The organism is Mesorhizobium sp. WSM2561 (assembly GCF_000513915.1).
Classification (GTDB): Bacteria; Pseudomonadota; Alphaproteobacteria; order Rhizobiales; family Rhizobiaceae; genus Mesorhizobium; species Mesorhizobium muleiense.
The window spans coordinates 1-56783 of the sequence record NZ_AZUX01000006.1; the positions used below are offsets into that span (position 1 = coordinate 1).

At 63.1% G+C, this 56783-nt stretch carries 51 protein-coding genes and 3 pseudogenes (1 of these 54 running past the window's edge); 33 read left to right on the forward strand and 21 right to left on the reverse strand.

The genetic code is table 11. The features are described 5' to 3' along the window. The first annotated feature begins 2 nt into the window (after window positions 1-2). From M727_RS0109095 to M727_RS0109105, 3 genes are all read left to right on the forward strand, one after another. On the forward strand, window positions 3-1103 hold the full coding sequence (locus M727_RS0109095) for an ATP phosphoribosyltransferase regulatory subunit (protein WP_027152423.1): 1101 nt from the start codon (window positions 3-5) through the stop codon (window positions 1101-1103). Continuing rightward, window positions 1100-1801, forward strand: coding sequence for an ATP phosphoribosyltransferase (gene hisG, locus M727_RS0109100; protein WP_027152424.1), 702 nt, complete (start codon window positions 1100-1102; stop codon window positions 1799-1801). Before M727_RS0109095 ends, hisG begins: the two co-directional genes overlap by 4 nt. Before the next feature lie 198 nt (window positions 1802-1999). Continuing rightward, window positions 2000-3772, forward strand: coding sequence for an AMP-binding protein (locus M727_RS0109105; RefSeq protein ID WP_027152425.1), 1773 nt, complete (start codon window positions 2000-2002; stop codon window positions 3770-3772). A gap of 61 nt (window positions 3773-3833) precedes the next feature. Here the strand turns inward: M727_RS0109105 and M727_RS0109110 are convergent, their stop codons facing one another. From M727_RS0109110 to M727_RS0109135, 5 genes are all read right to left on the reverse strand, one after another. After that, window positions 3834-4358, reverse strand: coding sequence for a hypothetical protein (locus M727_RS0109110; protein WP_027152426.1), 525 nt, complete (start codon window positions 4356-4358; stop codon window positions 3834-3836). Window positions 4359-4749: 391 nt separating this feature from the next. After that, the gene (locus M727_RS0109120) at window positions 4750-6171 is read right to left on the reverse strand and encodes a TRAP transporter large permease subunit (protein ID WP_027152427.1); all 1422 of its coding nucleotides are present in this window, start codon (window positions 6169-6171) and stop codon (window positions 4750-4752) included. Further along, entirely contained in the window at window positions 6168-6815 is a 648-nt protein-coding gene (locus tag M727_RS0109125; protein ID WP_027152428.1) for a TRAP transporter small permease subunit, read from the reverse strand. The genes M727_RS0109120 and M727_RS0109125 overlap by 4 nt, the downstream gene beginning before the upstream one ends. A gap of 70 nt (window positions 6816-6885) precedes the next feature. Then, complete coding sequence (locus tag M727_RS0109130; RefSeq protein ID WP_027152429.1) at window positions 6886-8016, reverse strand: TRAP transporter substrate-binding protein; 1131 nt, start codon at window positions 8014-8016, stop codon at window positions 6886-6888. A 243-nt stretch (window positions 8017-8259) separates the two neighbouring features. Further along, a complete protein-coding gene (locus M727_RS0109135; protein WP_027152430.1) occupies window positions 8260-9168 on the reverse strand; it encodes a hydrogen peroxide-inducible genes activator in 909 nt (302 codons plus the stop codon). Window positions 9169-9327: 159 nt separating this feature from the next. On the opposite strand from M727_RS0109135, the gene katG reads away from it, so the two are divergent. Continuing rightward, entirely contained in the window at window positions 9328-11529 is a 2202-nt protein-coding gene (katG, locus tag M727_RS0109140; protein ID WP_027152431.1) for a catalase/peroxidase HPI, read from the forward strand. Between the two features lie 72 nt (window positions 11530-11601). Here the strand turns inward: katG and M727_RS0109145 are convergent, their stop codons facing one another. Next, window positions 11602-12279: an aquaporin gene (locus tag M727_RS0109145; RefSeq protein WP_027152432.1), complete on the reverse strand. Its 678-nt coding sequence runs from the start codon at window positions 12277-12279 to the stop codon at window positions 11602-11604. 288 nt (window positions 12280-12567) lie between these two features. Between M727_RS0109145 and M727_RS0109150 the strand changes: the two genes are divergently transcribed. From M727_RS0109150 to guaA, 4 genes are all read left to right on the forward strand, one after another. Continuing rightward, entirely contained in the window at window positions 12568-13857 is a 1290-nt protein-coding gene (locus M727_RS0109150; protein ID WP_027152433.1) for an RsmB/NOP family class I SAM-dependent RNA methyltransferase, read from the forward strand. Between the two features lie 96 nt (window positions 13858-13953). Continuing rightward, window positions 13954-14412 (forward strand): PaaI family thioesterase, encoded by a 459-nt coding sequence (locus M727_RS0109155; protein ID WP_027152434.1) that lies wholly within the window; start codon window positions 13954-13956, stop codon window positions 14410-14412. Between the two features lie 4 nt (window positions 14413-14416). Next, window positions 14417-15079: a 5'-methylthioadenosine/S-adenosylhomocysteine nucleosidase gene (locus M727_RS0109160; RefSeq protein WP_027152435.1), complete on the forward strand. Its 663-nt coding sequence runs from the start codon at window positions 14417-14419 to the stop codon at window positions 15077-15079. Between the two features lie 56 nt (window positions 15080-15135). Then, window positions 15136-16713, forward strand: a complete 1578-nt coding sequence (guaA, locus tag M727_RS0109165; RefSeq protein ID WP_027152436.1) for a glutamine-hydrolyzing GMP synthase — start codon at window positions 15136-15138, stop codon at window positions 16711-16713. Window positions 16714-17151: 438 nt separating this feature from the next. Here the strand turns inward: guaA and M727_RS0109170 are convergent, their stop codons facing one another. Then, window positions 17152-18045, reverse strand: a complete 894-nt coding sequence (locus M727_RS0109170) for a LysR family transcriptional regulator (RefSeq protein ID WP_027152437.1) — start codon at window positions 18043-18045, stop codon at window positions 17152-17154. A gap of 228 nt (window positions 18046-18273) precedes the next feature. Between M727_RS0109170 and M727_RS0109175 the strand changes: the two genes are divergently transcribed. The 3 genes and pseudogenes from M727_RS0109175 (at window position 18274) to M727_RS36110 (ending at window position 20177) form a co-directional block, all read left to right on the forward strand. Next, window positions 18274-19008, forward strand: coding sequence for an SDR family oxidoreductase (locus M727_RS0109175; protein ID WP_027152438.1), 735 nt, complete (start codon window positions 18274-18276; stop codon window positions 19006-19008). Between the two features lie 72 nt (window positions 19009-19080). Continuing rightward, window positions 19081-19680 (forward strand): NADPH-dependent F420 reductase, encoded by a 600-nt coding sequence (locus M727_RS0109180; protein ID WP_027152439.1) that lies wholly within the window; start codon window positions 19081-19083, stop codon window positions 19678-19680. An 84-nt stretch (window positions 19681-19764) separates the two neighbouring features. Then, a pseudogene (locus M727_RS36110) lies at window positions 19765-20177 on the forward strand (nuclear transport factor 2 family protein). 135 nt (window positions 20178-20312) lie between these two features. On the opposite strand, the gene M727_RS0109190 reads toward M727_RS36110, so the two are convergent. Beyond that, on the reverse strand, window positions 20313-20891 hold the full coding sequence (locus M727_RS0109190) for a TetR/AcrR family transcriptional regulator (protein WP_027152440.1): 579 nt from the start codon (window positions 20889-20891) through the stop codon (window positions 20313-20315). A gap of 134 nt (window positions 20892-21025) precedes the next feature. On the opposite strand from M727_RS0109190, the gene M727_RS36115 reads away from it, so the two are divergent. The 4 genes from M727_RS36115 (at window position 21026) to M727_RS0109210 (ending at window position 24725) form a co-directional block, all read left to right on the forward strand. Then, on the forward strand, window positions 21026-21562 hold the full coding sequence (locus M727_RS36115) for an NAD(P)-binding domain-containing protein (RefSeq protein ID WP_280944147.1): 537 nt from the start codon (window positions 21026-21028) through the stop codon (window positions 21560-21562). Window positions 21563-21711: 149 nt separating this feature from the next. Further along, the gene (locus tag M727_RS0109200; RefSeq protein ID WP_027152441.1) at window positions 21712-22665 is read left to right on the forward strand and encodes an SDR family oxidoreductase; all 954 of its coding nucleotides are present in this window, start codon (window positions 21712-21714) and stop codon (window positions 22663-22665) included. Window positions 22666-22738: 73 nt separating this feature from the next. Then, complete coding sequence (locus tag M727_RS0109205; protein ID WP_027152442.1) at window positions 22739-23359, forward strand: NAD(P)-binding domain-containing protein; 621 nt, start codon at window positions 22739-22741, stop codon at window positions 23357-23359. Window positions 23360-23615: 256 nt separating this feature from the next. Beyond that, complete coding sequence (locus M727_RS0109210; protein ID WP_084646681.1) at window positions 23616-24725, forward strand: epoxide hydrolase family protein; 1110 nt, start codon at window positions 23616-23618, stop codon at window positions 24723-24725. An 80-nt stretch (window positions 24726-24805) separates the two neighbouring features. On the opposite strand, the gene M727_RS0109215 is transcribed toward M727_RS0109210, so the two are convergent. Further along, entirely contained in the window at window positions 24806-25177 is a 372-nt protein-coding gene (locus M727_RS0109215) for an AlpA family phage regulatory protein (RefSeq protein ID WP_084646682.1), read from the reverse strand. 1062 nt (window positions 25178-26239) lie between these two features. Between M727_RS0109215 and M727_RS0109225 the strand changes: the two genes are divergently transcribed. The 15 genes from M727_RS0109225 (at window position 26240) to nuoG (ending at window position 41370) form a co-directional block, all read left to right on the forward strand. Next, window positions 26240-26671, forward strand: coding sequence for a CBS domain-containing protein (locus M727_RS0109225; RefSeq protein WP_027152445.1), 432 nt, complete (start codon window positions 26240-26242; stop codon window positions 26669-26671). A gap of 277 nt (window positions 26672-26948) precedes the next feature. Then, window positions 26949-27449 (forward strand): NADH-quinone oxidoreductase subunit J, encoded by a 501-nt coding sequence (locus M727_RS0109230; RefSeq protein ID WP_023800377.1) that lies wholly within the window; start codon window positions 26949-26951, stop codon window positions 27447-27449. Further along, complete coding sequence (nuoK, locus tag M727_RS0109235; RefSeq protein WP_023800378.1) at window positions 27449-27751, forward strand: NADH-quinone oxidoreductase subunit NuoK; 303 nt, start codon at window positions 27449-27451, stop codon at window positions 27749-27751. The genes M727_RS0109230 and nuoK overlap by 1 nt, the downstream gene beginning before the upstream one ends. Window positions 27752-27755: 4 nt before the next feature. After that, window positions 27756-29219 (forward strand): monovalent cation/H+ antiporter subunit D family protein, encoded by a 1464-nt coding sequence (locus M727_RS0109240; protein ID WP_027152446.1) that lies wholly within the window; start codon window positions 27756-27758, stop codon window positions 29217-29219. After that, window positions 29216-29470, forward strand: coding sequence for a hypothetical protein (locus M727_RS0109245; protein WP_023800380.1), 255 nt, complete (start codon window positions 29216-29218; stop codon window positions 29468-29470). The genes M727_RS0109240 and M727_RS0109245 overlap by 4 nt, the downstream gene beginning before the upstream one ends. After that, window positions 29463-31223 (forward strand): Na(+)/H(+) antiporter subunit D, encoded by a 1761-nt coding sequence (locus M727_RS0109250; RefSeq protein ID WP_023800381.1) that lies wholly within the window; start codon window positions 29463-29465, stop codon window positions 31221-31223. Before M727_RS0109245 ends, M727_RS0109250 begins: the two co-directional genes overlap by 8 nt. Before the next feature lie 7 nt (window positions 31224-31230). Continuing rightward, window positions 31231-32706: an NADH-quinone oxidoreductase subunit M gene (locus tag M727_RS0109255; protein ID WP_027152447.1), complete on the forward strand. Its 1476-nt coding sequence runs from the start codon at window positions 31231-31233 to the stop codon at window positions 32704-32706. Then, on the forward strand, window positions 32703-34142 hold the full coding sequence (locus M727_RS0109260) for an NADH-quinone oxidoreductase subunit N (protein ID WP_023800383.1): 1440 nt from the start codon (window positions 32703-32705) through the stop codon (window positions 34140-34142). The genes M727_RS0109255 and M727_RS0109260 overlap by 4 nt, the downstream gene beginning before the upstream one ends. A 153-nt stretch (window positions 34143-34295) precedes the next feature. After that, window positions 34296-34661, forward strand: a complete 366-nt coding sequence (locus tag M727_RS0109265; RefSeq protein WP_023800384.1) for an NADH-quinone oxidoreductase subunit A — start codon at window positions 34296-34298, stop codon at window positions 34659-34661. Beyond that, complete coding sequence (locus tag M727_RS0109270) at window positions 34649-35152, forward strand: NADH-quinone oxidoreductase subunit B (protein WP_027152448.1); 504 nt, start codon at window positions 34649-34651, stop codon at window positions 35150-35152. The genes M727_RS0109265 and M727_RS0109270 overlap by 13 nt, the downstream gene beginning before the upstream one ends. After that, complete coding sequence (locus M727_RS0109275; RefSeq protein WP_027152449.1) at window positions 35149-35685, forward strand: NADH-quinone oxidoreductase subunit C; 537 nt, start codon at window positions 35149-35151, stop codon at window positions 35683-35685. Before M727_RS0109270 ends, M727_RS0109275 begins: the two co-directional genes overlap by 4 nt. A 28-nt stretch (window positions 35686-35713) precedes the next feature. Next, window positions 35714-36928: an NADH dehydrogenase (quinone) subunit D gene (gene nuoD, locus M727_RS0109280; RefSeq protein WP_027152450.1), complete on the forward strand. Its 1215-nt coding sequence runs from the start codon at window positions 35714-35716 to the stop codon at window positions 36926-36928. Between the two features lie 16 nt (window positions 36929-36944). Then, a complete protein-coding gene (nuoE, locus tag M727_RS0109285; protein WP_027152451.1) occupies window positions 36945-37457 on the forward strand; it encodes an NADH-quinone oxidoreductase subunit NuoE in 513 nt (170 codons plus the stop codon). Between the two features lie 5 nt (window positions 37458-37462). After that, on the forward strand, window positions 37463-38728 hold the full coding sequence (gene nuoF / locus M727_RS0109290; RefSeq protein WP_027152452.1) for an NADH-quinone oxidoreductase subunit NuoF: 1266 nt from the start codon (window positions 37463-37465) through the stop codon (window positions 38726-38728). Between the two features lie 32 nt (window positions 38729-38760). Then, on the forward strand, window positions 38761-41370 hold the full coding sequence (gene nuoG / locus M727_RS0109295; RefSeq protein ID WP_027152453.1) for an NADH-quinone oxidoreductase subunit NuoG: 2610 nt from the start codon (window positions 38761-38763) through the stop codon (window positions 41368-41370). A gap of 23 nt (window positions 41371-41393) precedes the next feature. Here nuoG and M727_RS0109300 read toward each other — a convergent pair whose 3' ends face one another. The 4 genes from M727_RS0109300 to M727_RS0109315 form a co-directional block, all read right to left on the reverse strand. Further along, complete coding sequence (locus M727_RS0109300; protein ID WP_023800391.1) at window positions 41394-41834, reverse strand: CBS domain-containing protein; 441 nt, start codon at window positions 41832-41834, stop codon at window positions 41394-41396. Window positions 41835-41873: 39 nt separating this feature from the next. Beyond that, window positions 41874-42440, reverse strand: a complete 567-nt coding sequence (locus tag M727_RS0109305; protein ID WP_023800392.1) for an NADH-quinone oxidoreductase subunit I — start codon at window positions 42438-42440, stop codon at window positions 41874-41876. Window positions 42441-42463: 23 nt separating this feature from the next. Further along, entirely contained in the window at window positions 42464-43450 is a 987-nt protein-coding gene (nuoH, locus tag M727_RS0109310; protein ID WP_023800393.1) for an NADH-quinone oxidoreductase subunit NuoH, read from the reverse strand. A gap of 846 nt (window positions 43451-44296) precedes the next feature. After that, window positions 44297-45172 (reverse strand): LysR family transcriptional regulator, encoded by an 876-nt coding sequence (locus tag M727_RS0109315; RefSeq protein ID WP_027152454.1) that lies wholly within the window; start codon window positions 45170-45172, stop codon window positions 44297-44299. A gap of 97 nt (window positions 45173-45269) precedes the next feature. On the opposite strand from M727_RS0109315, the pseudogene M727_RS36120 reads away from it, so the two are divergent. After that, window positions 45270-46349, forward strand: a pseudogene (locus M727_RS36120) (alkene reductase). 12 nt (window positions 46350-46361) lie between these two features. Continuing rightward, the gene (locus M727_RS0109325) at window positions 46362-47330 is read left to right on the forward strand and encodes an SDR family oxidoreductase (RefSeq protein WP_027152455.1); all 969 of its coding nucleotides are present in this window, start codon (window positions 46362-46364) and stop codon (window positions 47328-47330) included. A gap of 159 nt (window positions 47331-47489) precedes the next feature. Here M727_RS0109325 and M727_RS36125 read toward each other — a convergent pair whose 3' ends face one another. Continuing rightward, window positions 47490-48014 (reverse strand): DUF2867 domain-containing protein, encoded by a 525-nt coding sequence (locus tag M727_RS36125; RefSeq protein ID WP_245268514.1) that lies wholly within the window; start codon window positions 48012-48014, stop codon window positions 47490-47492. Then, window positions 48011-48409 (reverse strand): hypothetical protein, encoded by a 399-nt coding sequence (locus M727_RS0109335; protein WP_027152456.1) that lies wholly within the window; start codon window positions 48407-48409, stop codon window positions 48011-48013. Before M727_RS0109335 ends, M727_RS36125 begins: the two co-directional genes overlap by 4 nt. Window positions 48410-48737: 328 nt before the next feature. On the opposite strand from M727_RS0109335, the gene M727_RS0109340 reads away from it, so the two are divergent. Continuing rightward, window positions 48738-49340 carry a TetR/AcrR family transcriptional regulator gene (locus M727_RS0109340; RefSeq protein WP_027152457.1) on the forward strand — a complete coding sequence of 201 codons (603 nt, stop codon included), beginning with the start codon at window positions 48738-48740 and terminating at the stop codon, window positions 49338-49340. Window positions 49341-49564: 224 nt separating this feature from the next. Here the strand turns inward: M727_RS0109340 and M727_RS0109345 are convergent, their stop codons facing one another. The 6 genes and pseudogenes from M727_RS0109345 to M727_RS0109365 form a co-directional block, all read right to left on the reverse strand. Then, complete coding sequence (locus M727_RS0109345) at window positions 49565-49807, reverse strand: type II toxin-antitoxin system prevent-host-death family antitoxin (RefSeq protein WP_027152458.1); 243 nt, start codon at window positions 49805-49807, stop codon at window positions 49565-49567. Window positions 49808-49980: 173 nt separating this feature from the next. Then, window positions 49981-51282, reverse strand: coding sequence for a TIGR02679 family protein (locus M727_RS0109350; protein ID WP_027152459.1), 1302 nt, complete (start codon window positions 51280-51282; stop codon window positions 49981-49983). Then, window positions 51279-55457 carry a TIGR02680 family protein gene (locus tag M727_RS0109355; RefSeq protein WP_036261944.1) on the reverse strand — a complete coding sequence of 1393 codons (4179 nt, stop codon included), beginning with the start codon at window positions 55455-55457 and terminating at the stop codon, window positions 51279-51281. The genes M727_RS0109350 and M727_RS0109355 overlap by 4 nt, the downstream gene beginning before the upstream one ends. Then, window positions 55454-56440, reverse strand: a complete 987-nt coding sequence (locus M727_RS36130) for a TIGR02678 family protein (RefSeq protein ID WP_245268515.1) — start codon at window positions 56438-56440, stop codon at window positions 55454-55456. The genes M727_RS0109355 and M727_RS36130 overlap by 4 nt, the downstream gene beginning before the upstream one ends. Beyond that, a pseudogene (locus tag M727_RS42985) lies at window positions 56395-56742 on the reverse strand (DUF2398 family protein); the annotation flags it as partial. The pseudogene M727_RS42985 and the gene M727_RS36130, both read right to left, overlap by 46 nt. Beyond that, window positions 56739-56783: the final stretch of a TIGR02677 family protein gene (locus tag M727_RS0109365; protein WP_245268516.1), read on the reverse strand. Its footprint extends 1476 nt past the window's final position; 45 of the gene's 1521 nt are visible here — the last part of the coding sequence; its start codon lies beyond the right edge, outside the window — the gene reads right to left on this strand; its stop codon occupies window positions 56739-56741. The pseudogene M727_RS42985 and the gene M727_RS0109365, both read right to left, overlap by 4 nt.

Sequence of the window (56783 nt, forward strand, 5' to 3'; positions counted from 1 at the left end):
CCATCGCATCAGACATCACAAAGCTCTTCGCCGCGCGAAACACGCATGCGGTCGAGGTGGCGGTGCTGCAGCCGGCCGACCCGTTCCTCGATATGGCCGGCGAGGATTTGCGCCGGCGTATTTTCCTCACCGAAAGCGAGACCGGACAGACGCTTTGCCTGCGGCCGGAGTTCACCATCCCGGTCTGCCTCGACCACATTGCCAGCCAAGCCGGCACGCCGCGCCGCTATTCCTATCTCGGCGAGGTGTTTCGCCAGCGCCGCGAGGGCGGAAACGAGTTTTTCCAGGCCGGCATCGAGGATCTCGGCGACGGCGACATCGCACAGGCCGATGCCCGATCGCTGGCCGATGCGCATGCGCTGCTTTCGCTGGTGCTGCCGGGCCAGGAACTAACGATCACGCTCGGCGACCAGACTGTTTTCGAGGCGGTGCTCGCCGCACTCGGCCTGCCGCGCGGCTGGCGCATGCGGCTGGCCCGCGCCTTCGGTTCGGCGGCGATGCTGGAGGCAGCGCTGGCCGACCTCGCCAATCCGCCGCGCAACGGCCAGCTTGCCGGCGCGGTCGCAGCCCTTGTCCTCGACGGCAATCTGGAAGCGCTTTCCTCGCACATCGCCGGCGGCATGGAACAGGCGGGTCTGTCGGCGTCGGCCGGACGGTCGCCGACCGAGATTGCGCGGCGCTTGATCGAAAAGGCCGAGCTGCGCAGCGTCAGGCTGTCGAACGAGGCATTTTCGGCGCTTAAGGATTTTCTGGCAGTCGATGTGGCGCTCGACGGCGCGGCAAAAGCGCTCGAAACCTTTGCGACCGGCGCCGGCCTTTCGCTGGGCGCGGCGCTGGACAATTTCTCCGTGCGTGCCAGGGCGATCGAAGCGCTTGGCCTGCCCTCGGCAAAAATCCGCTACGACGCCGCCTTTGGCCGTCCGCTCGATTACTACACCGGCCTGGTCTTCGAGATCGCGGCGGAAAACGGTGACCGGCCGCTGGCCGGCGGCGGCCGCTATGACCGGCTGCTGACGTTGCTCGGTGCGAAAACGCCGATCCCCGGCGTCGGCTTTTCCGTCTGGCTCGACCGCATCGAAGCGTTGCGGGAGAAGGCGCAATGATCACCCTGGCGATTCCATCGAAGGGCCGGCTCAAGCAGCAGGCGCTGGAGGTGCTGGCCAAGGCCGGGCTTGCCGTCCGCCTGCCCGGCGACGAGCGCAAATACCGCGCCCGCATCGAAGGCGTGGAAGCGGTCGAGGTGGCGTTCCTGTCGGCGTCAGAAATCGCAGGCGAAATCGGCCAGGGCTCGGTCGACCTCGGCATCACCGGCGAGGATCTGTTGCGCGAAAGCCTCGCCGACTGGGAGGCGCGCGCGGAGATCGTCGCCCGCCTCGGTTTCGGCAATGCCGATGTCGTGGTGGCGGTGCCCGAGATCTGGCTCGACGTCGATACGATGGCCGACCTCGACGATGTCGCCGCCGATTTCCGCCAACGCCACGGCCGGCGGCTCAGGATCGCCACAAAATATTGGCGGCTGACGCAGCAGTTCTTTTCGCAAAAGCACGGCATTCAAGTCTATCGCATCGTCGAGAGCCTCGGCGCCACCGAAGGCGCGCCAGCGGCGGGATTGGCCGATGTTGTCGTCGACATCACCACGTCAGGCTCGACGCTGCGCGCCAATCACCTGAAGGTTTTGGCGGACGGCGTCATCCTGCGCTCGCAGGCCTGCCTGGTTGCATCGCGGAAGCCGCGCGCGACGGCCGACGAGGTTGTTCTGCGCGACATCGCGGCGAAGATGGGTGCCTTCCCTCCCCCTTGAGGGGAGGGTGGACAGCCGCCGAAGGCGGATGGACGGGTGGGGTCGTTGCGGCAGTGCTCGACGCGAGACGACCCCACCCGCCTCGCTTCGCGAGGCACCCTGCCTCAAGGGGGAGGGGATTGCGCTCCAAAACCATCAACGGGATTTCCACCACCCCGGCAGGCTGATAGACTCGGGTCGCCTGCGGAGGAGACGGCGATGCCGATCAATCTCGACGAGTTGAAGAATGCCACCAACCTGCGCGGCCGCCGCCCGAGCAACGGGGCCACGTTTGTCGCGCCGGTCGACGGCAGGGCGCATGTGTCGGGCGAGCGCACCGTGCCGCTGCTGCAGCAAACGATCCCGGCGCTGCTTTCGGACACCGTCGGCAAATACGGCACGCTCGATGCCGCCGTCTTCGTCGACCAGGACAAGCGCTTCACCTGGAGCGAACTTTCAGACACGGTGGACGCGCTGGCCGCAGGCTTCCTGGCTCTCGGCCTGGCAAAAGGCGACCGCGTCGGCATCTGGTCGCCGAACCGCTGGGAGTGGCTGGTGACGCAATTCGCCACCGCCCGCATCGGCCTGATCCTGGTCAACATCAACCCGGCTTATCGGCAGGCCGAACTCGACTATGCGCTGAACAAGGTCGCTTGCCGAGCGCTGGTCACGGCCGTCAAATTCAAGAGCTCCGACTATCTCGGCATGATCGAGACGCTGGCGCCGGAGATCGCGACGGCGACACCGGGCGAGCTCGATGCGAAAAAATTGCCGGCGCTAAAAATCGTCATCCGCATGGGCGAGGAGCATTCGCCCGGCATGCTCAATTTCACCGACGTGCTGGCGATGGGCGGGCGCGACGAGCATGATAGCCTCGACCGGATCTCCGAGGGGCTGAAGCCCGGCGATGCCATCAACATCCAGTTCACCTCAGGCACGACAGGCGCGCCCAAGGGCGCGACGCTGACCCACAACAACATCGTCAACAACGGCAATTTCGTCACCTCGGCGATCAGGCTCACCTTCGACGACCGGCTGTGCATCCCGGTGCCGCTCTATCACTGCTTCGGCATGTCGATGGGCACGATCGGCTGCGTCACCAAGGGCGCGACGATGGTTTTCCCGGGCGAGGGGTTTGATGCCGGCGCCACGCTGAGAGCGGTGGCGGGCGAGCGCTGCACCGGCCTCTATGGCGTGCCGACCATGTTCGTCAGCCTGCTCGACCATCCGGATTTCGACACCTTCGATCTCACCAGCCTGCGCACCGGCATCATGGCCGGCTCGCCGTGCCCGATCGAGGTGATGAAGAAGGTGGTGTCGCTGATGCACATGGCGGAGGTGACAATCGCCTATGGCATGACCGAGACCAGCCCGGTGTCGTTCCAGAGCAGCGTCGACGACCCGCTGGAAAAGCGCGTCTCGACCGTCGGCCGCGTCCACCCGCATGTCGAGGTCAAGGCGATCGATGCCGATGGCGCCACCGTTGCGGTCGGCGCGCCGGGCGAACTCTGCACGCGCGGCTATTCGGTGATGAAGGGCTATTGGGACGACGAGGAAAAAACCCGCGAGGCGATCGATCCCGACGGCTGGATGCACACCGGCGACCTCGCCACCATCGACGCCGAGGGTTATTGCAACATCGTCGGCCGGGTCAAGGATATGGTCATCCGCGGCGGCGAGAACGTCTATCCGCGCGAGGTCGAGGAATTTCTCTACCGCCACCCCAAGGTCAGGGAAGTGCAGGTGTTCGGCATCCCCGACCCGAAATTTGGCGAGGAGCTTTGTGCCTGGATCGTGCTCAAGCCGGGCCAGACCGCCACCGAGCAGGAGATCAAGGCCTTCTGCGCCGGCCAGATCGCCCATTACAAGATCCCGCGCCACATCCGCTTCCGCACCGAATTGCCGATGACGGTGACCGGCAAGCCGCAGAAGTTTATCATGCGCGAGGCGATGGTTGACGAACTCGGCCTAGTGACGCCGAAGACGGCTTGAAGCGGGGTGTGAGCACTCTTTCCGCTTCAATCCGACTGTGCCAGGTCGGTGCTGGCAAAGGCTAAACCGCCGGTCCTTCGAGCCCGCTTCTCTCATGCGACTTCCACAGGTACCAGCCGAGGACGGTACCGAAGAAGAATGTGTGGGCAATGAACTGCACGACCGGGCTTGCTTGCAGGAACCAGGGGAATGCGATCGGCGCGATCACATAGAAATTGACGAGCCACAAGGCGAGGCCAAAGATGCTGCCGAGACCGATGAAGGCTGCTCGCCCTCGCAGCATTGCGGCAATCTCCCCGAACACGATCCCATAGGCGATGGCCAGGATCAAATGTACGACCACGCCGGCGATGCTGGCCGTCAAGAGCGGGTAGCCGGGATCGAGGGCTTCCGGTCCAAGCGCGATGGCGCCGATCATGCGCAGGGGCATGAAGAACGCTTCCGCCCCCATCATGAACGCACTTGCCGCCATTTCGAACGCCGCAAAGACGATGCCTGCGACAATGCCCGCGACGGCCCCCTGTTGGAGTCCCCATCGGATGTCGCGTGGCGTCACCGGCGTATGGATATAATCACGGTAAGCCATAACACTGCTCCCTGTTCTGGACGCAGATTCCTCCGCAAAATCAATGCCGGGAACGCGTCTGCGGTTCCGGGCGTCCGGTACACTTCACGAGGATTTGATTGAATTGATGTTTCTCAGGCCGAGCGGACGGTTCGGCTCATTGCCCGCATCGACGCTGCAGCCTTGCAGCTTTCCCGCGACCGCCCAAAGCCCGGCTGTTACCTCGCGCGAGACCTCAACTGGCTCCATAAATCGTAGCCCGCAAGGAGGACGCCGATGCCGACCGCAACGCCTAGATCGGGATGCGGGACGAACCGGATTACGACGCCGAAAAACGCCAGAAAGACTACAAACGCCAAGACGGCCAGGAAGCGGCTCAAATTCATCTGTTGTCCTCCACTCGCCCCGTCTCTCAGCCCCCGTAGATCAGGTTGGGCAGCCCGTACACGATCTGCGGGAAGATGTAGATGATGACCATGCACAGGATGACGATAAGCAAATAGGGCATCATTCCGCGGAAAATATCCGAAAGCTGAACATGCGGCGGCGATATGCCCTTGAGGTAGTAGGCCGACATCGCCATGGGCGGCGACAGAAAGGCGGTCTGGAGGTTGACCGCGACGAGCACGCCGAAAAACAGCGGATCGATCTCGAAATGCGCCAACAGCGGCAGGAAGATCGGAACGAAGATCACGATAATCTCCGTCCATTCCAGCGGCCATCCCAGGATGAAGATGATGATCTGGGCGACGATCAGAAACATCAGCGGCGACATGTCGAGGCCGGTGACGAAATCGCTGATCAGTTGCTGGCCTCCCAGATAGGCAAAGACCGAGGCGAAGGTCGCGGAGCCGACAAACAGCCAGCACACCATCGCGGTCGTGCGCGCCGTCAAATAGACGGACTCCTTCAGGCGTTGCCACGTCAGCGCCCGGTAGGCGGCGGCAAGCACGACGCCGCCGAGCGCGCCGATGGCGGCAGCCTCCGAGGGCGTGGCAAGGCCGAACAGGATAGCGCCGAGCACCGCGAGGATCAGGGCCGCCAGCGGGACGAAGGAGGTCAGCAGCATCCAGCTGATTTGGAGGACCGAATAGTGCCCCACCTCGTCTCGGGTGGGCTTCGGCGCCAACTGCGGCTGCAGCACCGCCTTCGCCACCACATAGACCAGATAAAGGCCGGCAAGCAGCAGGCCCGGAAGCAGGGCTGCCGCATACATGCGGACCACCGACACTCCCGCCGTCGCGCCATAGACGATGAGCAGAATCGACGGCGGAATGAGGATGCCGAGGGTTCCGCCGGCGCAGATCACTCCCGAGGCATAGCTGACGTCGTAACGCGCCTTCAGCATGGCGGGAAACGCCAGCAGGCCCATCAGTGTCACGACCGCGCCGACGATGCCTGTGGCCGTAGCGAAAAGGGTGCAGGTGATGAGGGCGGCGACCGCCATGGAGCCAGGAACGTGCCGGGTTGCGATAAAGAGGGTGCCGAAAAGGCGCTCGATGATATTGGCCCGCTCGACGATGTAACCCATGAACAGGAACAGCGGGATGGCGGTCAGCACGTCGTTCGAGATCACGGAATAGGTCTGATTCACGAACAGATCGAAAATGCGGTTGTTGAAGAAGCCGCCGACCCAATGCTCCGCAAGCGTCCAGCCGTCGGCGCCATCCTCAACCGCCCGTTCGTAGGCGCGCCACATTCGCCCCGGATTTAGATAAGCGTAATAGCCAAAAGCGACTCCGAGCGCCATCAATGTGAACGCAACCGGGAAGCCAAGGAAGATCGCCAGAAGCAGAATGAGCAGCATCGCGACGGCGACCTGGGGATCGCTCATCTGTCTTCTCCGTCGCGGTCGGGTTTATTGTCGGGGTGGAGGAATGGGAGGTCGACTGCTTCCGAACCGTGATGCAGAACATCGAGCGTCTTGGCTTCCATCAGCACCTTCTCGGTTTCTTCCACGTCTTCAGCCGCGCGCGGCCATGTTCCGGTTCGCAGACAGACGACGCAGCGGAACACCTGGGCAATCCCCTGCACGAAGAGCAGGATGCCTGCCGCCACGATGACGGCCTTGAACTGGAAGATCGGAATCCCGGCCGGACTGTTCGAGCTTACCTCGAGATAGCGGAAGCTGCGCGCGGCATACTTCCAGCCGGCCAGAATCAGCGCCGTGACGCCTGGGAAGAAGAAGATGATGTAGAGGACAAGTTCGACCGCCGCTTGCACGCGCGGCCTCCACAGACGGTAGATGAAATCGCCCCGCACATGCCCGTCCCGCGACAAGGTGTAGGCGCCGGCCATCATGAACATGGTGCCGTAGAGCATGTAGCTGAGGTCGAATGCCCACGCGGTTGGCGCGCTGAACAGGTATCGCACGACAACTTCATAGCTCACGCCGAGCGTCATGACGACGACGCTCCAGGCGAACACCTTTCCAAACCATGCCGAAAGTTCATCGGCGAATGCAATGTAGCGGAGCATGTCTCGGGTTCCGTCAGGTGCAATCCGGCGGCCCGCAAGACCGCCGGATTTGCCGAAGCGGAGGCGCGAATTAGAGCTTCAGCTTGCCGGGGAAATGATGATCGTAGGCCAGTGTCAGATCGGCTGAATTCATAAGCTCGTAATAGACGACGCGTTCGACCCATTGGCGCTGGCTGTCGAGCACCCGCTTCATGAACTCATCCGCCTCCAGCGTCGGGATGATCTTGTCCCAGGCCTCGAGTTGTGCGTCGAGAATCTCCTTCGAGGTGCGGTGCACGGTGACACCGTGCTCGGTCTGCAGCTTCTGCAGGTCGGCCGAATAGTTGTCGAGGGCGAGCGCGGTGTTCGCGGTGCTGGCCGCCTCGACGCCATATTCGAGAATGGCCTTCAAATCGTCGTCGAGGTCGTCGAACACGTCCTTGTTGAACAGGAATTCGAACGACTCGCTCGCCTGATGATAGGACGACAGGATGTAGTGCTTGGCGACGTCCTGCGAACCGAAGCGAAGGTCGGACGACGGATTGTTGAATTCGAAGGCGTCGATGACCCCGCGTTCCATGGCCGGCACGATTTCACCGCCGGGCAGCTGCGCCACGCTGAGCCCAAGGTTCTGCATGAGATCGGCGGCAAGACCGACCGTCCGATACTTGAATCCCTGCAGTTCAGCCGTGGCCGTGACAGGATTCTTGAACCAGCCGAACGGCTGCGCCGGCATCGGGAAGCCATAGAAGCCGACCACGTTGAGGCCCATGATCTCCTGCGTCAGCTCGCGGTAGAGATCCTTGCCGCCGCCCTGGTGGAACCACGCGAGCATGGTGGTGGCGCTGCCGCCAAACACAGGTCCAGTTCCGAAAAGCGACGCGGCCTTGTGCTTCCCGTACCAGTAAACGGGGACAGTATGCGCGGCGTCGATGACGCCGTCATTGACGCCATCCAGCACCTGGAACGCGCCGACGACCGCACCCGCGGGCAGGAGCTCGAACTTCAGCCGGCCGCCGGACATCTTTTCGACGCGCTCTATGTATTGCCGCGCGAAATCCATCCAGATGTCCGAAGCAGGCCAGGAGGTCTGCATCTTGATAGTGACCGGCGACTGCGCCAGTACGGCCGGGGCCGAGAGCGTCGTCGCTGCAGCCGCACCGGCGGTGATGGCTGTGGACTTTTCCAGGAACCCGCGACGCGAGATTTTCTTGTCGGACATTTACTTCTCCCATGTTGTAAACGCTTCTGCCACAACCAGAATATGCGAACTCGCCCCTTGCGCAACCAGTTTCGCTGCCGGTGACATCGGGCATCGGGCTTCGGTCTGGCACAAGCGCCAATATGTTTCCGCATTCGACGATTTTTTAGTCGGCGCTTATCCTTGTTCTGGCCTACATAACGAATGTAGGACTGCTGCGCGGCATGCCAAGGCGGTCGGACCCTCTGGCCGACATCCCCACCCTCACGCCGCCAGCACCGCCTCGTCCAGGGCGCGAATGATCTTGGCCAGTTCGACGCATTCGTCATGCCGGACCTTGTTGCGCCGCCAGGCGAGGCAGATCGTGCGCTGCGGCATCGGTTCCTGGAACGGCACGATCTTCAAATCGCGCATGGCGCTGGCCGGCCCTGCCGCCATTTCCGGGATAAGCGTGACGCCGAGCCCGTGCGCCACCATCTGCAGCAGCGTCGTCAGGCTGGTCGCGCCATAACTTGCCATTGCCACCGGTCGCACGCTGCCGCAGACGGCAAGCGCCTGTTCGCGCAGGCAATGGCCTTCCTCCAGCAGCATCAGCCTTTCCAATGCCGGGCTTTCCGGCGGAACCGGCGGCGAGGCGAAGGCGGGATCGCCGGCCGGCACGGCAAGGAAGAACCGGTCGGAAAAAAGCGCCTCGGTGATGAGCCCGGACTGATCGAGGGGAAGGGCCGCTATGAAGGCGTCGAGCTTTCCTAGCGCGGTGTCCTCGACCAGCGACGCAGTCACCGTTTCACGCAATTCGAGCTGCAAGGCCGGGAAATGCCGTTTCAGCTCCGGCAGCACATGCGGCAGGAGATAGGGCGCCACCGTCGGAATGATGCCGAGCCGGAAGCGTCCTTCCATGGCGGGGCGGCCGCGCCGGGCCGTGGTCTCGATCTCGCGGATGTCAGCAAGAATACGCTCGATGCGCGGCAGCATGGCCAGCGCCTCGTCGGTCATCCGCACCGATTTGCCGCCGCGCTCGAACAGCCGGCAATTCAGCCGCAACTCCATCTCCGCGATCTGCGACGACAGCGCCGGCTGGCTGACGCCGGCCAGCTTCGCGGCACGGCCGAAATGCAGCGTCTGTGCTAGCGCCTCGAAATACTGCATCTGCCGGACGGTGAGACCTATCATAAGCAAAACCTATCGCAACAAACAGGAAAGGCAATTTGTTTTTATCGGCAAGGCGGCCTAATCTGGAACCATTCCAGAATGGCGTGGCTCAGGGCCCGTCCGGAAAATCAACAATCCCGGAAATCAACAATCCCGGAAATCAACAAGTCGGAGAGAACGATGGACGCAAAGACCGATGACACCAGCGCCGGCAAATGCCCGGTCGCGCATGGGTCGGCCGGCAGGACCAACCGTGACTGGTGGCCAAACCAGCTTGACCTTGCCGTTCTCCACCAGCAGTCGAGCGTCTCGGACCCGATGGGCGAGGACTTCGACTACGCCAAGGAGTTCAAGAGCCTCGATCTCGATGCGGTGATCAAGGACCTGCACCAGGTGATGACCGATTCGCAGGATTGGTGGCCGGCCGATTTCGGCCATTACGGCCCGCTCTTCATCCGCATGGCCTGGCACAGCGCCGGCACCTATCGCATCGGCGATGGCCGTGGCGGCGCCGGCGCCGGCCAGCAGCGTTTCGCGCCGCTCAACAGCTGGCCGGACAACGCCAATCTCGACAAGGCACGCCGGCTGCTGTGGCCGATCAAGCAGAAATACGGCAGGAAGATCTCCTGGGCCGACCTGTTGATCCTCACCGGCAACGTCGCGCTGGAATCGATGGGCTTCAAGACGTTCGGCTTCGCTGGCGGGCGCGCCGATGTCTGGGAGCCCGAGCAGGACGTGGATTGGGGGTCGGAAACCAAGTGGCTCGGCGACGAGCGCTATTCCGGCGACCGCGAACTTCGGGGCCATCTCGGCGCCGTGCAGATGGGGCTGATCTACGTCAACCCGGAAGGGCCGAATGGCAAGCCCGATCCGTTGGCCTCGGCACGCGACATCCGTGAAACCTTCGCGCGCATGGCCATGAACGACGAGGAAACCGTGGCGCTCATCGCCGGCGGTCACACCTTCGGCAAGACCCACGGCGCCGGCGATGCATCGCTGGTGGGGGCGGAGCCGGAAGGCGCCGGCATCGAGGCGCAGGGCCTCGGCTGGTCGAGCAAGCATGCCACCGGCATTGCCGGCGACGCCATCACCTCGGGCCTCGAGGTGACCTGGACCACGACGCCGACCAAGTGGAGCAACAACTTCTTCGATAATCTGTTCAACTACGAATGGGAACTGACCAAGAGCCCGGCCGGCGCCCATCAGTGGACGCCGAAGGGCGGCGCCGGTGCAGGCTCCGTGCCGGACGCGCACAATCCGTCGAAGCGCCGCGCGCCGGCGATGCTGACCACCGACCTCGCCCTGCGGGTCGACCCGGCCTATGAGAAGATCTCGCGGCGTTTCCATGAGAATCCGGATCACTTCGCCGATGCCTTCGCTCGCGCTTGGTTCAAGCTGACCCATCGCGACATGGGTCCGGTTGTCCGCTATCTCGGCCCGCTCGTGCCGAAGGAAGAGCTGATCTGGCAGGACCCTGTCCCGGCCATCGATCACGAACTGATCAGCGAGCAGGACATCGCCTCGCTGAAGGCGAAGATCCTGGCCTCTGGCCTGTCTGTTTCCGAACTGGTCTCGACCGCCTGGGCCGCGGCCTCGACTTTCCGCGGCTCCGACAAGCGCGGCGGCGCCAACGGCGCACGCATCCGCCTGGCGCCGCAGAAGGACTGGGACGTCAATCAGCCGACCGAACTGTCGAAGGTGCTTGCGCAGCTCGAAGGCGTCCAGAGCGAGTTCAACGCCGGGCAGACAGGCGACAAGAAGGTCTCGCTTGCCGACCTGATCGTTCTCGGCGGCGTCGCCGCGGTCGAGAAGGCAGCGAAGGACGGCGGCCATGACGTGGAGGTGCCTTTCACGCCAGGCCGCATGGACGCCTCGCAGGAACAGACGGATGTCCAGTCCTTCGCCGCGCTCGAGCCAAAAGTCGATGGCTTCCGCAATTATGTCCGGGGCAAGCAGCCGATGTCGGTCGAAGCGATGCTGGTCGATCGGGCGCAGCTGCTGACCTTGACGGCGCCGGAGATGACGGTGCTCGTCGGCGGGTTGCGGGTGCTCGGCGCCAACACCGGCAAGTCGAAGCACGGGGTGTTCACCGACAGGCCGGGCACGTTGACCAACGATTTCTTCGTCAACCTGCTCAGCATGGACACGGTCTGGGATCCGGCCGCCGGCTCCGATGAAGTCTACGAAGCGCGCGACCGCAAGACCAAGGCGGTCAAGTGGACCGGCACCCGCGCAGATCTGATCTTCGGCTCGCACGCGCAGTTGCGTGCGCTTGCCGAGGTCTACGGGTCGGCGGACGCCGGGCAGAAGTTCGTTAGGGATTTCGTCGCTGCCTGGATCAAGGTGATGAACGCCGACCGCTTCGATCTTGCTCGATCCTGAGGCGGCAAGTGATTCTCTAACAAAAAAGCGCGGGCCTTGACCCGCGCCTTTTTGTATTGAAGCCTTGGAAAATTAGTCCTTCTCGAAGATACGGGTCTTGGCGACCACGCCGGCGATGGCGCCGCCGATCAGTGGTGCGACGATGAACAGCCAGAGCTGGCCGATCGCCGCACTTCCCGAAAACAGCGCCGGGCCGATCGAGCGGGCCGGATTGAGCGATGTGCCGGTCACCGGAATGATGGCGAAGTGCAGTCCTGCCAGCGTCAGGCCGATGACGAGGCCGGCAAAGGCCGTCGCGTGGCTGCCGCTGGTGACGCCGAGGATGACCGTGACAAAGGTGAAGGTTCCGATCAGTTCCCACAGGAGCGCCGAGCTGACACCCCACTTCGTCGCATCCCAGCCGTTGGCGCCGAAGCCGCCGGTATGGCCGCCGACCTGCCCGGAGACGATGATCCACAGCGCCAGCGACGCAATGATGGCGCCGATGACCTGCGCGATCCAGTAGGGGATGACGTCCTTGGCCTCCATTCGGCCGGCGAGGAACACGCCGAGCGTCACCGCCGGGTTGAGATGCGCACCCGAGATCGGGCCGATCGCATAAGCCGCCGCGATCAGGCCGATGCCGAATGCCAGACCGATGCCTTCCTGGCCGAGCGGCAGCGCGCCGCCGAAGCCGCCCGTCACCACCGAAGCCGTGCCGATGAACACCAGTAGAAATGTGCCTAGAACTTCCGCCAGGTAAGTCTTCATTGCCCTCTCCTTGTAATTTCCCGCCGATCCGCTTGCAGTTCTTGGCGAATCACGCAGCGGAAGACTATCGCAACTTCAAAAGTTTGAAAGCATAGCAATGCGAGGGCCGCTGATATCAAGAGAGCTGCGTTTGATCTGGCGTTCTCACGGGGAGAGGGTCAGGGTGAGGGGCAGCGCAAACCTGAAGCGAGCGCCCTCTGCCCGCAAGACTCTCCCCGCTTGTGTGCGCCGGTGGCGCGCTTTAGAGCAGGACCCCGGAATTGATTTGCTGAGTAATGGAATAACAAGATGCGACTGGGCGGACGGCTGGCAGCAGCCATCGAAGTGCTGGAGGATATCGGCCGGCGACACCGGCCGGTCGCCGATGCGCTGAAGGATTGGGGCCTGTCGCACCGCTTCGCCGGCGGCGGCGATCGCGCCGCGATCGGCAACATCGTCTACGACGCGCTGCGGCGAAAGCGCTCGGCCGGCTGGCTGTTGGGCGAAGATACGCCGCGCGCCATCGGTTTTGGCGCGCTGCTGCTCGAATGGAACCAGACGGCGCAGTCGTTGAACGAAGCGCTCGACGGTGACAAGTTTGCGCCGCCGCTGTTGAACGACGATGAACTGAAGGCCATCGTTGACCGCCGGCTCGACGATGCGCCGCCGGCGGTGCGCGCCGATATTCCGGATTGGTGCGAACCGCTTTTCGAGCAGGCCTTCGGCGCCAGCTGGGTCGATGAAGGTGCGGCGCTGGCGACCCGCCCGCCGCTCGACCTCAGGGTCAACACGCTGAAAGCCGATCGCAACAAGGTGCTCGCCGAACTGGCCGAGACCGGCGCCAAGGCTGCACGAATTGCGCCGCACGGCATCCGCATCCCGCCGATCGCGGGCGACGGCAGGCACCCGAACGTGCAGGCCGAACCGGCCTTCCAGAAAGGCTGGTTCGAGGTTCAGGACGAAGGCTCGCAGATTGCCGCCACGCTGGCTGGCGCCGAGGCCGGGATGCAGGTTCTCGACTTTTGCGCCGGAGCCGGCGGCAAGACGCTGGCCCTGTCGGCGGCGATGGACAATCGCGGCCAGGTGTTTGCCCATGATTCCGAAAAAGCGCGGCTGGCGCCGATCTTCGACCGCATCCGCCGCTCGGAAAACCGCAACGTGCAAATCGTCACCAAGCCGACGGAACTAAGCCCCCTCGCGGGCCACATCGACATCGTCGTGGTCGACGCGCCCTGCACCGGCAGCGGTACCTGGCGGCGCCGGCCCGATGCCAAATGGCGGCTGACGCAGAAGCAGCTCGATGCGCGCAAGGGCGAGCAATCGGCGATCCTCGATGTCGCCAAAACCTTCCTCAAACCGGGCGGGCTGCTGGTCTACATCACCTGCTCGGTGTTCGACGAGGAGAATGGCGAGCAGGTCGCTGCCTTCAGGGATCGTAACAGCGGCTTTGTCCCGGTCGATCACCGCCAGCTCTGGGACAGCCGCTTTCCGGGCCACGAGGCGGCCGCACGTATCGGCGCAGCAGGCGGCATTGCGTTGTCGCCGGCGCTGAGTGGTACCGATGGGTTTTATGTCTGCGCACTGCGCAAGGGTGGCTGAACCTTGCCGGCGGGCTGATTGCTGCAGTGCAGCAATAGCGATTGCCTGCTGCTCATACCTCTGCAATAAGCTTTTCTGACAGGAGCGTGACAAGCTATGGCAGCAGAGATCGTACCCGCCCCCAATTATGAGGATCGTGTCAGAACGTCCTTCGCGCGCCAGAACGCCATGACGACGATCGGCGCCGAGCTGACCCTGGTGACGCCCGGCATCATCGAGATCGAGATGCCCTATTCAACGACGCTGACTCAGCAGCATGGCTTCCTCCATGCTGGCGTCATTTCGACGGCGCTGGACTCGGCCTGCGGCTATGCGGCGTTCTCGCTGATGCCGGAAAGCTCCAGTGTGCTGACCATCGAGTTCAAGGTCAATCTGCTGGCGCCGGGTCGGGGCGAGCGTTTTCTGTTCCGCGGCTCGGTGACCAAGCCCGGCCGCACCATCATCGTCGCCGATGGCCAGGCCTATGCCTTCGCCGTCGACGGCGAGGCCAAGCTGATCGCCACCATGACCGGAACGATGATGACGGTGGTCGGTCGCGATGGCATCGAAGGCTGATCCGATGCGCAAGGCCGTCAGAATTGCCGGCAGGGCCGTCCTCTTCGTGATGGCGGCGCAGGCCGAATACGGGCCGCATCTGCAGCGGCTGTTCACGCCTGTCATGACAGGGGTGGGGCCGGTCGAAGCGGGTGTCACGCTGGGCGCGGAACTGTCATGGCTCAAATCTGAAAAGGCGCTGCCGGATCTCGTCGTGTCGCTCGGTTCGGCCGGCAGCCGGACACTGGAACAGACGGAAATCTACCAGGCCGTTTCGGTCGCCTACCGCGACATCGACGCCTCGCCATTGGGCTTCGAGAAGGGCGCGACGCCGTTTCTCGACCTGCCGGTGACGGTGCCGCTGCCGTTCAGGATTCCAGGCATAAGCGAGGCGACGCTGTCGACCGGCGCGGCGATCATCTCCGGCAGCGCCTATGATGCGATTGGCGAGGACATGGTCGATATGGAGACCTTCGCCTGCCTGCGAGCCTGCCAACTGTTCGGCGTGCCGCTCGTCGGCCTGCGCGGCATTTCCGACGGGGCTGCCGATCTCAGGCATGTCGGGGACTGGAAGGAGTATCTCCATGTCATCGACGAGAAGCTGGCGGATGCGGTGACGCGGCTGGAACAGGCGATCGGCTCCGATACGCTGCAGTTTGGACCATGGCATGACGCGGAAACGGAGTGAGGGAGACGCCTTCGCAACCCATTGCGCCGACTCGTTTCTTTCTCTAAACGCTCGCCATGAAGATAGCCAATCGTCCCGACACCGTCCTGCCCGACACCGTCCTGATTGTCGATTTCGGCAGCCAGTTCACGCAGCTCATCGCCAGGCGCATCCGCGAGGCCGGCGTGTTTTCCGAGATCGTGCCGTTCCAGTCGGCCGAAGCGGCGTTCAGGCGCATCAATCCGAAGGCGGTGATCCTCTCCGGCGGCCCGGCCTCGACCGGCGACATCGGCAGCCCGCGCGCGCCGCAGATTGTCTTCGACGCCGGCGTGCCGGTGCTCGGCATCTGCTATGGCCAGATGGCCATGTGCGTGCAGATGGGCGGCGTCGCCGAAAGCTCCGACCATCGCGAATTCGGCCGTGCCTTCGTCGAGATCCAGAAGGACAGCCCGCTGTTCGAGGGCCTGTGGGCGCCCGGTCAGCGCCATCAGGTGTGGATGAGCCATGGCGACCGCGTCATCTCGCTGCCCAAGGGATTCGAGGTGTTCGGCAAATCGGAAGGCTCGCCCTTCGCCATCTTCGGCAATGTCGAGCGCAAGATGTACGGCATCATGTTCCACCCCGAAGTGGTGCACACGCCGGACGGCGCCCGGCTGCTGCAAAACTTCGTCCACAAGATCGCTGGCATCGAAGGCGACTGGACGATGCGCACCTACCGCGAGCACGCGGTCGAGACGATCCGCAAGCAGGTCGGCAAGGGCAAGGTCATCTGCGCGCTTTCGGGCGGCGTCGATTCCTCGGTCGCAGCACTGCTGATCCACGAGGCGGTCGGCGACCAGCTCACCTGCATCCTTGTCGACCACGGGCTGATGCGCAAGGACGAGGCATCAGGCGTGGTGAAGATGTTTCGCCAGCACTACAATCTGCCGCTCATCCTGGTCGACGCCTCGGACCGCTTTATCGGCGCGCTCGAGGGCGAGTCGGATCCGGAAAAGAAGCGCAAGACCATTGGCCGGCTGTTCATCGAGGTGTTCGAGGAAGAGGCCGAGAAACTCGGCGGCGCCGATTTCCTGGCGCAGGGCACGCTCTATCCCGACGTCATCGAAAGCGTCTCCTTCACCGGCGGCCCGTCGGTGACGATCAAGTCGCACCACAATGTCGGCGGCCTGCCCGAGCGCATGAACATGCAACTGGTCGAGCCGCTGCGCGAATTGTTCAAGGACGAGGTTAGGGTGCTCGGCAAGGAGCTCGGCCTGCCCGACAGCTTCGTCGGCCGGCACCCGTTTCCCGGACCCGGTCTTGCCATCCGCTGCCCGGGCGGCATCACCCGCGAAAAGCTGGAGATCCTGCGCGAGGCCGATGCCATCTATCTCGACGAGATCCGCAAGGCCGGCCTCTATGACGCCATCTGGCAGGCCTTCGCCGTGCTGCTGCCGGTGCAGACCGTCGGCGTGATGGGTGATGGCCGCACCTATGAATTCGTCTGCGCGCTGCGCGCCGTCACCTCGGTCGACGGCATGACGGCGGATTTCTACCACTACGACATGGCGTTCCTCGGCGCCGCCGCCACCCGCATCATCAACGAGGTGCGCGGCATCAACCGCGTCGTCTACGACGTGACGAGCAAGCCGCCGGGCACAATCGAGTGGGAGTGAGGGATAAAAACGGCGGCAATAGCGTAGTTTCGGCGGTGGTTTTCGCCTCCGCTTAATTGCCGCTCCCGTCCGTCTTTCACTTCCATTGAATTCGCCTACTTCATTTCTTTCCTACAGGATCGATCTGCGCCTGCTTCGGGATGGTGTAAAGCCGCTTCCATTGGCGGGAGTGCTCTGGCGTAGAATAGCGTGCACAAAGGCGGGTCTGCTTCGAGCCCCATTGTCGCCGGTGAGGAGTGTGCATGGCGATCCCGAAACCGGCCGTTCCGCATGCGGCCTGAGAAGCGGTACGCTCACTTTTTCAGCTTGGACTTTGCGGCCATTCCCGCTTGCACCGTTGTACATCGGTTTGCGACAGAAGCCGACGTTCCCGCATTTACCCCCATTCTTCCCCTAACGAGCAAGACCCGGCAAGCGTCGCCGGCGATCTACTGCGCGTCAGTCGCGCGATATGGACAGCCCCGCTAGAAGCGGGGCGTAGGCGGCGAGTCTGCGGGACACGAACTCGGTGAGGAGCCGCACGCGCTTCGTCTTGCGTGTCTCCCCCTGAGTGAGAACCCAGACCGGCCCATACAGGTGTAGGTTCGTACCTGGCACCCTCTCCAATAAGGGATCGGTATCTCCGACGAAACACGGGAGCGTCGTGATGCCTATACCTTGCCGGACCGCCGCGATCTGCGTTTCGAAATCCATGGTCCGGAACGGAGTCCCAGTCGTGCGAAGTTCTCCCTCGCGGGTCCAGTCCGGTACTCCATGACCGCTTATGGCGATCCATCTGGGATCCGGCCCGCCCGCCTGCCACTCGGCTAGTCGATCGCCGGACATGTAGAAGCCGCCGTACAGCTCCGGTCCCTTCAGACCGTGAAGATTGAGCGGCAGGGCTTCGCGGTCGTAGACGACACGGATCGCCACGTCGGCCTCTCGGTTGGTCAGATTTGCCAGCTCGCCGGACGACAAGATTTCCATCTCGATGCCCGAATGCAGGCGTACGAAATCCGCGAAGTCCGGCATTAGCAGGTGTGCTGCGAGGGGCGCCGGCAGCGTCACCCGCAGAAGCCCGCGCACGCTTTGATCGCGCCCCAAGACGCGCGTTTCCAGCTGGTGCGACGACGCTTGCATCTGGTCCGCGAACTCGAGGACCTCCTCGCCCGCAGCTGTTAAGCGGTAGCCCGAAGGCAGTTTTTCGAACATCTGCGCCCCGAGGCGGTCCTCGAACTGGGCGATGCGTCGCAGCACGGTCGCGTGGTTCACTCCGAGACGTTTGGCGGCGGCCCGCACTGAGCCTCCTTGCGCGGCCGCGAGAAAGTAGCGAACGTCATCCCAGTCGATCATGGTGCATTCCCGCGCCGCGCAGTGCGGCTTCCGAAGCTCATTCTAACATACAGAGCCGGAGTTTGCGCGAACATCGCGGCGTTTGATTATCGGTATGGATCGTTTTCGCACCACCGATGTGCGCGATTGCTCACTGTCTGGCTGACTTCGGCAGCGCCATGTTGAGCTTCCCGGGAAGACCTCCCGTACAGTCAAAGACCCGAGATAGCGAAACGAAGGATACACGATATGACCAGATTGAATGGAAAGACCGCCGTGATCACGGGTGGCGCCACCGGCATCGGCCTCGCCGCTGCAAAGCGCTTCATCGAGGAGGGCGCTTTCGTCTTCATCTTCGGCCGTCGGCAGGATGCGCTCGACGCCGCTGTGGCCGACCTCGGGCCCAATGCCCGCGCGGTGAAGGGCTCGGTCTCCGATCTGGCCGACCTCGACCGACTCTACGCGGCGGTGAAGGCCGAGCGCGGAACCCTCGACATCGTCTTTGCGAACGCTGGGGTAGGAAGCCAGCTTAAGCTCGGCGAGATCACCGCCGAGCACATCGACGAAACCTTCGACGTCAATGTGAAGGGTACGATCTTCACGGTTCAGAAGGCGCTGCCGCTGATGGGCGAAGGCGGCTCGATCATCCTGACCGGATCGAGCGCCGGCACCACGGGCGCCCCGGCGTTCACCGCCTACAGCGCAAGCAAGGCGGCCGTGCGCAACCTCGCGCGAACCTGGGCGGAGGACCTGAAGGGCACCGGCATCCGGGTAAATGTCTTGTCGCCCGGGGCCATCGCGACCGAACTCGCGACCGAAGCGCTCGGAGAGGACGGCTTGAAGGCTTACGGCTCAATGACTGCGTTTCAGCGCATGGGCTATCCAGCAGAGCTCGGGGCGGCGGCAGCCTTCCTCGCCTCGTCGGACAGCAGCTTCATGACCGCCAGCGAGGTAGCCGTCGACGGCGGCCTAGCCCAACTCTGACCCGCTACGCCTTGACGGGTTCCATTCGATATTCAGCGCCCGACCGGCGTGGTAAAACAAAGGAAAATAAACATGAGCTACGCAATTATCGGCTTCGGCAACATCGGCAAAGCCCTGGCCAAGGCGTTTGCCCGCAAGGGCATCGAGGTATCCGTGGCAACCACGCGCGACCCGGAAAGCTTTGCGGCCGATGCGGCCGCAATCGGGCCTACGATCATCCCCAAGAAGCTGGCGGAGGCAGTCAAGGCGGACATCATCTTTTTGGCAGTTCGTTTCGAGTCGCACCCAGATGTCGCGAACGCGCTGCCCACCTGGCAGGGGAAGACCATCGTCGATGTGACCAATGCCTATGGCGTGCCCCCTGAGGAACTGGGGGGACAGCCGTCTTCCAAGTTCATAGCGCGGGCTTTCTCTGGTGCAAGACTGGTCAAGGGCTTCAACCATTTGCTCGCTGCCGCCCTTGACCAGGATCCGGCCGTAAAGGGTGGCAGGAGAGTCGTATTCCTGGCGAGCGATGATGAAGACGCTGCAGCGCAGATTGGTACGCTCGCGGAAAATCTCGGCTTCGCGCCGATCAAGCTAGGCGGGCTTTCGGAAGGCGGACTGCTCGTGCAGGCGCGCGGAAATAGCTGGGGTCATCTGATCTTTAAGGACCTGGTCAAATTCGACTGACGAACACGACGTGCCCACCGGCATGGCCACGATGCACGGATCGGATCGAGCGCGATCCGATGCGTGCGAAATGGAGAAATTTCCATGAGTATTGAGAAGAATATTCAGACCGTGAAGGACTTTTTCGCCGCAATCGGCCGCGGCGACAGGGAGGGTCTGCTGGCGCTGGCCGCTGAAGACATCGAGTGGATCATTCCGGGCGAGACTGGCCGCTGGCCGGAACACGCCACGGACACGCCGGGCTGGCGGATTTGCTTGAGACGGCATCCAAGTCGATAGAAACGTCCACGGAACCCCGGGAGTTCGTAGCGCAAGGAGACCGGCTCCTCGTCGTCGGCTTCGCGAGGGGAAAGATCAAAGCTACGAACAAGACGTTCGAGGACGACTGGATCTTCGCTATCACGGTCCGGGATGGCAGACTGACGAGCATCCGGGAGTACATCGACACGCAGGCGCTGGCGCGGGCCTCGCAGGTGGACGCGTCCGGGCTGCCGTAGCGCTGGCTGGTAGGTCCTTCCGACTGATGCGGTCGAGGTGACGCCTAGAAGCAAAGGATGAAGTGCTCCGCCTCTAGTCAGCAGTATGATGAATACTCAGTTTTGACGGTCAAGCGCAGCAGATGCCGATCCGGTTCAACATGCTGCTTTTTTGACATCGTTGCTCGACGGGTTCGCCAAGATGGCGCCCGTAATGATGCGAAAGAGATGATCGGCCCGCGGCGCGAATGAGGGTTGGTCGACCGCCCAGCCGAGTGCCGTCATCAGGGCGAACAGGTCGTCCCCATTCATATCGGCGCGCGCCGTCCCTTCGGCCTGAGCACGGAGCAGCAGTTGCGCGCTCGCTGAGTGCACCGCGGCGCATGAAGCATAAAGCGCGGAGTCTGGGTTCGTGTGGGCCGCCGCCATCAAGGCGACAACGCCCCTATAGCTTTGGGTGAATGCCAACCATTCGCGAAGCCAGGACTCGAGCGCTTCGTCAGGCGAATCCGAGGTTTCGAGTTCGTCTGCCGTCTGCGTCAGTGCGTCCAGATTCGTACTCAGCAACGCTTCGAACAAGGCTTCTCGCGTCGGGAAATGACGCAGCAGCGTGGCCAACCCGACGTCGGCCCGGCGGGCGATATCGCGCATAGACGCATTGATACCGTGCTCGGTGACGACGTCACGCGCGATCGCGAGGATATGGTTGTAATTTTTTTTTGCGTCGGCTCGCATGAGATGCCTTGATAACCGGATCAGTGATCCGTATATGTGGATCGATGATCCGGTTGTTAATCGGATCGGTGAACCACTAAATAGAGTGCGTCTGCGCAAATGGCAACAAAGGCGCTGCCCGTCCCGCAAGGAAAATGAACATGAGCACTATCAGCATCATCGGCTCAGGCGGTATGGCCGCAGCGATCGGCAGCCTCGCCGCCAAGGCCGGGCACACCGTCGAGGTGATGAGTCGCGACGCCGCCAAGGCGCGGGCGCTGGCCGAGCAGGTTGGAGCCGGCGCGACGACCGGAAAGTTTGGCGCCGCTCCGGTCGGGGACATTGTCATCCTGGCGGTTCCTTATTCGGCCGTTCTCGACGTGGTGAAGCAGTACGGCGAAAAACTGGCAGGCAAGCTCATCGTCGACATCACCAACCCCATCAAATCCGACTTCACGGGTTTCTTGACTCCTGAAGACAGTTTCGGCGCGCAGGAGATCGCCAAGGTTGCTCCTGCCATGCCACTATCGTCAAGGCGTTCAACACCCAGAACGCCCAGGTCTTGGCTGCCGGTCCAATCGGGGGCCATCCATTGGACGTGTTCATCGCCGGGGACGACTCTCAGGCGAAGGCGCGCGTCTCGGCATTCATCGACAGCCTCGGACTACGTCCGATGGATACCGGGCGGCTGATTGTGGCGCGGACGTTAGAGCACGCCTGCATGCTGTGGCTGGGCCTCATGACCCACTCCATCAAACACACCAACTTCTCAATCCGCGTCAGCCTCCTCGGCTGAGCCGCGGCACCACGTCTCGCATCACATTACCCAAGGAGCAGCAGTATGCGCGTTTTAGTTACTGGCGGGACCGGCCATATCGGTTCGTATATCATCCCCGAGCTCATCGCGGCCGGACATGAGGTCATAGGCCTGGCCCGGTCGGACACGTCCGCGACTGCGGTGTCGGCGCTCGGAGCCATGGTACGTCGCGGGGATATCACCGACCTCGACGGGCTCAAGGCCGCGGCGGCGGAGTCCGACGGCGTCATCCACGTCGCGCACCGGCAAGACCTGCTGCCCTCTGGCGGGATCGACGCCGTGGCCGCCGCGGAGCTCCAGATCATGCTCGCCTACGGCGAGGCGCTGGCGGGGACCGGAAAGCCGCTCGTCGTCTCGGGGAGCATCGGCGCGCCGGGGTGGGAAAACCTGGGCCGGCCAGCCACCGAGGAAGATCCGGCTCTTCCCGGCGGCAATGCATACAAGGGCACCCTGCGGGTTCGTAACGCCGTGGAACTCGCCGTGATCGGCTTAGCGGGACGGGGCGTGCGGTCTTCGGTCGTCCGAATTCCTCCCGTCGCGCACAGCACGACCGATGCCGGCTTCCTTAAGCTGCTGATCGGTCTCGCGAAGGAGAAGGGCGTTATCGGTTACCCCGGAGACGGCACGAACCTCTGGCCGGCCGTGCATGCCCGCGACCTGGCCTCCCTGTTCCGCCTGGCGCTGGAGAAGGGGCCGGCTGGCAAATATTGGCACGGGATTGAGGGCGACGGCATCCGGTTCCGCGAGATCGCTGAGGCCATTGGCAGCCGTATGGGCGTGCCCGCCGTGCCCATCCCTGCGGACGTACTGATGTTGCCGGGCTTCTTCGGCTTTCTCGCGAATTTGGTCACGCTGGACCTTCCGGCGTCCAACGCCATCACCCGCCAGACTCTCGGCTGGGATCCAGTTCAGCCGGGCCTGATCGAGGACCTCGACAACGGCCATTACTTCCCGGCGGGCCGTATCGCGATCCCGTAATTCGTCAAACCAATAAACGGATCTCCCGTCTAGAGACCACCAGCATTAGCCCCATCTCAATAGGAAACTGCACATGAGCATTATCAGCATCATTGGCTCTGGAACTATGGCCACGGCGATTGCCGGCCGTGTCGCCAAGGCTGGACACACTGTCGAGGTGGTCGGCCGCGACCCCGCCAAGGCGCGGGCCCTCGCCGACCAACTTGGAGCCGGAGCGACCACTGGGACATACGGCGCCGCCCCCGCGGGCGACATCGTCATCCTCGCCGTGCCGTACAGCGGTGCAGCGGCGGCGGTGGCCGACTTTGGGAAAGCGCTCGATGGCAAGGTGATCGTCGACATCGCCAACCCGGTTGCCCCCGATCTCTCGGGCCTCGTCACGCCCCACGGCAGTTCTGGCGCGCAGGAGACCGCAAAGGGCCTCCCCGCCGGCGCGCATGTTGTGAAGGCGTTCAACACGATCTTTGGTCACGTGCTTGCGAAGGGTGGACGCCTCGACGCGTTCATCGCAGCCGACGATGCGGAGGCGAAAGCGCGCGTCTCGACGTTCCTCGAAAGTCTCGGGCTGCGTCCGCTCGACGTGGGCGGCTTACACATGGCCCAGACGCTGGAGGCGCTCGGTTTGATGATGATTGGCCTCGCCAAAAACGGCGCCGGCACCTGGGACTTCGCCATGAACGTCGATATCGGCTGAATCACCGACATCAGCCCTCACCGGCAGATCCGCAACACCACTGGAAGCAGGTCATCCGATGGCTGTCACCCGATGAGTCGGGCGTACTGTCGGGTGCCATGTGGTTCGCATGGTCAATGCGGCTCGGAAACACATAGTCGGCAATAGCACCGCCCCGACGTTCGAGCCATGCTAATAGGCTGAAGCGCACATCGGAGGTCAATTCGAATTAGACCGGTCGGCCGTCTTCTTCTGCACTACAGCCAAGGAATCGATCATGATCACTCCCTTCCAGATTCCCTATGATGCGGACCAGGCCGCTGACCTTCGTAGCCGCCTCGCACGGACGCGTTGGGCCGACGCGGTAACTGACGACTGGACCATGGGAACCGAGCGCGGCGTCCTCAACCAGTTCATCGATTTCTGGCGTGACGGCTATGACTGGGCGCAGCGGCGAGACCGGCTTAACCAGCTTCCCCATTTCCGGACGACGGTCGACGGCCATGGCATACACTTTCTGCATTTTCGCAGCGCAAAAAGTGGATCGATCCCGCTACTGCTGATGAACGGTTGGCCGTCCAGCTTCGTGGAGTTTCAGCGTATAGCACCGCTGCTTACCCAGGGAACGCCGGCATTCGATGTCGTGATCCCCACCATGCCCGGCTTCGGCTACTCGGACAGGCCAACCCGGCCCTACGCGGCGGAGCCCAGCGACCTTTATCCGAAGCTCATGACGATGCTGGGCTATGGGCGGTTCGTCGTGGCCGGGACTGACATCGGCTCCGGCCTTGCCACGCGAATGGCGCTTCGGCATCCGGCGCGTTTGCTGGCTCTCCATGTCTCGGCGGTCGCGCTGAAGCCGATTCCAGAAGATGCGTCGCCCCTGTCGAAAGCCGAGATCGACTATGACGAGCGCCTCCAACTGTGGAGCCGGGAGGAAGGGGGCTATCAGGCGATCCAGAGCTCGAGGCCACAAACTCTCGCCTTTGGGCTTGCCGACAGTCCTGTTGGCCTCGCCTCGTGGATTGTCGAGAAATTCCGGGCCTGGACGGACTGTGATGGCGACATCCTCTCTGTCTGGCCACTCGAAGCCTTGATTGACACCCTGACGATCTACTGGATGACCAACACGATCGGGTCGTCTGTCCGCTACTATTACGACGCCGCCCGGCTGCGGCCGCCGCTGCGGGCAGATGACTTCGTGCATGTCCCCACCGCCGTCGCGATGTGGCCACATGATCTGGCGCTCGCGCCGCGCGAGCGGGCCGAGCGGCTCTACAATGTGCGGAGTTACACCGTCTTTCCGCGTGGTGGGCATTTTCCGGCTTGGGAAGCGCCGGAACTCTACGCCGACGATTTGCGAGAGATCGCGCTCGCCGTGAGCTGAACGAGCAAGCGTGATCCGCGTCACTCCGCTTTATATCGAAGCTCAAGCCATCGCATCCATGGGATGAGATGGCCTCTGTGTCAGTCCGAAGATCTGTCTGTCTGTTTGACCGGCCGGGCTTTGCGCTGATGGACATCCGGCCCGGGCGCGATCTTCGCTCGGCCCTCAAGACAGATCTGGCGGCGCTGCTCCAGCCACGCTTCGACCTCCTCCAGGTCCCACACGATGCATCGCGGCGTGAGAGTGAAGCGGCGAGGGAATTCCCCGCGTTTTTCCATTTCATAGATCGTGCTGTCGGCGAGCGGTACGATGAGCCGGAGCTCATGCCGTCGGATGTTTCGTGGTAGCCCGGTCAGCACTGTCGCGGGACCGGAATATCCCACCGGGTTTTTGTCGTCGTAATCCTGATACGGCGTCATCAGGGTGCGAACGCGATCTGGCTTCTTGGTCATGTTTATCCTCCGTGGTTGGAGGATGTTTGATGCCGCTGCGGCTTTGCCTGGTCGCGTAACTATCGTTGGTCGGGAACCTGACGGTACTTTTGGGTGTGCTCGCGTTTCGAATGTCAGGCCTGGAAAGGCGGGCCGAGAGCCGATAGTGGTCGATAGATCGCTCGTGGGGGTTGGCCAAAATTCGCCAACTAAATCAGAACGGTAGGATCCTGACGGGTCCTAGGCCGGTAGTATTTGGACCGAAAAATATTTTCTTGAGCAAATCCAATTGGTTAGGATAGAGCCGAACCATCGAATGGGAGTAGGGGAAAGACCTAATAAATTCGGCGAAGCGGCTGTTTTGGAGTAGATTAGCGTAGGATCTTCGGCGGTCCGGGAGTTCATCTGCCGCACATGATCAATGACGATCCTGATCGTCTTGTCACAGTAACGCCCGCCATAGTGATTCCACCGTTCACTCGATCGACCCGGATGTTTTACCACGAAGGATTCGCGTCCGACGCTGTGATGTCGCCCGGCATATTCTTCTGTTTCGAGGACCAGGCCTGGAGCAGGCGCTTGAACAAACGCAGGCGCGCCGGGTGCGTCACCTTCCAGTGCTCAACCGGCAGAAGCGAATGACGGGGCCTCATCTCGCTGAGTGATATCGCTCTGAAGGGCGAAAGTTCGATCCTCGCGCCGCTTGCCAAAATCGCTGCCGGACGCTGAACGGCACCTGCACGCCGCCTGAGGTTTCAGGGGCGCTTGCGAAAATAGACGAAAGCGGCATGCATCTAGAGGAACCAGGCATGCCGCCCATGAGCCCGACGGAATCGGCTTCCCTTGGAAATCCGTGGCGGCGCTCTCGGCTGATCGATGAGCATCGGCGCCGGCAAGGGCGACCCCTGTAGCAGGCGGCGATTTGTGTAAGCCAATCATGAAGGCCTACCGCCAGAAAGCACTGTGGCCTGAGATTTCAAGTCGGACTTGAAATATCAAGGCGCGCGGCGCACGATGGCGCAGAAATGCACCGAGAGGGAGACGGGGCGGAGGGCTGGAGCGTAGCAGCGCTTGGAGGAAGCCATGAACGTCAAAGCGATTCTCGAGGACAAGGGTCGAGCCGTCGAGACGATTGGCCCGAACGAGACGCTCGCCGTGGCGATCAACAGGCTCGCCGAACACAGGATCGGCGCACTGGTCGTTACCAATGGTGATCGCAAGGTGATCGGCATCGTGTCCGAGCGCGACATCGTCTGCGCCATGAACAAGTATGGGGCTGCGGCCCTGGAGCAGAGTGTCCGTCACGCAATGACCGCCAAGGTCAACCTCTGCACCGAGAACCACACGATCAACCAGGTCATGGAGATCATGACCACAGGCCGCTTCCGCCACCTGCCCGTGGTAAAGAACGGCCAACTCGACGGCATCGTCTCGATCGGCGACGTGGTGAAGAAGCGCATCGAGGAGGTCGAGCGCGAGGCCGAAGAGATTATTCACTACATCTGGGCGGGGTAAGCTCGCCAAAGGCCCGCCGTCTGGCCGCGACGTCCTTTTTTCAGGGTTTCTGATCTCGTGCCGAACCTCCTTAGGCAGCCTGAGTAACGGATAGGCAGCTGCGGGATCGCACACCGTATCAGATGCTGAGACTTGGGCATAACGTAGCGCCAAACCATGTAATCTTGAGAAAAATTCGATACTAGGGCACAATTTGTAGACGCATCTGAAGTGCGCAGCTATCTCAAACCCGGCCGCCTTGCGCCGAGTGACAGATCGCGGCGGAGGGTTGGCGTCGATGGATCAGGCGTTCTTTCTTCTGTTCGCTGCGGCGTCCGTGATCACGGCACTGACCGTGGTCCTGGCGCGGAATCCGGTTCACAGCGCATTGGCGCTGATGGCGTGTTTCCTGCAGATCTCGGCAATCTTCGTCTTGCTCGAGGCACCGTTGCTCGCTGTCATCCAGATCTTCGTCTATGTCGGCGCAATCATGGTCCTGTTCCTGTTCGTGATCATGATGATCGATGTGCGCGAAGCGGTATTGCAGCGGTTCTTGCCGGGCGGCAACCTGCCGGCTCTGGTGCTGCTCGTCCTGCTTGGGGTCGAGATGCTTGTACTGGTGCTCTGGAGCGACCGCTTTTCGGTCACGGAGCCCGTCGCGATGCGCGGCGGCGATCAGATCAGGCAGCTCAGCATGACACTTTTCGCCGACTATCTCCTACCGTTTGAAGCCGCCTCCGTGATCCTGCTGGCGGCCCTGGTCGGCGCCATCGTGCTGGCGCGGAAGGAGCAGGGGTGATGGTTCCGCTCTGGTGGTATATTTTGCTCGGAGTGGTCCTGTTCGTGATCGGAGCGGCGGGCGTGCTGCTCAGGCGCAATATCCTGGTCGTGCTGATGTCGCTGGAGTTGCTGCTCAACTCGGTCAACATCAATTTCATCGCTTTCGGGCGTTACTACGACGATTTCCGCGGGCAGATCTTCGCGATCTTCGTCATCGCAATCACCGCGGCGGAGGTTGCGGTCGCCCTCGGGATTCTGGTCGCCCTCGTGAGGAACAAGTCCACCCTCAAGGTCGACGACGTGACCATGATGAAAGGATAGCGGCTTGGACCCGGTGATATCGATCCGGCCGCTGCTTGCCGTCGCCGTCGCAGGCCTGGCGGCCCTTGCAGTTCTCGTTCTGAACAACCGCGAGAAACTCCGCGATCTCGTCTCGCCCTTGGCCGCGATCGCCATGTTCGCAATTGTCGTCTCGATGGCACCCACGGTGCTGGCCGGCGGGACGGTCGATTTGCGCCTGTTCGAGATTCTGCCGGGGATCGACTTCGCTTTCCGGGTCGATGCGCTCGGCATGGTGTTTGCCACCGTCTCGTCGCTCTTGTGGATCGTGGCGGCGATCTATTCCATCGGCTACATGCGCCACTTGAACGAGCACGCGCAGACCCGGTTCTTCGCCTGCTTCGCCGCCAGTCTCGCGGCGGCCGTCGGGGGCGCCTTCGCCGCCAATCTGTTCACGCTGGTGATCTTCTACGAGGTGCTCAGCCTCGTTACCTATCCGCTCGTCTATCACCACGAGGACGAAGAGGGATGGACGGGTAGCCGCAAGTACCTCGTCTATTTGATGGGGGCGTCGAAAAGCGTGCTTCTCGCCGCGCTGGCGCTGACCTACCATCTGGCGGGGTCGCTCGACTTCGTGCCAGGCGGGCTGCTGGCCGGGGTCGATGCCTCGCCGGCGCTGCTGACCGTGGTCTACTTCTGCTATCTGTTCGGCTTCGCCAAGGCCGCGGTGATGCCGATGCACGCCTGGCTGCCTGCCGCGATGGTCGCGCCGACACCGGTCAGCGCACTCTTGCATGCGGTGGCCGTGGTCAAGATGGGCGTGTTCTGCGTGCTGCGGGTGGTGTTCCATGTCTTCGGCACGGGGCTGGTGGACGGGCTGGGGCTCGGCATCGCAACGGCCTATCTGGTCTCGTTCACCATCCTGATGGCGTCCATCTACGCCCTGACGCGGGACGACCTGAAGGCGCGGCTCGCCTATTCGACGGTCAGCCAACTCTCCTACATCGTGCTGGGCGCGGTCCTGCTGTCGCCGGTCGCGATGGTTGGCGGGATCATCCACATTGCGGCGCATGCGTTCTCCAAGATCACGCTCTTTTTCTGCGCCGGGTCGATCTATTGCGCGTCCGGCAAGCGGAACATCAGCGACATGGCCGGCATCGGCCGCAGGCTGCCCTGGACGATGGGCGCGTTCTTCGTGGCCTCGCTCAGCATGATCGGGGTGCCGCCGACCGCGGGCTTCGTCAGCAAGTGGTATCTGGCGCTGGGCTCGGTGGAGGCGGGGGAGATTGCGTTCCTGGTCGTGCTCTTGGTGAGCTCGGTCCTGAACGCCGCCTACTTCCTGCCGGTCAGCTATGTCGCTTTTTTCGGGACGGAGACACAGGAAAGTCCGGCGACGGTCCGTGAAATTCCGTTGGTGACGATCCCACTGGTCGCGACCGCGATCCTGTCGGTGTCGATGGGTATTTTCCCCGGCTATTTTCTCACCCTGGCGGAAGGAGTGGTCAGATGATCAGGCGTGTCGTCGATTTCTTTGGTGAGGCGAGATACGCGGAGCAACGCCGCCGGCTGTTTTATCTGGCGCTCGTTCTGATCGTCATCGCCGATTTTCTGGTCCCCCGCGAACACGCTGAATTCCTGTGGGACCGCTTGCCGGGCTGGTCGGCCGTCTATGGCTTCTTGTCCTGCGTCCTGCTGATCTTCGTCTCCAAGTTCCTCGGCCATCAGGGCGGGTTGATGCGGCGCGAGGACTATTATGATTGACTTCGTCCATCCCGCCCTGCTGTTCATTCTTGGCGCCCTGCCGATCCCTTTTCTGAAAGGATCAATCCGCAAGGCCTATCTGATGTTGATTCCCGCGCTGGCGATCCTCGCCGTGCTCACCGTGCAGCCGGGCAGCTACGGCGCGGCGGAGTTCATCGGGCAGGAAATCCTGATTGCGAAGGTCGACAGGCTGAGCATCGTCTTCGCCACCGTTTTCACCATTATGGCGCTGATCGGCATGGTCTATGCGCTGCACCTGACGGGCGCCGGAGAGCATGTGGCGGCGTTCGTCTATGTTGGCAGCGCGCTCGGCGTGGTGTTTGCAGGCGACTACCTGACCCTGTTCCTGTTCTGGGAAGGTATGGCGTTTGCCTCTGCCTATCTGGTCTTTGCCCAGCGCGGCAAGCAGGCGATCCGTGCGGGGTTCCGGTATCTCATGGTCCATATCACCGGCGGCGTCGCCCTGCTGGGTGGCGTCATTCTCCACGGGCTCGCCACAGGTTCGCTGCTCTTCGGCCCGATCGAGGGGGGGATGGGCGTCGCCGCCTACCTGATCCTTGCCGGGTTCATGCTCAACGCCGCGGTGCCGCCTCTCAACGCCTGGCTGACAGACGCCTACCCGGAGGCGACCGTCACCGGAGCGGTGTTCATGAGCGCCTTCACCACCAAGACCGCCGTCTATGTGCTGGCCCGGGCGTTTCCGGGCACCGAGCTTCTCGTTTGGCTCGGCACGGCAATGGCGCTTTACGGCGTCATCTACGCGGTGCTGGAGAACGACTGCCGTCGGCTCCTGGCCTATCACATCGTCAGCCAGGTGGGCTACATGGTGGCGGGCGTCGGCATCGGTACCGAGATGGCGGTGAACGGGGCCTCCAGCCATGCCTTCGCGCATATCCTCTACAAGGCGCTCCTGTTCATGGGTGCGGGGGCGGTGATCCACGTCACCGGGCGGCGCAAGCTCACCGAGCTCGGTGGGCTCTACAGGACCATGCCGCTGACCGTGGCGCTCTACATGGTCGGCGCCTTCGCGATCTCGGCATTTCCGTTCTTCTCGGGCTTCGTGACCAAATCGATGGTGGTGGCCGCCGCCGGACAGGATCACCGCGCGCTGGTGGTGCTGGCGCTGACGATGGCATCATCTGGGACCTTCCTGCACACTGGGCTCAAGCTCCCGTACTACATGTTCTTCGGCATGGACCGGAAGCTGGAGGCGCGGGAGCCGCCCCGCAATATGCTTGTTGCGATGGGAATGGCGGCGGTGCTGTGCATCGCGATCGGGGTGTTCCCCCAACCACTTTACGCGCTGCTGCCCCATCCAGTCGACTTCGAACCCTACACCGGCGTCCATATCACCGAGAGCCTCGGCATACTGATGTTCACCGCATTGGGCTTCGTGCTGTTCCTCAGGGCGCTCGACCCCGAGAACACGATCAGCATCGACACCGACTGGTTCTACCGCAAAGGCGCGCGGCATTTCATGTGGCTCGCCGAAAAACCGCTGGCGCGCTACGAGAAGGCGGTGAGCGACGTGTCCGAGACCGTGGTGCTGCCCTTCCTGCACGGAACCGCACGGGCCGGACTGCGGATCGATCTCAACGGTGTGGACGCCGTTGTGAACGGCGTCGCCCGCTCAATCCTGCGCGGTGGCGGTGCGCTGCGCAAGCTGCAGACCGGCGTCGTGACCCATTACGCGCTGGCGATGATCGTCGGTGTGATCGCAGCCATCGCCGTCTTCGCTGTGGTGTGGCGGTAGGTGTGCGATGGCGTTCCCGCTGCTTAGCCTCATCGTGTTCATGCCCGCCGCCGGGGCAGCGGTTCTGATGCTTCTCCGCAGCGACGATGCGGTGCGGTGGACGGCGCTAGGTGTCACCGTCCTCGACCTCGCTCTCTGCATCGCTATGCTGGCCGGCTTTGACACCACTACCCACGAGATGCAGTTCACCGAGACGCGCCCGTGGGTGCCCGCGCTCGGAATCACTTACGCGCTCGGCATCGACGGAATTAGCGCGCTCTTTGTATTCCTGACTGCGTTATTGGGCTGGATCTGCGTGCTCGCCTCGTGGGTCGCGATCGACCGCAAGGTGAAGGAGTTCATGGTCAGCCTGCTGGCCATGCAGGCGCTGATGCTGGGGGTGTTCTGCGCGCTCGACCTGTTCCTGTTCTACGTCTTCTGGGAGGCGATGCTGATCCCGATGTACGTGATCATCGGCGTCTGGGGTGGCGACGGCCGGGTCTATGCGGCGTTCAAATTCTTCCTCTACACGCTGGCGGGCAGCCTTCTGTTCCTGATCGGTGTCATCGTGCTCTATTTCCACGGCGGCGAGACTTTCGACATCCTCGCCCTGACGGCGCAGGATTTACCGTTCCGGGTTCAGTCCTGGCTGTTCTTTGCCTTCCTGATCGCCTTCGCCGTCAAGGTGCCGATGGTCCCGGTCCATACCTGGCTGCCGGACGCCCATGTGCAGGCGCCGACGGCGGGTAGCATCATCCTCGCCGGCGTTCTCCTGAAGATGGGCGCCTACGGCTTCCTGCGGTTCTCGCTGCCGATGCTGCCGGAGGCGTCGCTGTATTATTCGACGCTAATGCTTACGCTTTCGGCGCTCGCAATCGTCTATGGCGGGTTACTCGCGCTGGCGCAGGACGACCTCAAGAAGCTGGTGGCCTATTCCAGCATCAGCCACATGGGTTTCGTGACGCTGGGTATTTTCACGTTGAACCTCCGCGGGCTCGAGGGCGGCATCCTGCAAATGTTCAATCATGGCGTAACGACGGGCGCGTTGTTCCTGTTCGTCGGCCTGATCTACGAGCGGACCCATACCCGCAGCATCGCGGATTATGGCGGGCTAATGAAGGCGGCGCCGGTCTATACCGCGTTTCTTGCGCTGTTCACCCTGTCGTCGATGGCGCTGCCGGGAACGAATTCGTTCGTGGGCGAGTTGCTGGTGCTGTCGGGCGCGTTTGCGGCCAATCTGGCCGTCGGCGCGGCCGCCGTTTTGGGGGCACTGCTGGGCGCGGCCTATCTGCTTGGCATGTACAGGAAAGTCGCGCTTGGTCCAGCCAGCATCGGCGTGCGGTTCAAGATTCGCGACGTAAACGCCCGCGAGCTGGTGACGATCCTGCCGCTGGCGGTCTTCGTGCTCTGGGTCGGGCTCTATCCGAGACCTTTTCTCAACATCATCGGGCCATCGGTGAGGCATCTGCTCACGCAGGTGCATTCTAACGGGGGCGGCCAATGACCGCTGCCACGCTTTTCCAGTCGATCCTAGCGAGCCTGCCCGAGATCGTGGTGGTCACTGGGGCCTGCATCTTGCTGATTCTGGGACAGCTTGTGCCAAAGGGACAGGGGTATTTCCTCGTCTGGGCTTCCGCTGCAACCGTGCTGGTTGCGACCCTGGCGACACTGTTACTGGCGGGCGAGGTGCGGCCGGCCTATTCGGGCATGTTTATCGCCGACCGCTTCGCGGTCTTCTTCAAGATGGTGTTCTACCTTTCGACCATCCTGACGTTCCTCCTGTCGCGAAAATATGCCGAGATCGAGGAGATCGCGTTGAGCGAATACTATGTCCTGCTGCTCTTTGCGCTTTCCGGCATGATGATCATGGCCTCGGCAACCGATCTTCTGTCGATCTATGTCGGCCTCGAGCTGATGGCGCTCTCGACCTATGTGCTCACCGGCTTCCTCAGGAAGGAGCGGCGGTCGAACGAGGCGGCGCTGAAATACGTGGTTCTCGGCGGGGTCTCGACGGGAATCTTCCTCTACGGCGTCTCGCTGATCTACGGGATCACCGGCACGACGCAGCTGGACGGGATGGCTGCGGCGGTGACCGGCGACCCGCTCGATCCCGGATTGCTCCTGGCGGTGGTCTTCATCGTCGCGGGGCTGGTCTTCAAGGTCGGCGCGGTGCCGTTCCACATGTGGGTGCCGGACGTCTATGAAGGCGCGCCGACGACAATCACGGCCTTCATGTCGGTCGCCCCCAAGGCGGCGGGGTTCGCGGTGATCCTGCGCGTGTTCCTCAACCCGCTGGTCGCCGCTTCCGACGCCTGGATCATCGTCGCGGTGATCGCGGTGGTGACGATGGCGCTCGGCAGCTTCGTGGCGCTGGTGCAGGACAATTTCAAGCGCCTGCTCGCCTATTCCAGCATCGCCCATGCGGGCTTCGCGCTCTTCGGCGTGGTGGCGGGTGGCGCCGACGGGATTGCCGGGGTGATGCTCTACCTGCTGATCTACGCCTTCATGAATCTCGGTATCTTCGGCATCGTCATCATGATGCGGAATGGCGATTTCTCCGGCGAGGTCATCGAGGACTACGCCGGCTTCGCCAAGTCGCATCGCGGGTTGGCGCTTCTGATGCTGCTCTACCTGTTCTCGCTCGCCGGCATTCCGCCGACAGCCGGGTTCTTCGCCAAGTTCTACGTGCTGGTGGCGCTCGTCGAGCGGGGTTTCGTCACGCTGGCGGTGATCGCGGTGCTGCTGAGCGCCGTCGCCGCCTACTTCTACATCCGCATCGTCATGGTGATCTACATGCGCGAGCCGGAGCGCGCGTTCGAGCCTGCCCTGACGCCGTCCGTCCGCGCCACGCTCGCCTTGACCGCCGCCGGCACCATCGGCATCGGACTGTTTCCGGCGTGGTTTCTGAGGCTTGCCCAGAGTTCCGTGTTCGGCGGTTGACCACGATTGGATTTGCAATGAACCGGCCAAGGGAATACTCTGGAGCGTACGAAAGGATGCCCTAGTCGCTGCACGAGGGCCAGCACCGCCGGCCTGAAGATTGGTCGGTCGCAGCTTGAGCAAGCCCTCGGTGGGTGACCAGGGCAGCGCGACATGACTGGAATGGAATTCCTGCCGGTTCTCTTCATGGTCGCCGGAATTGTCCTGGTGGCCGTGGCGACGCTGTTCGTCTCCTCGCTCCTGCGCCCGTCCAACCCCTATCCCGCGAAGAACATGCCCTATGAGTGCGGCATGGACCCGGCCGGCGAGGCCGCCGGGGGCCGCTTCAGGGTGCAGTTCTTCATCCTCGCAATCCTGCTGGTGGTGTTCGACGTCGAGGCGATGTTCCTGTTTCCCTGGGCGGTCGTGCTGAAGGAGATCGGGCTCGTCGGCTATGTCGAGATGTTTGTCTTCATGCTGCTGCTTATCGTGGGCTTCGCCTACGCCTGGCTGAAAGGAGCGCTGGAATGGGAGGAGTAGGCGAAACGATTCGCGACAGCGTGCTGTTCACCACCGCCGACAGCGTCATCAGTTGGAGCCGGCGGTCGGCGCTCTGGCCCGAGACCTTCGGGATTGCCTGCTGCGCCATAGAGATGATTTCGGCCGGCTGCGCCCGCTACGATCTCGACCGCTTCGGCGTGGTGTTTCGACCTTCGCCGCGCCAGTCAGACGTGATGATCATCGCCGGCACGGTGACGCGGAAGTTCGCTCCGGTCGTGCGCCGGCTCTTCGACCAGATGCCGGAGCCACGCTGGGTCATCGCCATGGGCACCTGCGCGATCTCGGGCGGGGTCTACAACACTTACGCCGTGGTGCAGGGGGCGGAGACTTTCGTGCCGGTGGACGTGCATGTGCCCGGCTGCCCGCCGCGGCCCGAAGCACTGATGCATGGCATCCTTCTGCTCCAAGAGAAGATCAAGAGGTCCCGCGCGCTGGCCGGGACGCCTCTGGATCGGGTTGCAGCCTCATGAGCGTGGAGACGTCCCTCATCCGCACCCTGATCGCGGAACGTTTCGGGGGGGAAATCGAGGAGCTTGGCTTCTCGCATGGGGTTCACGCTTTCGCCTCACCGCCTGACATGATCGTCGAGCTTTGCCAATTCCTGAAGGGCCATCCGACGCTGCGGTTCGATTTCCTGTCCGACATCTGCGGGGTCGACCATTATCCCGAAACGCTGCGCTACAAGGCGGTGTACCACCTCTATTCGCTGCCGAACAAATGGCGCGTTCGGATCAAATGCCGCCTCGGCGATCCGCCGCGGGTCCCGTCGGTGACGGGGGTCTGGCGGACCGCCAACTGGCACGAGCGCGAGGCCTGGGACATGTATGGCATCCGGTTCGAGGGCCATCCCGACCTGCGCCGGATCTACATGTGGGAAGGCTTCGAGGGCTTTCCGCAGCGCAAGGACTTTCCGCTCCGGGGCTACAAGGACACGCTGAACCCGTTTGGCGCGGAAGGCCCGCCGCCGACGCAGCCCGATCTCGCCACCAAGGACATTCCATAAGGGAGGCCGTTCGACGCCGGGAAGTGAGATGACCGAAGTCACGGAACTGAGCAGGCCGGCAGGTGAAGCGCTCGACACAAAGGAGGTGCTTCTCAACCTCGGCCCGCAGCATCCCAGCACGCATGGGGTGCTGCGGCTCGTCCTTGAGCTGGACGGCGAGTATGTCGCGCGCGTGGACCCACACATCGGCTACCTCCACCGCGGCACCGAAAAGCTGGCCGAGAGCTTCACTTACACCCAGATTTTTCCGCTAACCGACCGGCTCGACTACCTCTGCCCGCCCTCGAACAACCTCGCTTTCGCGCTAGCGGTGGAGAAGCTCCTGGGCATCGAAGCGCCGATCCGCGCGCAATATATCCGCGTGCTGATGGCCGAACTCGCGCGGATCTCCGGTCACCTCCTGATCACCGGTGCGTTGCCGATGGACCTGGGCGCCATGACCGCGTTGGTTTACGCCATGCGCGAGCGTGAAATGATCATGGACCTACTGGAGATGATCAGCGGGGCGCGGATGCACACGTCCTTCTGCCGGGTCGGGGGTGTGCGCGAGGACCTGCCCGACGGGTTCTTTCCCAAGATCAGGGAGTTCTGCGACATCTTCCCGAACCGGATCCGCGACTATGAACGGCTGGTCGAGAACAACCGGGTGTTCCTGAAGCGCACGCAGGGGATCGGCGTGATCTCAGCCGAGGACGGCATCGACCTTGGCCTGAGTGGCCCGAACCTGCGGGCCTCGGGCGTCGACTGGGACATCCGCCGCGACGAGCCCTATGAGATCTACGACCGGTTGGCTTTCAACGTCATTACCCGCGATGAGGGTGATTGCTACGCGCGCTGGCAATGCCGCGTCGAGGAGATGCGCGAGAGCGTCCGGATCATCGAGCAATGCCTTGACCAGATGCCCGAGGGGCCGTTCCAGATCGATATGCCGACCATCGCTTTCCCAGTGGATAAGGACAGGGTGCACTGCTCGATGGAGGCGCTGATCCAGCATTTCGACCTGTCGGCTTATGGCTTCAAAGTGCCGAAGGGCGAGGTCTATTCGGCGATCGAGGCACCAAAGGGCGAACTCGGCTTTTACATCATCAGCGACGGGTCGCAAAAACCGTTCCGTATGAAGGTGCGGGCACCGTCGTTCGTCAACCTTCAGGGACTGTTCGGGGCAAGCAATGCGCGCTTCCTCGCGGATATGATCGCCGTGCTGGGCAGCCTCGACCCGGTGATGGCCGAGGTAGACAAGTAGCCGGGATCTGGACGCAATGAACATGCGCGAAAAGATAGAAGCGGCGGCGGCGCGGTATCCCGACCAGCGCTCGGCGATCATGCCCGCGCTTCTGATCGCGCAGAAGGAACATGGTCATCTGCCCGGCCCGGTGTTGGAAGAGGTCTCCGACATCCTGGGTGTCGAGCGGGTCTGGGTCTACGAATTGGCGACCTTCTACACCCTCTTCCATACCGAGCCGGTGGGTCTGTTCCACTTGCAACTCTGCGACAACCTATCCTGTATGCTGCGCCGATCCGAGGACCTACTGAGGCATCTGGAGACTGTGCTGGGGATCGAAAAGGGCGGCACGACCCCGGACGGGCTGTTCACGCTTTCGACCGTCGAATGCCTCGGCGCTTGCGAGATGGCCCCGGTGATGCAGGTCGGCGACGACTATCACGGCGACCTCGACATTGCGCGGATCGACGCGCTCTTGGACAGGCTGCGCGCGGCGGCAGGGCAAGCGACTGGCGCCGAACTCGCCGCCGCAGGACCGCCGGGTGAATAGCCGCCATGTTCGAACCGGTCCTTCTCAGAAACATGGACGTGCCGGATGGCCATCTGCTTTCGAGCTATGAGGCCGGTGGCGGCTACCAGGCGCTGGCGAAGGCGCTGCGCGAGCACACGCCCGACGAGATCATCGACCTCGTCAAGCAATCGAACCTGCGCGGTCGCGGCGGCGCCGGATTCCCGACGGGGTTGAAATGGAGCTTCGTGCCAAAACGGGCCGACAAGCCGAAATACCTGTGCTGCAACGCCGATGAGGGCGAGCCCGGCACGTTCAAGGACCGGATCATCATGGAGCGTGATCCGCACCAGCTGATCGAGGGCATGGCAATCAGCGCCTACGCGATCGGGGCGGAAACCGCCTATGTCTACATCCGCGGGGAATACGTGCTGGCGATCCACCGGCTGGAGCAGGCGATCGCCGAGGCCCATGCGAAGGGTTATCTGGGGACACGGATTCTGGGCTTGGATTTCAATTTCGTCGTGCACATCCATTGCGGCGCCGGCGCATATATCTGCGGCGAGGAGACGGCGATGCTCGACTCGCTCGAAGGCAAGCGGGCGCAGCCCCGTCTGAAACCGCCATTTCCGGCGGTCGCGGGGCTCTACGCCAGCCCGACCGTGATCAACAATGTCGAGACGCTGGTCTGCGTGCCGCATATTGTGGCGCGGGGGCCGGACTGGTTTCGCGGCATCGGCCCTGACAAGAGCCCCGGTCCGAAGCTTTATTGCCTCAGCGGGCACGTGCGGAAACCGGGCCTTTACGAACTGCCGATGGGCATATCGCTGCGTGAACTGGTCGAGGACCGCGCGGGCGGGCCGCCGCCGGGGCGCAGGATCAAGGCGGTGATCCCCGGCGGGGTCTCGGCGCCGCTGATCCCGGAGCGCGGGCTGGATGTCGGGATGGACTTCGACTCACTGGCTGCGGTCGGCTCGATGCTTGGCTCGGCCGGGGTGATCGTGATCGACGACTCGACCTGCATGGTCAAGGTCGCCACCCGGATCATCGAGTTCTTCCACCACGAGTCCTGCGGCAAGTGCACGCCGTGCCGCGAAGGGCTCAACTGGGTTGTGAAAGTGCTGCGCCGGGTCGAGGCGGGACAGGGCGTGCCGGACGATCTGGAACAGCTGGAGGCGCTCTGCAAGGGCATTTTCGGCAACACGTTCTGCGCTCTGGGCGATGGCGCGGCTATGGGGCTGCGGGCGGCACTGACGCATTTCGAGCATGAATTCGTCGCCCATATCGAGGAGGGCAGGTGCTCGTTTCACTAAGGAGCGCGCAGGGAGAAGGCCGCAAGAAAGTCATGGTTAGCGTCACGATCGATGAACAATCGCTGGAAGTGGAGGCAGGCTCTACGGTGCTGCAGGCTGCCGAGCGTTTGGGCATCGAAATCCCGACCTTCTGCTATCTCAAGCGGCTGCCGGCGCTGGCCTCCTGCCGCATGTGCCTGGTGGAGATCGAAGGGCAGCGGCGGCTGCAGCCTTCCTGCGCCACCGCGGTCACCGACGGCATGGTGGTGCGGACTAACACGCCGCTGATCGACGAAACGCGCTCTTCCATGCTCGACATGCTGCTTGCCAACCACCCCCTCGACTGCCCGATCTGTGACAAGGGCGGCGAGTGCGAGCTTCAGGACATGGTGATGGCATACGGGCCCCGGGAAAGCCGATTCCGCGATGCCAAACGTGTGTTCCACTCCGAGGACATCCGTCTCAGCCCCGTCATCATCATGAACGTCAACCGCTGCATCCAGTGCCAGCGCTGCGTCCGGATGTGCGAGGACGTGGTCGGAGCGGTCGCCTTGGGCACCATCGAAAAAGGCATGGATACCGCCGTCACCGGCTTCGAGGGCAGTCTCGCGAGTTGCGACCAGTGCGGCAATTGCGTCGAGGTCTGCCCGGTTGGCGCGCTGATGAGCTTCCCCTATCGCTACAAGGCGCGGCCCTGGGATCTGGTCGAGACCGACACGGTCTGTCCGCACTGCGGCACGGGCTGCCAGCTGACCGTCGGCACACGCAAGGGCGAGTTCATGCGGGTCCGCTCGAAGTGGGACGAGGGGCTCAACCGCGAAACGCTCTGCGTGCGGGGACGCTTCGGCCTCGATTTCGTAGAGAGCCAGGACCGGATCAAGCGGCCGATGATCCGTCGTGATGGTGCCTTGGTTCCGGTTTCCTGGGACGAAGCCGGGGACTACCTGCGCCTAGGCCTGTCGGCCGTCGAGAGCAAGGCTGCGGGCGGGCTGGCCTCGCCGCGCCTGCCCAACGAGGTGCTTTATCAGTTCCAGAAGCTGATGCGGACGGTATTCCGGACCAACAACATCGACTGCTCGTCGCGCTGGTCCACGCCCTTCGAGACGCTCGGCCCGTTGGTGGCGGGCTTCTACACCCGCGCGCCGCTGGAGGAGGTGATCGGCAACGACTGCGTGCTTGTCGTCGGTGGCAACGTGACCGACGAGAACCCGGTCACTGAATACCTGCTGCGAGACAGCGCCCGGCGGCGGCAGACCGGGTTGCTCATGCTCTCGGCGCGGCCATCCCGTCTGGACGCCGATGCCCGGGTGGTCGTTCGCGTTCGGCCGGGCGGTGAGGCAGCGAGCCTTGCCGCGGTAGTGGCCGGGCTGGTGGCGGCGGCTGGTCAGGCCTTGCCGCGTGACGTTTTTGCCGACAGGGGCGCGACAAGCGGTGGGCCGGAAGCGACCGCAGAGAGTAACGGGCCGGACCGTCTGGTCGCCGCGCTGCTGGAAGGCCGCAGCGTCACCGTTCTTGTCAGCGCCGATCTCCTGAGATCACCCGAAGCGCGCGCGACGTTGCAGCAACTCAGAAACCTGTTGCAGCTTCTCCGCATACTCGGCAAGGACCTGGCGATGCAGTTCCTCTTCGACCGTGCCAACCAGTTGGGCGCCTGGGACATGGGGGTTCTGTCGGCGGCGCTGCCGGGGCTGCGCCCGGTCAACGATGATGCGGCGCGCACCGCTCTCGTACGGGCCTGGGGCGCCGAAATTCCGCCTGAGCCGGGCGCAGATCTCGACGCCATGCTGGCGCTTTGTAACGAGGGGCGGGTAGGCGCGCTTTATATCGCCGGAAGCGACCCTCTGATGGCCTATCCCGACCGGGGATTCGTCAAGCGGGCGCTTGATGCCACCGATCTCCTGATCGTGCAGGACACGTTCCTCACAGATACGGTGGGCGTGGCCGATGTCGTCCTGCCAGCGGCGGGTTATGGCGAGGAAACCGGCACCTTCACCAACAACGAGGGCCGGATCCAGAAGGTCTGCAAGTTCCGCGAACCCGCCTTCGAGGCGCGGGGCAATCTAGCGATCTTCGACTTCGTCGCAGCGCTCCGCAACCAGGCATTGCAACCGTCGATGCAAGGCGAAATCTTCCGCGAGATTGCCCGGCTGGTTCCGGCCTACCAAGGGCTGACGGACGGGCTTGGAGCCGACGGAGCATTCACCACGGCGGACCCGACGCCGCCGGCTGGCGAGTTCTTCGCCCCTCCGCCTAACCCGAATGCGGCCGACCGGCTCATGTTGGTCACCGGCAACTGCCTGTTCCACAATGGATATCTTTCCGAACGCTCGGAGATCCTGAATACGGTGGCGGATGACCCATATGTTGAGATGAGCGCGTGGGACGCCGCGCAGCTTTGCCTTTCGGATCGCGATCAGGTGGTCGTGCGATCCGCCCAGGGCGAACTGAGGGCGCAGCTCAAGGTCAACAGGCATTTTCCCCCGGGCCTCGTGTTCGTGCCTGAAAACTATAGAGACCTGCGTCTCAACAGCCTTATGCGGCGGGGCGAATACCCTTGTCCGGTGGAGGTTCAAAAGGCGCACGCTGCCTTCGCCACCGGAGTCGGGGCGCGCCCTGAAAATCGCGGCCAAGGCATTGCCGAGCTTCCGGGCAGTTCACCCTAATCGGCTCCCCCGGGTTTGCATCCTCAGTGATAAGGGGTGCCGGCAATGTAATCGCTCAACGCTTGCTCGGTACGGAGCAATTCGTCGAGCCGGTGCTTGACCACGTCGCCGATGCTCACCACGCCGACAGAAGCGTCGCCATCCATGACCAACACATGGCGCGTGCGTCGGTCGGTCATGAGCGACATCACAAAGGGCAGCAAATCCTGTGTCGAACAGGTCACCACACTGCGGTTCATGATGTCGGCGACCCGCATTGTGGGCGCCTCGATTCCGTATTCAGCCACCGCATAGCAGCAGTCCCGCTCCGACAGCGTGCCCAGGCATTCCCCGGGCGAACGGCTGACGACCACGAATCCGATGTTGTTGTCCCGAAACAGCCGCAGGACTTCTACGACCGTCTGATCTGGTGTGACCGAGATGAGCTCGGGAGATTTGGTCTTCAAGATTTGGCGGACAAGCATCTGAGCCTCCTGTGCTCCGGCTTGACGGCTGCCGCGCGTTCACGTTCGGCGGATATTCCGCCACCAGTTGTATCCCTGAGGCTCGCTCGTCTCGACCAGCACGTCCTGTTCGGTGTTCAGGCGCGCGGCGACCACGCCGCCGCCGGTCGTCGCCTTGCCCGGTTTGCCGAGCAGGTCGTCGCGCCCGACCACCAGGTCACGCGAGGAAAAACTCGAGAATTCGTACTGTTGGCCAAGCGCGATCGCGTCGGCCGGGCAGGCGTCCTCGCACAGCCCGCAGAACAGGCAGCGGGCCATGTCGATCTCGAATTTAGCTGGATGCCGGTTGCCCTTCTCGTCCTCGTAGGGAATGACTTCGATACAGTCGCAGGGACAAATCCGCGCGCAGAGTTCGCAGGCCACGCACTTGATCTCGCCCTCTTCGTCGCGCGTCAGGAAGTGATGCCCGCGGTAACGCGAATAGGGCAACCATTTTTCCTTGTCAGGATACTGCATGGTCACGGATCTGGAGAACATGTAGCCGAAGGTCAGCGCCAAGGCGCCCGCTAGATCGGCGAAGAATGCCCAGCCGATCCATGTTCCACTTATGTGCAGTGCGCGCGACATCGCCGCCTCGCTTGGGGTGGCCCTCAAAGGAAAGCAACACCTGTTACTATTATGTTCGCCAGTGACAGTGGAAGCAAGACTTTCCAGCCGATCGCCATCAGTTGGTCGTATCGATAGCGCGGGAAGGTGAAGCGGAACCACATAAACACATAGAGAAAGAACGCGACCTTGAGCGCGAACCAGAGGAGCGGCGGCAACGGGATCAGCACGCCGTTCCAGCCGCCGAAGAACAGGATGACCGACAGGACCGACACCAGCAGCATGACGGCGTATTCGCTGACCATGAAGAACGCAAAGCGGATGCCGCTGTATTCGGTATGGAACCCGGCCCCCAGATCGCCTTCCGCCTCCGCCAGGTCGAACGGAATGCGCTGCGCTTCGGCCAGCCCGGCGACGAAGAATACGAAAAATCCGACCGGTTGGTAGACGATGTTCCAGACATCGGCCTGTGCCCGCACGATATCGAGCAGGCTCATGGATTGCGCCAGCATGACCACGCCGATGACCGCGAACCCCATGGGGATCTCGTAGCTGATCATCTGCGCGCAGGTTCTGAGGCTGCCCAGGACCGCGTATTTGCTGTTCGCGGCCCAGCCGCCGAAGATGACGCCATAGACCTCGATCCCGATCACCGCGAAGACGAAAAGGAGGGCCACATTCATGTTGGAGACGTAGAGTGTGATCTCGTGACCGAGGACCGAGATGCTTTCGCCGAAGGGGATCGCGACGAACACCACAAAGGGCGGGGCGAGCGCCAGGATTGGCGCCAGTTTGAACAGGAAGCGGTCGGCTTCGGCCGGGATGTGGTCCTCTTTGGTCAAGAGCTTGATGCCGTCCGCCACCGGCTGCAGCAGCCCGTGCCACCCCACGCGCATCGGCCCCATCCGCTGCTGGATGTGCCCGGCGATCTTGCGTTCCACCCAGGTCAGCGGCAAAGGCAGCAGCAGCAGGATCGCAATCAGCAACGCGACCTTGAAGGCGATCAGGCCAAGGGCGACGACAAGTTCCATAATCCGCGGCTACTTGTTCATCGGGTTGAGAGTTACGATACTGAGCACTGCGCTTGTCCGGCTTCGCGGAAACGGCAGTCTGCCGGCGGCGACGCAACTTGTGCAATGGTATCACAGTCTTACCGTTGCTGGCCATGGTGTGTGTGTCGCTTGGCGCTCAAACGGGCCCGCACATCGAGCAATGGCACGCAATGACGGGACCAGACGGCCCCAGCGCCTAATACTGAACGCCTCCACAAACAGCCCCCTTTTTACCGTTCAACAACGGCATTCGGCACGAGACACATTCCTAAGGGCCAGAACGCAGGGCACTGAACCGCTTAATCGGTGCAGGTGACGCTCCCCCACTAAAGGGCAATCCGAACGAGTTGCCGCCCGCCCGGCCAAAAAAGAGACCGACAACGCAGACGAGAAATGGGGAAATCTCGGCAGCGTCATCGGTCCAACGGACCAAAGGCGAGGAGGGTTTGGTGCATTGTCAATGCTATCGGTCATTTCCTGACTGACGACCCGCTTCCTCAGCCGCGATGGGACGCGCGACAGCCCATCGATCCGTCAGAGCACAAAAACCCGGTTGGCAAGCAGCACGATCCCGAGCTAACGATCTAACAGGCATCCCTACAGCAGAGGCCAACAGAAAGATGGTATCTCAGGACACTGCACGGCCGTGCGGCGATCGGCGGTGTTTCGGATACTGCGAGGTGCTCCGTCGCAGATTTGGATTAAGCCATTTTGTGACGGTATTGTTGACGGTATTCGAAGGAACGCCAATTAGAATTCTATTGCATAATCAATAAGCTATGAGGGCAGTAGACAATCGAGTGGAAAACGGCGGCGATAGCATGTTCAAGCCTCCATCAGCCTGGAGGACAGGAATTCGACGAAGCGCTGGGTCTTGGCTGGAACAAGGCGAGTTTCGGTGACGGCGTGAATGCTGACCGACGATCCCTGCCATTCGGGCAGGATTCGCCGGAGCCGGCCAGAGGCCACGTCTTCGGCGACGATCTTCTCGGCAAGCAGGGCGATGCCCTGGTGGTCGACCGCCAGGGCGCGGATCATCCCGACGCTGTTGAGCGTGAAGCGGCCGCGAACGCCGACATCGACCTTGTTCATCCCCTGGTGCAAAGTCCAGGTCGGGGTCCGCGGCATGCAGATGCATTCATGCCCCGCCAGCTCCGCCGGTGTCGCGGGCTCGCCTGACGCTTCGAGATAGCCAGGAGATGCATAGAGGTGGCGCGAATGCCGCCCGATCAGGCGCGCAATCAGACTGGAATCTTCCAGTTTGCCGATGCGGATCGCCACATCGAACGGCTCGGCCACCAGATCGACGCGCCGTGGGGTCAGGTCGAATTCGAACGTGATACCGGGATAGTGCCGCGCGAAATCGCCGATGATCGGCGTGAGGTAAAGCGTGGCGAGGTCGACCGGGAGCGAAACCCGCAGGACGCCGCTCGGCTGCTCAAGCATCGCGCCGAGCTGCTCGTGCGCCAGCCGTGCCTCGTCGACGATTCGCTTGCTTCGCTCATAATAGAGCTGGCCGGCCTCGGTGAGCTCAATCTTGCGCGTCGTGCGATGCAGCAGTCTCAGGCCGATCGCCTTCTCCAGCTCGCTGATACGTCGCGACAGAGTGGAGTTTGGCATGCCGAGAGCCTCCGCCGCCTTCCGAAAGCTCCTGGCTCTGGCCACCTCCACGAACAGCGCCATGTCGTTCAAATGGTTCAACGGATTGCTCCATAAATGGAAAGATGATTTCTATCCTGCCGGATTTATCCTAATTATGGAATGGTGCACAAGGGACTCCAACGAATGGAGACCCCTGATGAATCCACTGTTCACCCCGGCCCGCATGGGCCGCTACGTGCTTCCCAACCGGCTGGTCATGGCGCCCATGACCCGCAGCCGCGCCGCCTTCGACGGCACGCCGGGAGAACTGGCTGCTGAATATTATGCCCAGCGCGCCGGTGTCGGCCTGATCGTCACCGAAGGCGCCCAGCCCTCGGACGACGGCCAAGGGTACCTCACCACCCCGGGCATCTACACGCCCGCCCACGTCGCCGGCTGGCGCAAGATCACCTCCGCCGTGCACGACAAGGGCGGCCACATCTTCATCCAGCTCATGCATGCCGGGCGCATGTGGCATCCCGACAATACGCCGCATCATCGCCAGGGCGTCGCGCCGTCCGCAATCGCCCCGGGGACGGGCATGTTCACGGCGACGGGGATGCAGGAGATTCCTGCGCCGCGCGCGCTGACGACCGAAGAAGTGCGCCAGACCGTCGCCGATTTCCGCCACGCGGCCCGCTCAGCAATCGAGGCCGGCGCCGACGGCGTCGCGATTCACGGTGCGAACGCCTACCTCGTCCAGCAATTCTTCGCGCCGAGCGCCAACACGCGCACTGACCAATATGGCGGCACCATCGAGAACCGCGCCCGCTTCGCCATCGAGGTCGCCACCGCGATCGCCGCGGAGATCGGCGCGGACCGCACCGCGATCCGCCTGTCGCCCGGCACGACCATATGGGGAATCGACGAAGGCGCCGAAGGGGCCGGATGTCTACCGCCATCTGGTCGCCGAACTCGACAAGCTCGGGCTCGCCTATGTGCACATTATGCACCAGGGCAACGAGCCGTTGCTGGCCGACATTCGCAAGCTCTGGCACCAATCGCTGATCCTCAACCGGCCGGGTCGTCGGCGCGACCAGATTGGCGCTGACCTGGCTTCGGGGCTGGCCGATCAGGAGTCCTATGGCCAGATGGCCCTGGCCAATCCGGACTTTGTGGAACGGTGAAGGTCAAGGCAGCGATGAACGAGGCAGATCCAAGCACCTACTTCGGTGGCACTGCGCGAGGCTACATCGATTACGCCGCCCTGAGCGCCCGAACCGATACCAGTTCATGACAGGAGATTAGAGTGTTTCAATCACCGCATCCCTCGAGTGCCTCGGACAAGAAGGCACTTGCCGAAACCGAAAGTTCAAGCGCGACGGGGACAAAAAAGGTCCTGCTCGTCGGCGCCACAGGATTCCTCGGAGCCAAGATTCTCCGCAACCTAACACTTGATCCTAGCGTGGCCGTCGTTGCGATGTCGCGTAAAGGTGCGCCCTCAAATGACAGCGCCGACGTCGAATGGGTGCGCGGCGACATGATGGATCCAGCCTCATTGGATCGTGCGTTGCAGGGCGTGGACGTCGTCGTCAGCTCTGCCAACAGCTACATGAAGGGAAGCCTCGACACCGATTTTGAGGGCAACAAGAATCTTGTAGAGGCGGCGGCAAGAGCCAATGTTGGCCGATTTGTCTTTCTCAGCATCGTCAGTTGCGAGGCGGCGTCAGCAGTGCCGCATTTCCACGCCAAGAAAGTGGCCGAGGATCTGATCAAGGCCTCCGGGGTGCCATATGTATTTGTCCGCGCCCCTACATTTCTCGATCAAAGCTCAGACTATATTGCGAAGGGTGTGAAAGGTGGCCGGTTCCTTGCGATGGGCGATAAGACGACAAAATGGTCCTATGTTTTGACAGACGATCTTGCCTCATATCTTGCAAAAGCCGCGACGTTTCCTGGAAGTGAAATCAACAACCAAACGATCGATGTCGGCTGGCGCGATGGGGCCAAGAGCCAGCAAGAGGTCGCCGATCTCGTCTCCGAGGTTATAAAAAAACGCCTTAAGGTCCGGGCTGTGCCGTGGCTGGTTTTCCGCGCGCTTGCGCGCCCGGTCAAGCTGTTTTCCGAGCTTGGCTATGACCTGATACAGATGTTCCTGTTCTTCAAGAAGGGCGTCTATATCTCGAATATTTCGAAACAGGCGCACTTTTTTGGACCCGCCCCTACATCCCGAGATGCGATCACGCGATGGGCGAAAAGTCACCAGCTGATTTCGTGATGCATCGCGATGGCGGACCGGCCTGACAGTCCCGTCGTCGATTGCGCGTACCTGTTTGCGGACCTGCGCGGCTTCTCCGTGGTGACGGCCCCTTGATGGAAATGGTGTCGGCGCGTCTTTCGTTCGACCCGATCGCGGCCGAGCCCGTGCTCGGCCACGCTAGTGGTCGGAAACCACCTGCATTAGCATCGCAGGAACGACGATACGGTGAAATGGCTTCACCAACGCGAGATAGCTGCTGCCCACCAAATTGTGGGTTTTGACTGCGGTCGAGACCGAGATCTCATGCTGGGTCGATGTGCGTTCCTTGACTTCCAATAACACGCGGAAATCGAGATGCCAGTCATCGAGACCGAACACGACACAATTGGAGGACTGCCTGACAACTGGCAAGAAGCCAAGATGGGGGTCAGATTTACTTCTCCGCTCCGGTCCAGTTTTCAAGCCGAAAGGCGTCACAATGCCATTTCGCAACGCCAGCAGCCACTTGATCCAACTTGGCTGCCTCCCGAATACCTGCTGCGAAACGCCGACCGCGTCCAAGGCGAGACCTGTTACAACCAATGCATAAGTGTCGCCGAAGTTTGCGCCGGGAAGAAGCCTGTCAGCGTGCGCAAACCGCCTGGCAAAAGGTTTCTCCACAACTTGCGGCTGAGGAGGGCGATGCCTGGCGATGCACATCATTGGGCCTTGGTTCCCCGCTGCACGCCAAGACACAGGCCGATCAGAACAAGCACGAGTAGTGGAAAGCCGCTTGGCAGCATGATCAGCGTAGCAACCGTTCCCCATCCCAACAATGCCAAGCCGACGAACCGTGGCACGACGATGCCCCTGCGCGTCATCCAGAGGAGGAGCAGGCCCAGGATGATCAATGGGATTGCAAAGCTGCCGACCGTCGACCAGAAGGCGAATCCGCTGAGGATCAGGCCGGGACGCTGATCAGCCAGCGTCCCCCAGTGCTCCCATGTCCACAATGCGCCCCCGAGCCAACCTGGCGCCTGGATCAAGGCGTCGCCTCCCAGACCGAACAGGTGGGCGATTCCGACAGCCGTTAACCCGTAGATCGAGTACTTCAACATTTCCTATCCCTATTAAATGACTGCAGAAGCCGGTCGACTATTTCAACTTGCCATCCCGGGAAGCCGCACGTCCAAGCCAGTGCCGTCCCTGCGAGCATGCTGCCCGCCGTCACCGTCATCGTCATTGACGATCTCGGCATGGTTCTGTTCCGCCTCATTCGCCCCTGTTGCGGCCCACCTGTTGCCGGAAATTGTGACCACGTCGGCATGAAGGCACCTGCTCCGCCGGCTCTATACGCACCCGTATACATCGACTTGGCTGTCGAGTCTATACGGCACCGTATAGAGCTGCTATGAGCGGCTTTCCGCGGAACATGCGAGGCGTTTCATGGCGCAGCGATCGGCAGGTCCCTCAAAAGAGGATTGGGTAGGCGCTGGCCTGACGGCGCTTATCGAAGGGGGTATCGAGTCGGTCAGGATTGAACGCTTGGCCGTGTCGCTCGGGGTCAGCAAGGGCCCATTTTACTGGCGTTTCAAGAATCGCGACGTACTACTCAAGGCTATCATCGAGTTTTGGAAGCGGGATTTCACCACTCTGCTCATTGACCAGACCCGGGAGTTTGCCACGGCGCGCGAACGATTGATCACACTCGCCGAGTTGTCTTTGGTTCAGCGAATGGGATCCGTGGACGTTGCGCAGGCCGAGTGCGCTTTGCGGGCTTGGGCGGCACGGGATCCAATGCCCAGGGCGGCAGCGGCGGAAGTCGATGCGGCTCGTATCGATCACCTTACCAAAGAGTTTGCCCTAGCGGGCGCTCCACAGCCATTGGCCGGACGGTTGGCCAAATCGGTCTACGTTGCCCTTCTCGGGCTCTATATGCTTCGCCAATACACTCCGGAATTGGCGGACGACCAATCATTCCGAAACGCGGTTGAGACCGCTTTGGATGTCGCCGAGGCCGCATGCCGGCGCGGGGCCGGTGATATCTGAGTGCTCAGACGGCAAGGTGGGCTGCCCGGCTGGTCGTGCTGTAGGCTTCCGCGCCTGGCTTCCTCAGCAATCCAAACGCCGTGCAGTCCGCTCGGGCGCGTTGCTTGGTCCGTTCGGCGCCATTCGGCTCTCCGCTTCTCCGACAATGCCCGATGGGCGGGATGAGAGCGTCATCGCTTCATTTGAAAGGGCGGCAACGATCAGCGACGTGGCGAGATAGTGCATCAGTAACGGTCGCCATCCCGCATCGACCGTACCAGATCGGCAGAACTCTCGACCTGAGGAGGCATGGTCGCGGTCAAGGATTGCAGGAGCGTCGCGTCGATCCGCTGCCGCGGTCTCGCCACGGCGGTGAGCCGTGCGACCGGGTTACCCCGCCGGGTGATGTCGATCGTATCTCCTGCCTCGACCCGATCCACTAGCTCGCTCAGATGGGCTTTGGCATCTGCCAGGTTGATCACGCTCATGTCACGCTCCTGACTATGGAAATGGTCATATGCGTATTGCAATTAACAATTCCAGCGAGAGGTTTCATGCGTCACGTTCTGACCCGGCAACACTATGACATGATCTGCGAGCGGGCCGCGTCCGAAGTGCTGCCGTCAGGCTGAAAATTCGTCCTGCTTTGAAGAATGCAGCCTCATCGATCGTCGAGATCCGGCAACAACGAGGCGGCCAGGGCCTCTTCGGCGATGGCCACGCCGTGCTGACGCATCGCGGGCGCCAGCGCTCCGTCCCATGACGCTTCGGCCACCTTTCCCGCAAGCGGGTGCGCCAGGCCGGGCGCAGTCCGCACAGCAGCAATATAGTCCGCGGCGCCAAAGCGCCATGGCTCCGCACCATGTCCTCGCATGACCTGGTTGCCGATACGCAATCCGGGCCAGTCGAAATCGCCGTGATAGCGCAGCCGCGCGCCCGCCAGCGCGAGTTGAGCCAGAAGACATCGTTGCGCGGCGGCCGGCATCCCCTCGGTACACGCCAGCGGCGCGCAGCCAGCCCCCCATCGGTCCGCGGCGATGGCGAGCAGGTTGGGATTTTCGCAGACATAAACGTTGCGGCCCGCTACCTCCCATCGGGGCGGCGAGCGCAGCAGCGATCGCAGTGATGCATAGGCCGGTTCTCCCAAGGGCAAACGATCGCCTTCGGTCCCGCCTGTCGGCAGGTTCAGGAAGAGGGCGGGGCGTGCCAGCTCGTTCACCAGAACGCCTGCCCTGGCCCATGTCTCGCGTATCCGCTCCGCGCCGGCGGCCGGTTCCGCAACGACGTCCTCTCTCGATTCCGGTACCGTCTCGCCATCTTCGTCGGCAATCGGTGCTGCGGCGTCAGGAGCGGGCCTGGCGGAGTGGCGCAGGACCGCCAGCACGAGCGCCGCTGCCCCGCGACCATTGTCAAGCGCATGGGCATCGCCCAGCGCGTCCGCCGCCAGATGCGAACGTGTTATGCCTTTTGCCGGCAGGAGCCGCAGCACCGCTTCGGCGCGCCGGCAAAGCTCCGCAGCCGCGACCGTATCGCCCCGAGCGAGCCGCTTGACGAGACCGATGCCTCCCGGCGTCAGCAGCAGCCCGGCCAGGTCGGGATGGCTGCAACCATCTATTACGTTCGACCACAATGTTTGCTGTCGAAGGCGTGCTCCGGCGAGATGAAGGATAGAGCCGTCTAGCCTTTCCAACGCCTCGCGCAGCGAAGTGGCGATGCCGGCGCGCCGCAGGTCGGCATCGACGCGGCGGACGTCGATCTGCAGGGACTTCAATCGGCGCTGCGGGCGGCCGAGCAGCGCCGCCAGTGCAGCGTGCTCCTCTTCACTGAGCCCGACGACGCGAATATGATCGATCGCGCCTTCGAGCGGCGCGCGCTCGAAACGTTGGCGCAGCCGCTTGCGCAGCGAGGCAAGACGGTCGCCACCGAGCAGGCGTTGAAGACGCGGGTCGACTTGATCGCTCATGCCGGCGCAAATCTGCGATCGGGATCGGCCTCGGGCTTCTTCTCTCGTCCGTCCCAGGTCCATCGCGAAACGAATACGGCATCGATGCCTTCGCGCCGCTGCAGCTGGCAGATGGCGACACCCGGCAGTTCGGCATAACAGGCCCACTCGCGCTCGCTGGTGATGACGAAGTCCAGATCGAACTCGCGGATCAGCCCCATGCAATGCGCTCGCGCCGTGTCATCGATGCCGGCAAAGGCTTCGTCGAGCAGCATCAGCCGTGGGGACAAGGCATAGCTGCTCTGGCTGTAGAAGCTGGCGACAGCGGCAAAGAGCGGCACCGTGAGGCCGAGCGCCCGCTCGCCGCTCGAAGCTGGTCCGGAAAGCTTGCGCCAATGGCCGTCCTGCCAGCGTTCGACGCGGAAGCGGTGCCAATGACGATAGTCCAGGGCGCGGGCGAGTTGGTCGAGCAAGGTGCCGCCGCTGTCGTTTCGGCCGACGGCATCAGCGCGCTCCCGCTCGGCGGCGATGCGCTGCTGCAGCATCGCCCCGACGATGCGCCGGTCGTCTGCCGACCAAAGGTCCGCGCTGGTGTTGAGCAGGCGCTTGCGCGCCACGCCGAGACCCACTGGCGCGCCTTCCTCTTCGGACAGTGGCTGCCACAATAGGCGATAGCGCACGCCGGTGGAGGTCGGGCGCTTGTGCAGTTCGCCGTTGATGGCATTGACCTGGCGTTCGGCGGCCTGCAACAGGCGCTGGATCTCAGCCGCGATTTCGGCTTGCAGATGGTTCTCCAGGACGGCGCGTTCGTTGGCGCTGAGCAGTTCGCCGCGCTGGGCGATCTCTTCGGCCAGCCGCATGGCGAGGCGGTCCGGCCGTTCGCGCCGGTTCTGATAGATGATATCCACCCTGAAACCCCAGTCGTTGGGATCGGCCGGGGCCTGGTGGCCCAGCGCGCCGAGTGCGCGCTGCAACTCGGTCAGTTCCTCGGCTATCTGCCGCTGGACGCGCGCCCACGCCTCGTCGTCGTCCCTGAGGTTCGACAGTTCCTGTTCTGCGCGTCTGGCTAGTGTCAGCGCGGGGTCGATCGTCCACGGGCTGCCGATGTCAGGCAGTTCGATATACGGCAGCCCTGCCGACAACAGGCCGGTGCCGGCAAACTGCTGCAATGTGGAGATCGCCTCGGCGCGTGCTTCGCCGCGTTCCTGAAGGACGGCGTTCGCTGTCTCGGCCTGTTGCCCGGCGACCGCTCGTGCCTCACCCGCTTTGCGCAATCTATCGCCGGCAAACTTCAGCTCGGCTTCGCCGGCTTCGACGGCGCGGCGGGCATCGGTCAGCCTTCGCTGCAGTTCCTCGACCTTGGCGCCGACCGTTTCCCGCAGCAGCTCGAGCCGGGCAGTGGCGTCTTCCGTTTCAATACGGGCGGCCACGAGATCCTCTTCGCGCTGCTGCACGTCGCTGCACGCCTCACGCTGCCGGGCACGCTGCCGTTGCAACTCCGGCAGTGCCAGACACAACTCGTGAGCTGCTTGCTCGAGCCGAATCTGTGCATCGCGGTAATGATCCAGCGCCGCTTCGACGGCGGGCAGTGCATCGGGCATTGCCGGCAGGCGCAGGTCCGTGGCGTCTGCGGCGCGCTGTTCCCGCAGAACCTTGAGCGCCTGTTCGGCCTCGCGACAGCGCGTATCTGATTCGGTCAGTTTTTCGCTGGCCAGGCGCGCGGCGTCGGCGGCGGTGGTGGCTGCCATATGAGCGCGCCGCAATACCTCGTCGGACGGCGCAAGGCGCCATTCCTCGTTGGCCTGTTCGCGATCCAGCGCGAGCTGCTCGGCTTTTGCCCGCACGGCCATCAATTCATCGGAGAGCTGCGCAAGGCGGCCAGCAATCTCGGCCAAGCGCCGCTCGCGGGCTGCGGCGCGGGCCGCGTGGCCAATGTAGACCGCCTCCGGCTTGCCCCACGCGCCGGACAGCGCGCCGAGGCGGAAGCGGCCGTCGGTGGATACCCAGGCCTCGCTATCGATCGGATCCTCATCCGCGGAGGCTATGCCCGACAGCACCCGCTCGACGATACTGGCCGGCACGGCGCAGCCGGCCGGCACGGTGACTTCGAGCCAGTCGACGAGCGATTGAGAATGCTGTTGCCGTTCAAGCAGCTGGGTGTCGTAAGGCAGGGTGCCGCCGTCGCCGGCCTGGAGGCGTCCGTCAGGCGATATCCAGGCGTCGAGCAATCCGGCGGCTTCGAGTGCGGCTTCAAGGCCGGCGCGTTGCGGCGCAGCCACTGCGCGGCGAAAATCGATCACCTGCCAGAGCGGCGCACCCTGATGCGCGTCCCGGACAGAGGCGTCGCGCGTGTAGGGCAGGGGCGGCGCCATGTCGTCGCCGGCTTCGAGGCGTCCGCGTTCGCCTTCGAGGAGCCCGTATTCCATCTCCAGCGCCTGTCGCTGGCCGTCGAGCGCCACGCGACGCTGTGTCAGCGAGAGACTGGCTCTCTGGTACGCCGATTGCAGAGGGTGGAGGGCAGGGTTGTCGCCTTGCAGCGACGCTGCCCATTCCGCCAGGGCCGTCAATGCCGCCGGCCTGCTGGCGGGATCGATCTGCAATTGCTTCAAGCCGATGAAATGGCGATCCCAGCTTTCCACCAGATCCCGGCCTTGTCGTTCGACCTCGGCGTCAGCTCGGGTCCGACGCTCGGCAGCCTCTTCGGCTTCGACCTGCCGCTCATCCCGGATTTCGCGGCGCCGCTTGTAGGCGGCCTCGGCCTGAGCGACTTCGCCGTGTCGGCGACGCAGCAACGCGATCTGTTCACGCCGGCCGGCGACGAGGTTGCGAAGCTCGGCGCAGGCCCCGCCGAAAGCATGCTGTGTCAGTGCGGCCAGCGCGGAAGCCTCCAATTTGGCGAGGAGGTTTCCGGCGTGCTGGCCGGCGATGCCCGCCGCATCGGCGTGAACGGCGCTTTCCCCGCGCAGATCGGCCAATGTGCGTTCCGCCTGCTCCGCGCGCCGGGTTGCGCGTTCGGTTTCTTCGGTACTGAGCTCCAGTCGTCGGCCCGCCTCTTCGACGGCCAATGTCGCCCTCTGCATCGCTTGCAGTCGCGCCGCCTTCTCTTTTTCGGCATTTTCGAGGCGGTTGGCGTCCTGCATCGTCGGGTCGGAGCGCAAGGTATCGAGCCGCGCACGCCCGCGCGCCAGAGTGATCTCGGCACTATCGTGAGCGGTCCGCTCCAGCGCTTCCTGCCTTTGCGCTTCGTCGAAGCGAGTCTGGGCCTCACCTCGTGCTCGGCTGGCGTTGTCGAACTCCGTCTGGGCCTGGCGCAGCAAGCGTGCCTGCCGGCGGGTCTGCGTGCCAGCGTAGACGCGATAACGCTCCTCGAAACGGCTGACGGCCTTGGCCAGGGCTTGATATTCGTCGAGCTGACGGCGGTCTTCCTCCAATTGCCCGAGCGCTTCGGCAACGTCGCCGAGCAGTTCAGGCGCCAGCGGCGGCAGGGCCTCGGTCAGCGCATTCGAAAGCGCGGTTTCGTCCGGCTTTCTGGAAAGCTGCGGCTGGCGAAGCTGGATCAGCGTGTCCATCAACGCGTCGTAGCGCTTGGTTCCCAGATGGAACAGGCGCTCGTCGACGGCGCGACGGTAGCCGGCTGCGGTGTCGAACACCTGGCCACGGCCATCGAGCGCGTCGCGCAGGCGCTCCTTGTTCAGCACCACGCGCTGCGGATTCGTCAACCACAGATCCTGGTTGATACGCGGCGCGTCGTCGGTGTCTTCCAGCAGGAAGAACCAACTGTCGACCTGCGGACGAGCTGCTGTCGCAAAAAGACCGGCGCCGAGCGAAAGAAAACGCGGCGTGCCGTCTTCGGCAACGCGACCGAACTCGATCCATGCATAGCCGATGCGCCGGTCGTAGCTGTTCATCAGCAGATTCCAGGCCATCTTCTTGCCGCCGTCGCCGTCGGGCTCGACGCGCGAAGACTTGAGCTGCGCGTCGAACAGCAGCGGCAGCGTGAGCGACAACACCTTGGATTTGCCCGTGCCGTTATTGCCGCGCAGCAACAGATGGCCGTCGCGGAACCAGAATTCCTCGCTGTCGTAGTGAAAGAGCTCCACCAGGCCTAGGCGCAGAGGCTGCCAGCGCTGCCGCGTGGGCATCGGCAAAGCCGGTTTTTCCGGCGTCAAGGCGAGCAGGTTCAAGCGATCGTTCATGTCGGTTCGAACTGAAGGCCGGCGTCTGCTGTCGGTGTATTGCGCGTTTCGCGGATTTCGGCTTCGCCCAAGGCGAAGCGCGCGAGCGCCGGCAGTGGATGTACGGCGCCGGCCTCCCGCACCGCCAGCTGCAGTTTTTCCAATCGCTCGATCGCGATGGCAGCGAGTTCCCATTCGGCGCCTGGCTCGCGTGCCGATTTACGCCAGTAACGGCCGTACTGCGCCTTGGCCTCGTGCAGGAAGCCGGCAATGTCATGCTCGTGGATATCGCGGGCCAAGCCCTTCGTCGCGTCGCCGTCATCGGCTCGCCGCAGCCGTTGCGCGGCGGCCAGATACTCGGCGACAAGCAGTGTTACATGGGCGTCGGTGCCTTCGGCCGGCATTGCCACGTCGGTCAGCAGGCTGGCTTCGTCGACCAGCGCCAGCCCTTCCGCGCGCTGTTCCGCCACCAGGCCGGCGGCATCGCACAGGCGGGCGGCCATCGCTCCGCGCTGGTTGAAGAAGTACGCACGGGCTTCCGGGTCCAACGTCTCGACATAGACCACCGGATCGTCGAGAAGCCGGCGTGCGAGCTGGTGGCGCAGCGCCGTGCGCCGACCTTCCTCGCTGTCCGCCACATGTTCGCCGACCAGCGCGCACAGCCGCTCTTCGAGCGTTGCCGGCGCCTCTTCCGGAATCCAGGTGGAGGGACCACGCACGGCCGCAAGCATGCCGGACAGCATGCGGCGCTGCACGTCGTAGAGTGCATCCGCCTGATCGCCTCCGGCCTGCACGAACGTGTCTTCGTCGCCGGCCACGCGGTGCAACACGCCGAGGTTCAGCAATGTGCGGCACACCGAAACGAGTTCGCGCCGCTCGTGTTGCGCCTCGAGGGCGAAGGTGAAGTGAGCGTCGGCTCGGCGGCGAGCTCCAGCAGCCGCTCGCCGAGCAGGCGCAAAGTGATCTGCGGGTCGGCTCGTTCGAGCACCGCGCAGGCGAGGCAAAGCAGCACGTAGCGCCGGCGATCGTAGCCGGCAATGCCGCGCATGGCGTCGGTCAAGTTTCCGGGCCGCTTGTAGAGGCGCGCGCCCTCGCGCTCGACCTGCAGTATCCAGCCGGTCTCGCGAGAAAACCATTCGCGCAATGCTTCGGCCTGGCGGCGTATGGCGGCGAAATCCTCATGCCCCGGGCCGATCAACGGCGTCATCAGCAGCGCGCGCACGCAGGCGCGAAACTCCTCGCGCTGGAAGCGCTGCTGCAGCAGGCCGATGCCGCGATCGTCGTTAGAACTGTTCGCCACCTTCATCGACCGTCCTGCAATGGGGTGATGGTGATCAGATGGTCGCG

What these genes read in the sequence shown, in the direction of transcription:
- hisG (WP_027152424.1), top strand. Translation starts at nt 1,100, where the DNA reads ATGATCACCCTGGCGATTCCATCGAAGGGCCGGCTCAAGCAGCAGGCG.
- M727_RS0109105 (WP_027152425.1), top strand. Translation starts at nt 2,000, where the DNA reads ATGCCGATCAATCTCGACGAGTTGAAGAATGCCACCAACCTGCGCGGC.
- M727_RS0109110 (WP_027152426.1), bottom strand. Translation starts at nt 4,358, where the DNA reads ATGGCTTACCGTGATTATATCCATACGCCGGTGACGCCACGCGACATC.
- M727_RS0109120 (WP_027152427.1), bottom strand. Translation starts at nt 6,171, where the DNA reads ATGAGCGATCCCCAGGTCGCCGTCGCGATGCTGCTCATTCTGCTTCTG.
- M727_RS0109125 (WP_027152428.1), bottom strand. Translation starts at nt 6,815, where the DNA reads ATGCTCCGCTACATTGCATTCGCCGATGAACTTTCGGCATGGTTTGGA.
- M727_RS0109130 (WP_027152429.1), bottom strand. Translation starts at nt 8,016, where the DNA reads ATGTCCGACAAGAAAATCTCGCGTCGCGGGTTCCTGGAAAAGTCCACA.
- M727_RS0109135 (WP_027152430.1), bottom strand. Translation starts at nt 9,168, where the DNA reads ATGATAGGTCTCACCGTCCGGCAGATGCAGTATTTCGAGGCGCTAGCA.
- katG (WP_027152431.1), top strand. Translation starts at nt 9,328, where the DNA reads ATGGACGCAAAGACCGATGACACCAGCGCCGGCAAATGCCCGGTCGCG.
- M727_RS0109145 (WP_027152432.1), bottom strand. Translation starts at nt 12,279, where the DNA reads ATGAAGACTTACCTGGCGGAAGTTCTAGGCACATTTCTACTGGTGTTC.
- M727_RS0109150 (WP_027152433.1), top strand. Translation starts at nt 12,568, where the DNA reads ATGCGACTGGGCGGACGGCTGGCAGCAGCCATCGAAGTGCTGGAGGAT.
- M727_RS0109155 (WP_027152434.1), top strand. Translation starts at nt 13,954, where the DNA reads ATGGCAGCAGAGATCGTACCCGCCCCCAATTATGAGGATCGTGTCAGA.
- M727_RS0109160 (WP_027152435.1), top strand. Translation starts at nt 14,417, where the DNA reads ATGCGCAAGGCCGTCAGAATTGCCGGCAGGGCCGTCCTCTTCGTGATG.
- guaA (WP_027152436.1), top strand. Translation starts at nt 15,136, where the DNA reads ATGAAGATAGCCAATCGTCCCGACACCGTCCTGCCCGACACCGTCCTG.
- M727_RS0109170 (WP_027152437.1), bottom strand. Translation starts at nt 18,045, where the DNA reads ATGATCGACTGGGATGACGTTCGCTACTTTCTCGCGGCCGCGCAAGGA.
- M727_RS0109175 (WP_027152438.1), top strand. Translation starts at nt 18,274, where the DNA reads ATGACCAGATTGAATGGAAAGACCGCCGTGATCACGGGTGGCGCCACC.
- M727_RS0109180 (WP_027152439.1), top strand. Translation starts at nt 19,081, where the DNA reads ATGAGCTACGCAATTATCGGCTTCGGCAACATCGGCAAAGCCCTGGCC.
- M727_RS0109190 (WP_027152440.1), bottom strand. Translation starts at nt 20,891, where the DNA reads ATGCGAGCCGACGCAAAAAAAAATTACAACCATATCCTCGCGATCGCG.
- M727_RS36115 (WP_280944147.1), top strand. Translation starts at nt 21,026, where the DNA reads ATGAACATGAGCACTATCAGCATCATCGGCTCAGGCGGTATGGCCGCA.
- M727_RS0109200 (WP_027152441.1), top strand. Translation starts at nt 21,712, where the DNA reads ATGCGCGTTTTAGTTACTGGCGGGACCGGCCATATCGGTTCGTATATC.
- M727_RS0109205 (WP_027152442.1), top strand. Translation starts at nt 22,739, where the DNA reads ATGAGCATTATCAGCATCATTGGCTCTGGAACTATGGCCACGGCGATT.
- M727_RS0109210 (WP_084646681.1), top strand. Translation starts at nt 23,616, where the DNA reads ATGATCACTCCCTTCCAGATTCCCTATGATGCGGACCAGGCCGCTGAC.
- M727_RS0109215 (WP_084646682.1), bottom strand. Translation starts at nt 25,177, where the DNA reads ATGACCAAGAAGCCAGATCGCGTTCGCACCCTGATGACGCCGTATCAG.
- M727_RS0109225 (WP_027152445.1), top strand. Translation starts at nt 26,240, where the DNA reads ATGAACGTCAAAGCGATTCTCGAGGACAAGGGTCGAGCCGTCGAGACG.
- M727_RS0109230 (WP_023800377.1), top strand. Translation starts at nt 26,949, where the DNA reads ATGGATCAGGCGTTCTTTCTTCTGTTCGCTGCGGCGTCCGTGATCACG.
- nuoK (WP_023800378.1), top strand. Translation starts at nt 27,449, where the DNA reads ATGGTTCCGCTCTGGTGGTATATTTTGCTCGGAGTGGTCCTGTTCGTG.
- M727_RS0109245 (WP_023800380.1), top strand. Translation starts at nt 29,216, where the DNA reads ATGATCAGGCGTGTCGTCGATTTCTTTGGTGAGGCGAGATACGCGGAG.
- M727_RS0109250 (WP_023800381.1), top strand. Translation starts at nt 29,463, where the DNA reads ATGATTGACTTCGTCCATCCCGCCCTGCTGTTCATTCTTGGCGCCCTG.
- M727_RS0109255 (WP_027152447.1), top strand. Translation starts at nt 31,231, where the DNA reads ATGGCGTTCCCGCTGCTTAGCCTCATCGTGTTCATGCCCGCCGCCGGG.
- M727_RS0109260 (WP_023800383.1), top strand. Translation starts at nt 32,703, where the DNA reads ATGACCGCTGCCACGCTTTTCCAGTCGATCCTAGCGAGCCTGCCCGAG.
- M727_RS0109265 (WP_023800384.1), top strand. Translation starts at nt 34,296, where the DNA reads ATGACTGGAATGGAATTCCTGCCGGTTCTCTTCATGGTCGCCGGAATT.
- M727_RS0109270 (WP_027152448.1), top strand. Translation starts at nt 34,649, where the DNA reads ATGGGAGGAGTAGGCGAAACGATTCGCGACAGCGTGCTGTTCACCACC.
- M727_RS0109275 (WP_027152449.1), top strand. Translation starts at nt 35,149, where the DNA reads ATGAGCGTGGAGACGTCCCTCATCCGCACCCTGATCGCGGAACGTTTC.
- nuoD (WP_027152450.1), top strand. Translation starts at nt 35,714, where the DNA reads ATGACCGAAGTCACGGAACTGAGCAGGCCGGCAGGTGAAGCGCTCGAC.
- nuoE (WP_027152451.1), top strand. Translation starts at nt 36,945, where the DNA reads ATGAACATGCGCGAAAAGATAGAAGCGGCGGCGGCGCGGTATCCCGAC.
- nuoF (WP_027152452.1), top strand. Translation starts at nt 37,463, where the DNA reads ATGTTCGAACCGGTCCTTCTCAGAAACATGGACGTGCCGGATGGCCAT.
- nuoG (WP_027152453.1), top strand. Translation starts at nt 38,761, where the DNA reads ATGGTTAGCGTCACGATCGATGAACAATCGCTGGAAGTGGAGGCAGGC.
- M727_RS0109300 (WP_023800391.1), bottom strand. Translation starts at nt 41,834, where the DNA reads ATGCTTGTCCGCCAAATCTTGAAGACCAAATCTCCCGAGCTCATCTCG.
- M727_RS0109305 (WP_023800392.1), bottom strand. Translation starts at nt 42,440, where the DNA reads ATGTCGCGCGCACTGCACATAAGTGGAACATGGATCGGCTGGGCATTC.
- nuoH (WP_023800393.1), bottom strand. Translation starts at nt 43,450, where the DNA reads ATGGAACTTGTCGTCGCCCTTGGCCTGATCGCCTTCAAGGTCGCGTTG.
- M727_RS36125 (WP_245268514.1), bottom strand. Translation starts at nt 48,014, where the DNA reads ATGATGTGCATCGCCAGGCATCGCCCTCCTCAGCCGCAAGTTGTGGAG.
- M727_RS0109335 (WP_027152456.1), bottom strand. Translation starts at nt 48,409, where the DNA reads ATGTTGAAGTACTCGATCTACGGGTTAACGGCTGTCGGAATCGCCCAC.
- M727_RS0109340 (WP_027152457.1), top strand. Translation starts at nt 48,738, where the DNA reads ATGGCGCAGCGATCGGCAGGTCCCTCAAAAGAGGATTGGGTAGGCGCT.
- M727_RS0109345 (WP_027152458.1), bottom strand. Translation starts at nt 49,807, where the DNA reads ATGAGCGTGATCAACCTGGCAGATGCCAAAGCCCATCTGAGCGAGCTA.
- M727_RS0109350 (WP_027152459.1), bottom strand. Translation starts at nt 51,282, where the DNA reads ATGAGCGATCAAGTCGACCCGCGTCTTCAACGCCTGCTCGGTGGCGAC.
- M727_RS0109355 (WP_036261944.1), bottom strand. Translation starts at nt 55,457, where the DNA reads ATGAACGATCGCTTGAACCTGCTCGCCTTGACGCCGGAAAAACCGGCT.